At 71.8% G+C, this 55822-nt stretch carries 55 protein-coding genes and 1 pseudogene (1 of these 56 cut by a window edge); 38 read left to right on the top strand and 18 right to left on the bottom strand.

Annotated elements, in window-relative coordinates; genetic code table 11:
* The 11 genes from ACIO3O_RS19475 to ACIO3O_RS19425 all read left to right on the top strand — a co-directional run.
* Window positions 1-736: the 3' portion of a 16S rRNA (uracil(1498)-N(3))-methyltransferase gene (locus tag ACIO3O_RS19475; RefSeq protein WP_401747287.1), read on the top strand. It extends 8 nt beyond the left edge of the window; only the last 736 of its 744 coding nucleotides appear in the window; the start codon falls outside the window, past its left edge; its stop codon occupies window positions 734-736.
* Between the two features lie 79 nt (window positions 737-815).
* Complete coding sequence (locus ACIO3O_RS19470) at window positions 816-1208, top strand: VOC family protein (protein ID WP_401747285.1); 393 nt, start codon at window positions 816-818, stop codon at window positions 1206-1208.
* 44 nt (window positions 1209-1252) lie between these two features.
* Complete coding sequence (locus tag ACIO3O_RS19465) at window positions 1253-1933, top strand: hypothetical protein (RefSeq protein ID WP_401747282.1); 681 nt, start codon at window positions 1253-1255, stop codon at window positions 1931-1933.
* A 77-nt stretch (window positions 1934-2010) separates the two neighbouring features.
* Window positions 2011-4398: an ATP-binding protein gene (locus ACIO3O_RS19460; RefSeq protein WP_401747280.1), complete on the top strand. Its 2388-nt coding sequence runs from the start codon at window positions 2011-2013 to the stop codon at window positions 4396-4398.
* 116 nt (window positions 4399-4514) lie between these two features.
* Window positions 4515-5471 carry an ATP-binding protein gene (locus tag ACIO3O_RS19455; protein WP_401747278.1) on the top strand — a complete coding sequence of 319 codons (957 nt, stop codon included), beginning with the start codon at window positions 4515-4517 and terminating at the stop codon, window positions 5469-5471.
* Between the two features lie 64 nt (window positions 5472-5535).
* Window positions 5536-6858, top strand: a complete 1323-nt coding sequence (locus tag ACIO3O_RS19450) for an ATP-binding protein (RefSeq protein ID WP_401747277.1) — start codon at window positions 5536-5538, stop codon at window positions 6856-6858.
* Window positions 6855-7928, top strand: a complete 1074-nt coding sequence (locus tag ACIO3O_RS19445; RefSeq protein ID WP_401747274.1) for a tetratricopeptide repeat protein — start codon at window positions 6855-6857, stop codon at window positions 7926-7928. Before ACIO3O_RS19450 ends, ACIO3O_RS19445 begins: the two co-directional genes overlap by 4 nt.
* Window positions 7929-7935: 7 nt before the next feature.
* Window positions 7936-8976, top strand: a complete 1041-nt coding sequence (locus ACIO3O_RS19440) for a tetratricopeptide repeat protein (RefSeq protein ID WP_401747271.1) — start codon at window positions 7936-7938, stop codon at window positions 8974-8976.
* A gap of 90 nt (window positions 8977-9066) precedes the next feature.
* Complete coding sequence (locus ACIO3O_RS19435; RefSeq protein ID WP_401747268.1) at window positions 9067-9426, top strand: histidine triad nucleotide-binding protein; 360 nt, start codon at window positions 9067-9069, stop codon at window positions 9424-9426.
* A 6-nt stretch (window positions 9427-9432) separates the two neighbouring features.
* Window positions 9433-10338, top strand: a complete 906-nt coding sequence (locus tag ACIO3O_RS19430; protein ID WP_401747265.1) for a ribonuclease Z — start codon at window positions 9433-9435, stop codon at window positions 10336-10338.
* 92 nt (window positions 10339-10430) lie between these two features.
* Window positions 10431-11807, top strand: a complete 1377-nt coding sequence (locus tag ACIO3O_RS19425) for a M1 family metallopeptidase (RefSeq protein WP_401747263.1) — start codon at window positions 10431-10433, stop codon at window positions 11805-11807.
* A gap of 60 nt (window positions 11808-11867) precedes the next feature.
* Here ACIO3O_RS19425 and ACIO3O_RS19420 read toward each other — a convergent pair whose 3' ends face one another.
* Window positions 11868-13274: an MFS transporter gene (locus ACIO3O_RS19420; protein WP_401747260.1), complete on the bottom strand. Its 1407-nt coding sequence runs from the start codon at window positions 13272-13274 to the stop codon at window positions 11868-11870.
* A gap of 316 nt (window positions 13275-13590) precedes the next feature.
* Here ACIO3O_RS19420 and ACIO3O_RS19415 point away from each other — a divergent pair, with 316 nt between their 5' ends.
* The 5 genes from ACIO3O_RS19415 to ACIO3O_RS19395 all read left to right on the top strand — a co-directional run bounded on the left by ACIO3O_RS19415 (window position 13591) and on the right by ACIO3O_RS19395 (window position 18304).
* On the top strand, window positions 13591-14706 hold the full coding sequence (locus ACIO3O_RS19415; protein WP_401747257.1) for a PfkB family carbohydrate kinase: 1116 nt from the start codon (window positions 13591-13593) through the stop codon (window positions 14704-14706).
* A 215-nt stretch (window positions 14707-14921) separates the two neighbouring features.
* Window positions 14922-15986 carry a PhoH family protein gene (locus ACIO3O_RS19410; RefSeq protein WP_401747255.1) on the top strand — a complete coding sequence of 355 codons (1065 nt, stop codon included), beginning with the start codon at window positions 14922-14924 and terminating at the stop codon, window positions 15984-15986.
* Window positions 15987-15998: 12 nt separating this feature from the next.
* The gene (gene ybeY, locus ACIO3O_RS19405) at window positions 15999-16496 is read left to right on the top strand and encodes an rRNA maturation RNase YbeY (protein WP_189827646.1); all 498 of its coding nucleotides are present in this window, start codon (window positions 15999-16001) and stop codon (window positions 16494-16496) included.
* Entirely contained in the window at window positions 16493-17767 is a 1275-nt protein-coding gene (locus ACIO3O_RS19400; RefSeq protein WP_401747252.1) for a hemolysin family protein, read from the top strand. The genes ybeY and ACIO3O_RS19400 overlap by 4 nt, the downstream gene beginning before the upstream one ends.
* 180 nt (window positions 17768-17947) lie before the next feature.
* Window positions 17948-18304: an MmcQ/YjbR family DNA-binding protein gene (locus tag ACIO3O_RS19395; protein WP_401747250.1), complete on the top strand. Its 357-nt coding sequence runs from the start codon at window positions 17948-17950 to the stop codon at window positions 18302-18304.
* Window positions 18305-18324: 20 nt separating this feature from the next.
* Here ACIO3O_RS19395 and ACIO3O_RS19390 read toward each other — a convergent pair whose 3' ends face one another.
* Window positions 18325-19746, bottom strand: a complete 1422-nt coding sequence (locus tag ACIO3O_RS19390; RefSeq protein ID WP_401747249.1) for an MFS transporter — start codon at window positions 19744-19746, stop codon at window positions 18325-18327.
* A gap of 96 nt (window positions 19747-19842) precedes the next feature.
* On the opposite strand from ACIO3O_RS19390, the gene ACIO3O_RS19385 reads away from it, so the two are divergent.
* From ACIO3O_RS19385 to era, 5 genes and pseudogenes are all read left to right on the top strand, one after another.
* Complete coding sequence (locus tag ACIO3O_RS19385) at window positions 19843-20742, top strand: helix-turn-helix transcriptional regulator (protein ID WP_401747246.1); 900 nt, start codon at window positions 19843-19845, stop codon at window positions 20740-20742.
* A gap of 151 nt (window positions 20743-20893) precedes the next feature.
* Complete coding sequence (locus tag ACIO3O_RS19380; RefSeq protein ID WP_401747244.1) at window positions 20894-21691, top strand: hypothetical protein; 798 nt, start codon at window positions 20894-20896, stop codon at window positions 21689-21691.
* 118 nt (window positions 21692-21809) lie between these two features.
* Window positions 21810-22181, top strand: coding sequence for a cytidine deaminase (locus ACIO3O_RS19375; RefSeq protein ID WP_401747241.1), 372 nt, complete (start codon window positions 21810-21812; stop codon window positions 22179-22181).
* A gap of 352 nt (window positions 22182-22533) precedes the next feature.
* A pseudogene (locus ACIO3O_RS19370) lies at window positions 22534-22836 on the top strand (transglycosylase family protein); the annotation flags it as partial.
* Window positions 22837-22996: 160 nt separating this feature from the next.
* Window positions 22997-23950 carry a GTPase Era gene (gene era / locus ACIO3O_RS19365; protein WP_401747238.1) on the top strand — a complete coding sequence of 318 codons (954 nt, stop codon included), beginning with the start codon at window positions 22997-22999 and terminating at the stop codon, window positions 23948-23950.
* Window positions 23951-24210: 260 nt separating this feature from the next.
* Here the strand turns inward: era and ACIO3O_RS19360 are convergent, their stop codons facing one another.
* The 4 genes from ACIO3O_RS19360 to ACIO3O_RS19345 form a co-directional block, all read right to left on the bottom strand.
* Entirely contained in the window at window positions 24211-25461 is a 1251-nt protein-coding gene (locus tag ACIO3O_RS19360) for an MFS transporter (RefSeq protein ID WP_401747235.1), read from the bottom strand.
* Window positions 25458-26822: a GH1 family beta-glucosidase gene (locus ACIO3O_RS19355; RefSeq protein ID WP_401747233.1), complete on the bottom strand. Its 1365-nt coding sequence runs from the start codon at window positions 26820-26822 to the stop codon at window positions 25458-25460. Before ACIO3O_RS19355 ends, ACIO3O_RS19360 begins: the two co-directional genes overlap by 4 nt.
* A gap of 69 nt (window positions 26823-26891) precedes the next feature.
* The gene (locus tag ACIO3O_RS19350; protein WP_401747230.1) at window positions 26892-27164 is read right to left on the bottom strand and encodes a protealysin inhibitor emfourin; all 273 of its coding nucleotides are present in this window, start codon (window positions 27162-27164) and stop codon (window positions 26892-26894) included.
* 133 nt (window positions 27165-27297) lie between these two features.
* Window positions 27298-28374 carry a M4 family metallopeptidase gene (locus tag ACIO3O_RS19345; RefSeq protein ID WP_401747229.1) on the bottom strand — a complete coding sequence of 359 codons (1077 nt, stop codon included), beginning with the start codon at window positions 28372-28374 and terminating at the stop codon, window positions 27298-27300.
* Window positions 28375-28679: 305 nt separating this feature from the next.
* Between ACIO3O_RS19345 and leuA the strand changes: the two genes are divergently transcribed.
* The 6 genes from leuA to ACIO3O_RS19315 all read left to right on the top strand — a co-directional run bounded on the left by leuA (window position 28680) and on the right by ACIO3O_RS19315 (window position 36372).
* Window positions 28680-30479, top strand: a complete 1800-nt coding sequence (gene leuA, locus ACIO3O_RS19340) for a 2-isopropylmalate synthase (protein ID WP_401747227.1) — start codon at window positions 28680-28682, stop codon at window positions 30477-30479.
* A 154-nt stretch (window positions 30480-30633) separates the two neighbouring features.
* Window positions 30634-31335 carry a TerB family tellurite resistance protein gene (locus ACIO3O_RS19335; protein ID WP_401747225.1) on the top strand — a complete coding sequence of 234 codons (702 nt, stop codon included), beginning with the start codon at window positions 30634-30636 and terminating at the stop codon, window positions 31333-31335.
* 104 nt (window positions 31336-31439) lie between these two features.
* The gene (locus tag ACIO3O_RS19330; RefSeq protein ID WP_401747223.1) at window positions 31440-33578 is read left to right on the top strand and encodes an MMPL family transporter; all 2139 of its coding nucleotides are present in this window, start codon (window positions 31440-31442) and stop codon (window positions 33576-33578) included.
* 4 nt (window positions 33579-33582) lie between these two features.
* The gene (locus tag ACIO3O_RS19325; protein WP_401747220.1) at window positions 33583-34806 is read left to right on the top strand and encodes a sensor histidine kinase; all 1224 of its coding nucleotides are present in this window, start codon (window positions 33583-33585) and stop codon (window positions 34804-34806) included.
* The gene (locus tag ACIO3O_RS19320; protein ID WP_401747218.1) at window positions 34803-35465 is read left to right on the top strand and encodes a response regulator; all 663 of its coding nucleotides are present in this window, start codon (window positions 34803-34805) and stop codon (window positions 35463-35465) included. Before ACIO3O_RS19325 ends, ACIO3O_RS19320 begins: the two co-directional genes overlap by 4 nt.
* 130 nt (window positions 35466-35595) lie before the next feature.
* Complete coding sequence (locus tag ACIO3O_RS19315) at window positions 35596-36372, top strand: hypothetical protein (protein ID WP_401747216.1); 777 nt, start codon at window positions 35596-35598, stop codon at window positions 36370-36372.
* 3 nt (window positions 36373-36375) lie between these two features.
* Here the strand turns inward: ACIO3O_RS19315 and ACIO3O_RS19310 are convergent, their stop codons facing one another.
* The 5 genes from ACIO3O_RS19310 to ACIO3O_RS19290 form a co-directional block, all read right to left on the bottom strand.
* On the bottom strand, window positions 36376-36765 hold the full coding sequence (locus ACIO3O_RS19310; protein WP_401747213.1) for a hypothetical protein: 390 nt from the start codon (window positions 36763-36765) through the stop codon (window positions 36376-36378).
* Entirely contained in the window at window positions 36762-37400 is a 639-nt protein-coding gene (locus ACIO3O_RS19305; RefSeq protein WP_401747211.1) for an RNA polymerase sigma factor, read from the bottom strand. Before ACIO3O_RS19305 ends, ACIO3O_RS19310 begins: the two co-directional genes overlap by 4 nt.
* A gap of 90 nt (window positions 37401-37490) precedes the next feature.
* Entirely contained in the window at window positions 37491-37883 is a 393-nt protein-coding gene (locus tag ACIO3O_RS19300; RefSeq protein WP_401747210.1) for a hypothetical protein, read from the bottom strand.
* Between the two features lie 227 nt (window positions 37884-38110).
* The gene (locus ACIO3O_RS19295; RefSeq protein ID WP_401747207.1) at window positions 38111-38305 is read right to left on the bottom strand and encodes a DUF397 domain-containing protein; all 195 of its coding nucleotides are present in this window, start codon (window positions 38303-38305) and stop codon (window positions 38111-38113) included.
* Window positions 38287-39120: a Scr1 family TA system antitoxin-like transcriptional regulator gene (locus ACIO3O_RS19290; RefSeq protein WP_401747204.1), complete on the bottom strand. Its 834-nt coding sequence runs from the start codon at window positions 39118-39120 to the stop codon at window positions 38287-38289. Before ACIO3O_RS19290 ends, ACIO3O_RS19295 begins: the two co-directional genes overlap by 19 nt.
* 120 nt (window positions 39121-39240) lie before the next feature.
* Between ACIO3O_RS19290 and ACIO3O_RS19285 the strand changes: the two genes are divergently transcribed.
* Both ACIO3O_RS19285 and ACIO3O_RS19280 read left to right on the top strand, forming a co-directional pair.
* Window positions 39241-39474 (top strand): hypothetical protein, encoded by a 234-nt coding sequence (locus tag ACIO3O_RS19285; protein WP_401747202.1) that lies wholly within the window; start codon window positions 39241-39243, stop codon window positions 39472-39474.
* A complete protein-coding gene (locus ACIO3O_RS19280) occupies window positions 39471-39692 on the top strand; it encodes a hypothetical protein (protein ID WP_401747200.1) in 222 nt (73 codons plus the stop codon). Before ACIO3O_RS19285 ends, ACIO3O_RS19280 begins: the two co-directional genes overlap by 4 nt.
* Before the next feature lie 97 nt (window positions 39693-39789).
* Here the strand turns inward: ACIO3O_RS19280 and ACIO3O_RS19275 are convergent, their stop codons facing one another.
* Complete coding sequence (locus ACIO3O_RS19275) at window positions 39790-41235, bottom strand: hypothetical protein (protein ID WP_401747197.1); 1446 nt, start codon at window positions 41233-41235, stop codon at window positions 39790-39792.
* Window positions 41236-41518: 283 nt separating this feature from the next.
* Here ACIO3O_RS19275 and recO point away from each other — a divergent pair, with 283 nt between their 5' ends.
* From recO to ACIO3O_RS19250, 5 genes are all read left to right on the top strand, one after another.
* The gene (gene recO, locus ACIO3O_RS19270) at window positions 41519-42268 is read left to right on the top strand and encodes a DNA repair protein RecO (RefSeq protein WP_401747194.1); all 750 of its coding nucleotides are present in this window, start codon (window positions 41519-41521) and stop codon (window positions 42266-42268) included.
* A gap of 48 nt (window positions 42269-42316) precedes the next feature.
* Entirely contained in the window at window positions 42317-43174 is an 858-nt protein-coding gene (locus tag ACIO3O_RS19265) for an isoprenyl transferase (RefSeq protein ID WP_401747191.1), read from the top strand.
* A gap of 84 nt (window positions 43175-43258) precedes the next feature.
* Complete coding sequence (locus ACIO3O_RS19260; protein WP_401747189.1) at window positions 43259-44494, top strand: PP2C family protein-serine/threonine phosphatase; 1236 nt, start codon at window positions 43259-43261, stop codon at window positions 44492-44494.
* 1 nt (window position 44495) lies between these two features.
* Window positions 44496-46142: an ATP-binding protein gene (locus tag ACIO3O_RS19255; RefSeq protein WP_401747187.1), complete on the top strand. Its 1647-nt coding sequence runs from the start codon at window positions 44496-44498 to the stop codon at window positions 46140-46142.
* Entirely contained in the window at window positions 46139-46585 is a 447-nt protein-coding gene (locus ACIO3O_RS19250; protein WP_401747185.1) for a response regulator, read from the top strand. The genes ACIO3O_RS19255 and ACIO3O_RS19250 overlap by 4 nt, the downstream gene beginning before the upstream one ends.
* Before the next feature lie 40 nt (window positions 46586-46625).
* Here the strand turns inward: ACIO3O_RS19250 and ACIO3O_RS19245 are convergent, their stop codons facing one another.
* The 5 genes from ACIO3O_RS19245 to ACIO3O_RS19225 all read right to left on the bottom strand — a co-directional run bounded on the left by ACIO3O_RS19245 (window position 46626) and on the right by ACIO3O_RS19225 (window position 51012).
* The gene (locus tag ACIO3O_RS19245; protein WP_401747727.1) at window positions 46626-47609 is read right to left on the bottom strand and encodes a trypsin-like serine peptidase; all 984 of its coding nucleotides are present in this window, start codon (window positions 47607-47609) and stop codon (window positions 46626-46628) included.
* A gap of 197 nt (window positions 47610-47806) precedes the next feature.
* Window positions 47807-48244 carry a Fur family transcriptional regulator gene (locus ACIO3O_RS19240; protein WP_189827622.1) on the bottom strand — a complete coding sequence of 146 codons (438 nt, stop codon included), beginning with the start codon at window positions 48242-48244 and terminating at the stop codon, window positions 47807-47809.
* Window positions 48245-48320: 76 nt separating this feature from the next.
* Window positions 48321-49199, bottom strand: a complete 879-nt coding sequence (locus tag ACIO3O_RS19235) for a metal ABC transporter permease (protein ID WP_401747182.1) — start codon at window positions 49197-49199, stop codon at window positions 48321-48323.
* Window positions 49199-49984: a metal ABC transporter ATP-binding protein gene (locus ACIO3O_RS19230; protein WP_401747179.1), complete on the bottom strand. Its 786-nt coding sequence runs from the start codon at window positions 49982-49984 to the stop codon at window positions 49199-49201. The genes ACIO3O_RS19235 and ACIO3O_RS19230 overlap by 1 nt, the downstream gene beginning before the upstream one ends.
* A gap of 32 nt (window positions 49985-50016) precedes the next feature.
* Window positions 50017-51012 (bottom strand): metal ABC transporter substrate-binding protein, encoded by a 996-nt coding sequence (locus tag ACIO3O_RS19225; protein WP_401747177.1) that lies wholly within the window; start codon window positions 51010-51012, stop codon window positions 50017-50019.
* 210 nt (window positions 51013-51222) lie between these two features.
* Here ACIO3O_RS19225 and ACIO3O_RS19220 point away from each other — a divergent pair, with 210 nt between their 5' ends.
* Window positions 51223-52608 (top strand): glycine--tRNA ligase, encoded by a 1386-nt coding sequence (locus tag ACIO3O_RS19220; RefSeq protein ID WP_401747175.1) that lies wholly within the window; start codon window positions 51223-51225, stop codon window positions 52606-52608.
* Here ACIO3O_RS19220 and ACIO3O_RS19215 read toward each other — a convergent pair.
* Window positions 52595-53029: a hypothetical protein gene (locus ACIO3O_RS19215; protein WP_401747172.1), complete on the bottom strand. Its 435-nt coding sequence runs from the start codon at window positions 53027-53029 to the stop codon at window positions 52595-52597. The genes ACIO3O_RS19220 and ACIO3O_RS19215 overlap by 14 nt on opposite strands.
* A 186-nt stretch (window positions 53030-53215) precedes the next feature.
* Here ACIO3O_RS19215 and ACIO3O_RS19210 point away from each other — a divergent pair, with 186 nt between their 5' ends.
* The 3 genes from ACIO3O_RS19210 (at window position 53216) to ACIO3O_RS19200 (ending at window position 55546) form a co-directional block, all read left to right on the top strand.
* Window positions 53216-54496 carry a histidine kinase gene (locus ACIO3O_RS19210; protein WP_401747169.1) on the top strand — a complete coding sequence of 427 codons (1281 nt, stop codon included), beginning with the start codon at window positions 53216-53218 and terminating at the stop codon, window positions 54494-54496.
* Window positions 54493-55131 (top strand): response regulator, encoded by a 639-nt coding sequence (locus ACIO3O_RS19205; RefSeq protein ID WP_401747724.1) that lies wholly within the window; start codon window positions 54493-54495, stop codon window positions 55129-55131. The genes ACIO3O_RS19210 and ACIO3O_RS19205 overlap by 4 nt, the downstream gene beginning before the upstream one ends.
* Window positions 55132-55351: 220 nt before the next feature.
* On the top strand, window positions 55352-55546 hold the full coding sequence (locus tag ACIO3O_RS19200; protein ID WP_401747167.1) for a DUF6243 family protein: 195 nt from the start codon (window positions 55352-55354) through the stop codon (window positions 55544-55546).
* Window positions 55547-55822 lie beyond the last annotated feature (276 nt).

Below are 55822 nucleotides of genomic sequence, written 5' to 3'. Positions count from 1 at the left end.
GCCGGTGTTCGTCGTGGAGAACGTGCCCGAGGGCGGCCAGTACGTCCTGGAGGGCCCGGAGGGGCGCCATGCGGTGTCCGTGCGGCGGCTCACGGCGGGCGAGGACGTCGTCCTCGCCGACGGGCGAGGGCGTGGCGCCGAGGCCGTCGTGGTGGCGGCGGAGGGCAAGGACCGGCTCGTCGTGGAGATCACCGGGACGGTCGTCGAGGACGATCCCCGGCCGCGCATCACCGTCGTGCAGGCGCTGCCCAAGGGCGACCGGGGCGAGCTGGCCGTGGAGACGATGACCGAGACCGGTGTCGACGCCGTCGTGCCGTGGCAGGCGGCGCGCTGCATCACCCAGTGGAAGGGCGACCGGGGCGCGAAGTCCCTCGCCAAGTGGCGGGCCACCGCACGGGAGGCCGGGAAGCAGTCGCGCAGGCTCCGTTTCCCGGAGATCGCCGACGCCATGAGCACCAAGCAGGTGGGCGCGCTTTTGGCCACCGCCGACTTCGCGGCCGTCCTGCACGAGGACCGTGCCGCCGACAGTGGTGCGCTGGCGCTCGCCGAACTGCCGCAGGAGGGCTCCATCGTGCTGGTGGTCGGGCCCGAGGGCGGGGTGTCCCCGCAGGAGCTGGAGCTGTTCGCGCAGGCGGGCGCGCGACCGTACCGACTGGGCCGCAGTGTGCTGCGTACGAGCACCGCGGGCACGGCGGCCACCGCACTGCTGCTGGGGCGCACGGGGCGGTGGTCCTGACACCGGTGCCGGTGCTCCGGTTGGGCCGCCCTCGAACCGTGCAGAAGACCAGGGATGTCACGCACACAGGGAGAGCGTCATGGAACTCGCACAAGTGAGGCTGCTGGTCTCCGACTTCGGCGCCTGTTACCGCTTCTACGGAGAGGTGCTGGGGCTCAAGCCCCAGTCCGGGTTCGCGGACGGGCCGTACGAGAAGTTCTCCCCGTCGACCGGATCGGCGGGGATCGCGCTCCAGGACCGGGCGATGATGGCCGAGTTGCTGGGTGAGGTGGCCGAGGAGCCCGCGGGGCACCGGTCGTTCGTGGTGCTGCGGGTGGACGACCTCGACCGGTACTGCGCGGAGATCACCGGGCGCGGTGCGGAGCTGGTGCACGGGCCGGCACCGATGACGGAACGCATGCGGGTGGCCCACCTGAAGGACCCCGAGGGGAACCTGGTGGAACTCCAGGAGTGGCTGCTGTTCGGCGGCTGAAACGCGCCTGTCCTTCGTACCGGGGCGGTGGGACGCTGCCTGGCATGGGGGCATGGAGGCGAGTACGGCACAGGCGCACCCTCGCGGCGGCAGTCCTCGCCGGGGCGACGGTGGCGGGGGTCGCCGCCTGTGAACCGGGTGGGGACGGTGGGGGCCTGAGCTCCTTCGCGGTGGCCCTGACCACCGACCAGACCGGCACGCGGGCGCTGGAACGCGCCGGGATCGATGTCAGCTGGATGACCTGCACGTCCACCCTCGGCGACAGGGCGAGGGTGAGCGCCGACCCGTCGCTGCGGCCGTCCCTGGTGACAGCGGCGCCGTCGGCGCGCAACGTCGCCACTGTGGCGTGCGAGGGCCAGACCAAGGACGGCCGGGAGATCGACGTCGAGGGCCGGGTCACGGAGGAGCGCGACGGCCGCTGCGTACGGGGGGACCTGACCGCCACGGTCGGCGGGCGCACCGTGTTCCGGGCGAACGTGCTCGGCGACTGCAACGCCCGGCCCACGAGCCGCCCACCCACCTGGAGTCCGCCCCCGGAGCCCACCCTGCGGCCCACGTCGCGGCCCACCCGGACCGTCACCGCCACAGCCACCCGGCCCACCACCGCGCCCGAGCCGCCCGCCCCGCGGCCCACCGTCACGGTGACCGTCACCGTCGGCCCCGATCCGGCGCCGGATCCGGCACCCGACCCGCGTCCCACGTGCGGCTGCCCCTCGGGCAAGTGAGCACAGGGCCGACGCACGGACGGGTGAGCGGAACGAAGTGCCCCCACGGTGTGTGACCGCCCTCGTACTATGGGGAGTTGTCCGGAAGCGACCGGGACGGCCGGTGTGCGGGGTGCGTGATGCGGGGTGAGGCGGGCATGGCGGACACGGTCTGGCACTGGCAACGGGGCGATCTCCCCGAGGAGATGACCAGCTTCGTCGGCCGGGAGCGCGAGATCGACGCCGTGCGCACCCTGTTCGGGACGGCCCGCATGGTGACCCTGCTGGGCCCCGGGGGCGTCGGCAAGACCCGCATCGCCGTACGGGCCGCGGCCTCCCTGGCCGGGCACTTCCGCGGCGGCGTGCGCATGGTGGAGCTCGCGGGCGTCAAGGACGGCGAGCTCGTCCCGTACACCGTGGGAGCGGCCTTCGGGCTGCCGGAGGGCACCGGCCGCAACCCGCTCGACATGGTCGTGGAGTACCTGCGCGGCGAGGAGACGCTGCTCGTCCTCGACACCTGTGAACACCTCGTCGACGCCTGTGCGATGTTCGCCGAGATCCTGCTGCGCAACTGTCCCGGGCTGCGGCTGCTGCTGACCAGCAGACAGGCGCTGGACGTTCCGGCGGAGCACGTCGTCACCGTCGCCCCGCTGGAGTTCCCCGGCGAGGACGGCAGGGGCAACGTGGAACGGTGCGGTGCGGTACGGCTGTTCCTGGACCGTGCCGCGGCGGCCCGCCCCGGCTTCCGGCTCACCGACGACAACCGCGACCAGGTGATCGCCCTGTGCCGGCGGCTCGACGGCATACCGCTGGCCATAGAACTGGCGGCGGTGCGGCTGCGTGCGCTGCCGCTCGATCAGGTGCTGCGGCGGCTGGAGGACCGTTTCCGTGCGCTCGGAGCGAGCCGCACCGGGCATCCGCGGCACCAGACGCTGCGTACCGCCATCGACTGGAGCCACGACCTGTGCACGGCGGAGGAGCGCACCCTGTGGGCCCGGCTGTCGGTGTTCGCGGGCGGCTTCGACCTCGCCGCCGCCGAAAGGGTGTGCGCGGACGCCGAACTGGACCCGTACGACCTGGTCGACCATCTCATCGGGCTGGTCGACAAGTCGGTGGTGGTGCGTGAGGAGGGCGGGGACGGCGACCGGTACCGGATGCTCGACACGCTGCGCGAGTACGGGGCGGAGCGGCTGGCGGAGAGCGGCAGCGGGGTGCGCAGACTGGTGGTGCGCCACCGGGACCACTATCTGCGGCTGGCGCGGGAGGCGGACGCGGTCTGGTTCGGCCCCGACCAGGTGGCTTTGACGCGCCGTCTCGACAGGGAGATCGACAACTTCCGCGCGGCGCTGGAGTTCTGTCTGGAGGAGCCGGGCGAGGCGACGACCGGTGTGGCCCTCGCGGGGGCACTGCGCGGCCTGTGGATCGGCCGTACCCGGCTCTCCGAGGGCAACCGCTGGTGCGAGCGCGCCCTGGCCACCGGCGCCGGCAGCGAGGCGGACCGGGCGCGCGCACTGTGGCAGTCCGCGTACTGCACCAGCATCATGGGGCGGCTCGACCTGGCGGAACCCCTCATGCGCGAGGCGGCACGGCTCGCGCACCGGGCGGGCGACAGCCGTACCGAAGGCATGGCGCTGTCCTGTGCGGCATCCGGATTCCATCACCGGCAGCGCTGCGAGGAGGCCGCCGCCGCGAACGCGGCGGCGCTCGCCGTCGTCGACGTGACGGGCGACGTGCTGGTGGAGTGCTGGACCCGGCGCAACCTGGGCTCCGTGCACGGGCGCGCGGGTGACGTCCCGGGTGCCATGAAGGAACTGGACAGCGCCCTGGCGAAGGCGCCCGACGGGGAGTGCTGGGTGACTTCCTACGGCCTGTCGACGAGCGCGCAGACCCACCTGGACACCGGCGACTGGTACACCGCACGGACCTACGCGCGCCGGGCGCTGCGCGCGAGCATGACGCTGGGTGACCTCTACGGTGCCGGCAACGCGTTGCAGATCCTCAGCTGGTGCGCCCTGACGGAGGGCGACCGCACGCTCGGGGTGCTGCTGTACGGGGGCGCGTACGGGGCGGTGGGGGAGACCTGTTCGATCCTGATGGGGGACGCGTACCTGGAGGCGATCAGGGAGCGGATGGAGCGCCGGGCCAGGGCGGAGCTCGGCGACGAGGGGTTCGCCGGGCTGTACGCCGAAGGGGAGCGGCTGGGGCTGAACGGGGTCGTGGCGCTCGCCCTGGACGAGCCGCCGCGCGCCACCACGGCGTCCGCCCCGCCCACCCTCGCCGCGCTCACCCGGCGCGAGCGCGAGGTGGCCGCCCTCGTCCACCAGGGGCTGTCCAACCGGGAGATCGCCGAGCGGCTCGTCATCTCCAAACGCACCGCCGACGCCCACGTGGAGCACATCCTCGCGAAGCTGGGTTTCGGCTCCCGGGGTGAGATCGCCGCGCTGGTGGGCGCGGAGAACTCCCGCGAGCGGGCCCGGCGTTCGTAAGGGGCGCACACGGCTGTGTCCCGCATACCTACGTAGCGCCGACCTGCGGAATTAGGTGTACGGATCTCCGGCCCGCGGGGGCGCGCGGGCGTGGTGGGCCCGGCCACAGTGGGCCCATGCCCCCCGCATACGGCCTTCCTGTCCCCCGTCTCCCCCACGAGCCGTCCCTCGGCGACCTCCTCGACGTGCTCGCCGAGACCCGGCTGGTGGCGCTCACCGGCCCCGCCGGGGTCGGCAAGACGCACCTCGCCGCCCGCATCGCCGAGGCCGTCACCGATCTCCCCGTGCACCACGCCGATCTGTCCGACTGCGCGGACAACGCCCTCGTCCCGCAGACCGTCGCCGCCGCCCTCCACGCGGGCACCGCGCCCGGCAGCGGCACCGATCCCATGGAGGCGGTGCTGCGGCTGCTGGCCGGGCGGCGCGGCCTGCTCGTGCTGGACACCTGCGAGCACGTGCGCGCGGGCTGCGCCTACCTGGTGGGCAGGCTGCACGACTTCTGCCCGGGACTCCAGATCCTGGTGACCAGCCGCAGCCCGATCGGAGTGCCCGGCGAGTACCGGGTGCCGCTGCGGCCGCTGTCACGCGAGCACACCGTGGAACTCCTGCGGGAGAAGGCGGCGGTGCAGGGGGTGGACCTGCCGGTGTTCTGGACGCGGCTGCTCGCCGAGCGCCTCGACGGCGACCCGCTGAGCGTGCTGCTGGCCGCACGCACACTGGGGCACAACACCACCCCGCAGCAGTTGTACGGCAGCCTGTGCGAGCCGGGGGCACGGTTCGGGGTGCTGATACACGGGCCCAAGCAGCCGGCCCGGCACCGCACCCTGCTGCGGGCGATCGCCTGGAGCCACGACCTGTGCGGGCGGGCGGAACGGCTCCTGTGGGCCCGACTGTCGGCGTTCACCGGGAACTTCACCGCGCAGCAGGTCGAGACGGTGTTCGCCGACGGCGGTGAACTCACCGCGCTGATCGAGGCGTCGGTGGTGCTCACCGAGGAGGACGGCACGTACCGGCTGCCGTTGGCACACCGGGAGTACGGGCAACTGCTGCTGGCGGGACTGGGCAAACCGTAACGCCGGTGCTGGTGATGCCGACCCTTCCGGGTACGGCGGTGCGCGTTCTTCGTAGGGTGGCGGCATGTCCGACGAGTCACCTCTGATAACCAGCCTGCGCGCGGCCGTCGCCGCCGCCCCCGGCGACGTACCTCTGCGACTGCACCTGGCACAGCTGCTGCTGGAGGCCGGGAATAGTGAGGCCGCCGTGGCGGAGGCCGCCGTCGCCCTCACGCACGCGCCCGGGGATCCGCAGGCGCGGGACCTGATGCTGCGGGCCATGGGCGGCCCGGCCGCGCCTGCCGCACCCGTCGCACCGGTTGTGCCCGCCGCACCGCAGACGCCCTCGGTTCAGCCGCCCGTGCAACCGCCTTCGTCGCGGGAGGAGTTCGACTGGCAGGCCGCCGAGCAGGAGGTCGGCGACGTGGTGCCGCCCCGCTTCGTGGCTCCGGACCAGCCGGACGCGGCCACCGGGTTCGAGCGGCCGCTCACCTCCGACGGCAGCGGCGACGCCGGTGACGCGGACGCCTACGACGTCGAGGCACCGGGCGGGCTGCGGCTCGCCGACGTCGGCGGCATGCAGGAGGTCAAGCAGCGCCTGGAGGCGGCGTTCCTGGCACCCATGCGCAACCCGGAACTGCGCAAGCTGTTCGGCAAGAGCCTGCGCGGCGGACTGCTGCTGTACGGGCCGCCCGGCTGCGGCAAGACCTTCATCGCCCGCGCCATCGCCGGTGAACTCGGCGCCTCCTTCATGTCGGTGTCGCTCAGCGACGTGCTGGACATGTACATCGGGCAGTCCGAGAAGAACGTCCACGAGGTGTTCCGCATGGCCCGCCGCAAGGCGCCGTGCGTGGTGTTCCTGGACGAGCTGGACGCCCTGGGCGCCAAGCGCAGCCGCTCGCACCACAGTGGGCTGCGCAACGCCGTCAACCAGCTCCTGATCGAGCTCGACGGCGTCGAGGGCGACAACGAGGGCGTCTTCGTCCTCGCCGCCACCAACGTCCCCTGGGACGTGGACATCGCGCTGCGCCGCCCCGGACGCCTGGACCGCACCCTGCTGGTGCTGCCGCCGGACGAGCCCGCCCGGGAGGCGATCCTGCGTTACCACCTCAAGGACCGGCCCATCGAGTCCGTCGACCTCGGCAAGCTGGTCAAGGTCACCGAGGGGTTCTCCGGAGCCGATCTCGCGCACCTCTGCGACAGTGCTTCCGAGAGCGCCCTGATGGATTCCGCGCGCACCGGCACCGTACGCATGATCAACACAAAGGACCTGCTGGCGGCGGCGAAGCAGCTGCGGCCGTCCACGGAGGCCTGGTTCGCGTCCGCGCGCAACGTCGCCCTGTTCGCCAACGACGGCGGTATGTACGACGACCTGCTCGCGCACCTCAAGAAGAAGCGCAAGCTGTGACCGGCACGGCGGGCAGTCTGGAGGGCGCCGTCGACAAGGCGGACCTCCTGCTGGAGACGGGCCGGACCGACGAGGCGCGCGAGCTGATCGCCCGCAGGCTCGCCGAGGAGCCGACCGACGTACGGGCCTGGGCGCGGATGCACCGCTGCCATCTGAGGGCCGGGGAGCACGAGGAGGCCGAGCAGGCGCTCGACCGGGCGACCGCCCACGACCCCGACTACGCGTACGCGCACATCCTGCGCTCCTACTTCTTCCACGGTGCCCCCAACTGGCACAAGGCGCTCGCCGCGGGCAAGGAGGCGGTCCGCTGCGCCCCGCAGGAGTGGAGCGCGCACGTCGCTCTCGCCAAGGCGATGACGTACCCCGTCGACCAGTGGCCCGCGGCGCTGGAGGTGGCGTTCCAGGCGGTACGGCTGGCGCCCGAGGAAACGGGCGCGCACCACACGGTGTACTTCTTCGCCGAGCTCCTCAAGAGGCAGGACCTCGTGGAGAGTTCGGCCCGGGCCGCGCTCGCCGCCGACCCCCAGTGCCCGTGGGCGCACAAGGTGCTCGCCGAGGCGAAGGCCAAGAACCCCTCCGCGAAGCTGTCGGAGGTCGCCGACTCCTATGCGACGGCGCTGGGTGTACTGCCGCAGGACGAGGGGATGCACAAGGCGCTCCAGGGCGCCGTCTACCGCATGCTGCGCGGCACCCGCTGGCTGGCGCTGCTGTGCGTGGCGATCGCCGGGGTGACGGGGCGGCTCTTCCCGGGCGACGGGCCCGACGAGCTGCCCGCGGCGCTGGGCACCCGGCTGTACGCGCTCGCCGTGATGGGCGCGGTGTGGGGGTTCGGGGCGTGGCGGCGCTATCGCCGGATGCGCACCGGAGTGCGGCTGACGTTCCGGGAGTTCGTGCGGACGAACTTCTGGGGGAAGCTCGCCGTCGGGCAGGCCGCCTGGTGCATGGTGTGCGCGGTCGTGGTCGTCGCCGTGCCGTGGACGGAGCGGCTGGTGCCGCAGATCCTGTTCTGGCTGGCGCTGGTGCCCACGCTGCTGACGATCTGGTTCGAGCGGGCGGCGATGCGATCGTGAGCCGCGGATGAGCCTGGAACGGGCCGAGGGACTGTACGACCTCGGGCGCTACGAACAGGCCGCTGCCGCACTGGGTACGCATCTGGCGTCCCACCCGGACGACGCCGCCGCGTGGACCCTCCTCGCCCGCAGCCTGCGCGGGACGAAGAACACCCAGGGGTGTCTGCACGCGGCGGACCAGGCACTGCGCCTGGACCCCGGGAACGTCACCGCGCTCGTCGTGCGGTCCGAGCAACTGGCAGCGCTCGGCCACTACGCGGCCGCCGAGTGGTCCGCCCGCGAGGCGGTGCGGCTCGCCCCACAGCGCTGGGGCACGCACGCCACCGTCGCGGAGGTCCTGGCGAAGGGCGGTCCCTGGCAGGTCACGGAGGCGTACGAAGTGGCCAGGCACACGGTGACGCTGGCCCCCGAGGAGCCGTACGCGCACTTCCTGGTGGGGCTGACCGCGCAGCGCCTCAAGAGGACGGACGTCGCGGCGCAGGCGTACCGGACGGCCCTGCGCCTGGACCCCGAGCACACCGCGGCCCGGCACAACCTCGCCATCCTGGACCTGCACCACCGTCGTCGCGGCGGCTGGACGCGGGCCGCCGAGGGGTTCGCGGACGTGTCCGCCCTCGACCCCGAGGATCAGGACGGGCGCTACAACCTGGAGGTGATGGCGTGGAACACCGTCGCCTTCGCCCGCTGGGTGGCGATCCTGGCGTTCGGTGTCGCCGTGATCACCAAGGCCGTCGCCGAGGACAGCGGGGCGGTGGCGCTGGCGGTGGGGCTGCCGGTGTTCGCCCTGGTGTGGATCGCGTGGGGGTGGTGGGTGCGCCGCCGGGTGCCGCCGCGGCTGCGCGGGCCGCTGCTGCGGCTGGCCGTGCGGTGCCCTCCGGTGGTGTGGATGGCGGGCGCGGTGGGGCTGTTGGCGGCGGTGGGCGTCGCCGTGGTGGCGCTGCCGGGGCTGCCCGCCGCGTTCCTCGGGGTGGCGGTGGTGCCGTCGGCGTGGGCGGTGTTCCTCACGTACTGGATCAGCCGCTCCGTGCTCAAGCGACGCAAGCCGTAACGTCCCGGGGACCGCAGGAACGCACGTGAGCGCGCGGGAGCGGGCCGATAGCATGCGCCGTGTCCGATCACCCTTTTCGAGGAGGCCTCCATGGCCGCTGAACCCCAGGCGGACTGCCTGTTCTGCAAGATCGTCGCGAAGGAGATCCCCGCCACGGTCGTCCGCGAGAGCGAGACCACCCTCGCCTTCCGCGACATCAACCCGCAGGCGCCCACGCACGTCCTGGTCATCCCCAAGGTGCACCACCCGGACGCCGCGTCGCTGGCCGCCGCCGAGCCGCAGATCGCCGCCGACGTGCTGCGCGAGGCCGGAGAGGTCGCCTTCGAGGAGGGCGTCGCGGAGAGCGGCTACCGGATCGTCTTCAACACCGGCTCCGGCGCCGGGCAGACCGTCTTCCACGCGCACGCGCACGTCCTGGGCGGTCGTGGCCTCACCTGGCCCCCCGGGTAGACGCCCGTGTCCGCCCGCGAACTGGTCGTCCTCGGCACCGCCAGCCAGGTTCCCACCCGCCGTCGCAACCACAACGGCTACCTCCTGCGCTGGGACGCCGAGGGCCTCCTCTTCGACCCCGGCGAGGGCACCCAGCGGCAGATGCTGCGCGCCGGGGTGGCCGCCCACGACATCGACCGGATCTGCGTCACGCACTTCCACGGCGACCACTCGCTGGGGCTCGCCGGGGTGATCCAGCGCATCAACCTCGACCAGGTTCCGCACCCGGTCACCGCGCACTACCCGGCGAGCGGGCAGCACTTCTTCGAGCGGCTGCGGTACTCCACCGCCTACCGCGAGAGCGTCGACATCGCCGAGGCACCGGTGTCGGCGGACGGCGTTCTGGCCACCACGCCCGGATACACCCTCTCCGCCCACAAGCTGTCGCACCCGGTGGAGAGTTACGGCTACCGCCTGGTGGAGCCCGACAGCCGCCGCATGCTGCCCGAGAAGCTCGCCGCGCGCGGCATCAAGGGCCCGGACGTGGGCCGTCTCCAGCGGGAGGGCGTGCTGAACGGCGTCACCCTCGCGGAGGTGAGCGAGGAACGCCGGGGGCAGCGCTTCGCGTTCGTCATGGACACCCGGCTGTGCGAGGGCGTGCACGTGCTCGCCGAGGGCTGCGACATGCTCGTCATCGAGTCGACGTTCCTCGACGAGGACGTGCGCCTGGCCACCGATCACGGTCACCTGACGGCCGGGCAGGCTGCGAAGGCGGCACAGGAGGCAGGCGTACGGCACCTGGTCCTGACGCACTTCTCGCAGCGCTACAGCGACCCGGAGGAATTCGAGCGCCAGGCCCGGGCAGCCGGTTTCGAGGGGGAGTTGACCGTGGCCGACGACCTGATGCGGGTGCCGGTGCCCAAGCGGGGGTGAGCACCGGGGTGCCCGTGCCCCTGTGAGCACAGTGGCGGCAGTGGCCCGGAACTCCCTCGTCCGGGCCGGTCGCCGTTCTAGCGTGTCTTGTCATGACCTCGATCAGACTCTGGCGCCCCGTCGTGGGCGCGCTCGCGGCCGCCGCGTTACTCGTCCCGCAGGCCGCCGCGGCGCAGGACCCCACCCCGGTCGCACCGGCACCGGCCGCAGCGACACCCGACCGCCCCTCCTACGACGTACGCCTGCGCAGCGACGCCGACGGCTCGCACTGGACGGGCAGGCAGACCATCTCCTTCCGCAACTCCGCCCGCACCCCGCTGCGGTTCGTCGACGTACGGCTGTGGGGCAACGGGCACCCCGACGACGGCTGCGGCACCCCGGCCAAACCGTCGCCGGTGTCGGTGAGCCGGGTGAAGGGCGGCACCCCGCACCCGCTCACCGTCCGCTGCAGCGCCCTGCGCATCGACCTGCCGAAGCCGCTGCCGCGCGGGGCCCGCGCCAGCGTCTCCTTCGACGTCTCCATCGCCGTCCCCGACCGGGCCCACCGCTTCGGCCGCGACGGTGCGCACCGCTTCCTCGGCAACGCCCTGCCGCTGCTGTCCGTGCAGGACGCCAAGGGCCGCCACCTCGACCCCGACGTCGGCTTCGGCGAGAGCTTCTACACCCTGGCCGGGGACTTCCGGGTGGTCCTCGACCACCCGAGCGGCCTGAAGGTTCCGGCGACCGGCACCACGGTCCGGCGTGCGGGCGCGCCCGGCCGCACGGTCAGCACCAGCGTCGCGCACGGCGTGCGGGACTTCGCCTGGGCGGCAGGGCCCTTCCGCACCAAGACGATCACTTCGCCGGACGGCATCACGCTGAACGCCTACTGGACCGCCGCCGTCCCGGCCGAAGGCGTCGCCTACAACCTGAAGGAGGGGGCCGAGGCCATCGATGAGTTCGGGAAGCGCTTCGGGCGCTATCCGTACGGCGAGATCGATCTCGTCATGAACACCGCGTTGGAAGGTGGCATGGAGTTCCCCGGCCTCGTCTACCTGCAGACCCAAGAGGATTCCGCGGTCGAGCACGAAATCGCCCACCAGTGGTGGTACGGGATCGTCGGGAACGACCAGTTCTCGGAGCCCTGGCTGGACGAGGGCTTCGCGACGTACGCGACATGGGTGCGTTGGGGCGGGGACCACTTCTGCCCGGAGGAACCCGACTGGCCGGACGACGCATCCGCGATGACTCGCCCGATGGACTCCTACGCGAACCGCTCCGAGTTCATGAAAATTGTCTATACCGGGGCCGCCTGCGCCCTGGCCGAACTCGAAAGCACCCTCGGCAGCCAGGAGATGGCCGCCATGCTGAAGAAGTACGCCCGCGACCACTGGTTCGGCGTCTCCACCACCGCCGACTTCAAGCGCGCGGCGCAGGCGGCGACCACCAAGGACCTGGCGCCCCTCTGGGAGAAACACCGTATTTACTGACGCAGCCGGAGGCCCACGACGCGGTGGGCGGGGCCGGAGCGCATCCGGCCCCGCCCACCGCTACTGCCGCGCCCCGACCCTGCGCCGCTCCCGCACCCGCGGCGCACGCACCACAGCCGTGCGGGCGAACGGCGAGCGCACCCGCCGGGTGAGCGGCCGCACGGAGATCTCCGCGATCTCCTGCTCCGGTGCGCCGACCTGCGGCACCTGCCCGGCGGGGGCACCGGTGGTGCCCGCCAGCAGGGCGGCCGGGGCCCCACCCCTGCGGCGTACCGCACCGGCCACCAGCGGACGGCCACTCGTGTGCAGGGCCACCAGCGTCATCGGCACCGCCGTCAGCAGCAGTACGCAGCCCAGCACCAGGCCCATCGCCGGGAAGCCCGCCTGCGCGGACAGGACGCTGCCCGCCACCGGGCCGCACGCCACGCCCAGTGAGGACGCGGAACCGGCGAACACCGCCCACCGGCCGCGCGGGTCCATCGAGGCGGCCAGGCCGATCAGGTACGACAGCACCACCGGGTAGACGGCGTTCCACAGGATCTCGCCCGCCGCGAAGGAACCGACGCCGGTCGCGGACGCACTGAGCGCCACACAGAGCGCGATGAACGCCGTACCGACACCCACCGGCACCGCACGCCCCAGCCGCGCCCCGAGCGCACCGGCGGCGGTGACACCGAGCAGCCCGGCGCCCAGTGCCGCCGCGAACACCGCACCGGCGCTCACCTCGGTGAGACCCGCCTGCACCGTGGCGATGCGGTTGCTGACGCCCCACAGGGCGTTCTGGCACATCGACCAGCACAGCATCGCCGCCGCCAGCACCAGGCCCGCCCTGCGGTGCGGCAGCCGGGTCGCCGCCGCTGCCGCCTCCAGAGGCGACGTCATGGCCGAAGCCGCCGCGTCCTCCCGGGAGTCCAGACGTCCGGTCGCGGGCCACACCAGTACGGCGATCAGCGCGAGCGCCGCGAACGGCGGCCGGTGCCCGCCGTCCAGGTGCGGCACCGTCAGGTACAGCGCGCCCGCCGTCGCGGAGACGCTCAACAGGCCGAGCACGGAAGCCCGGTGCGGGTCGCGCCGGGCGGCGATCCCCGCGGCGGCCACCGCGGTCGCCGTCCCCGAGCCGAAGCCGCCGACCGCCGCGCCCGCCACCACCGGCACCGGGGAGGACGCCAGGGTCGCGCACCCGTACCCCAGCAGCATCAGCAGCAGCCCCGCCCGGGCCGCCCGGCGGGCGCCGATCCGCTCCACCCGGGAGGCGAGCGAGAAGCCCGCGGACGCCGAGCACAGCAGCAGGGCGCTGCCCACGAGACCGGCCCCGGCAGGGGTGAGACCGAGCCCGGAGCCGAGCCGCCCCACCACCGTCGGCAGCAGGTACGCGGCGAGGTAGCCGGCGGTGAACACGGCGACCAGCGGCCACAAAGAGGTGCGAGGGCGCGACGAGACGGCGCGGATGCGCGAGAACACGGGCATTCCTGAAGGGGACGTGCGTGATGACAGGACGTCATGACGGCCGAGGGGCAAAGGGGGTTGGGCGACCGTCGAGGGACAGGAACGCGGCCCAATTCTTATCAAGCGCGCAGACCGCAAGAAAAGGGAAACAGGGTAGTGACCTGCGACACATTGTGTTTGCAGTTCATCGGGTCGGGTAGGAGGCGCGATCCCTCGGTCGCCCGGCGGCTTTGCGACGTGCACGTGACGCCCCGCGCACAGAGCCCCGCACGACCCCGCCGGTCGTGCACACTGGCCGCAAAACCGCAGTCCACGCACGCATGACGGGGAGCGCACAGTGAGCACGCACATCCACCAAGGCGACCAGGACCCCGCCCGGCGGGTCGACCCGCTCGACGGCCTGCGCGACCCCGGCGGCCCGGAGTGCGACGTGTTCCTCACCGGCACGGTGTTCCTGGACATCATCTTCACCGGCCTCGACAGCGCCCCCGTGCGCGGCACCGAGTCCTGGGCGCGCGGCATGGGCTCCAGCCCCGGTGGTGTCGCCAACATGGCCACCGCCCTCGCCCGCCTCGGCCTGCGCACCTCCCTGGCCGCCGCCTTCGGCGACGACCACTACGGCGAGTACTGCTGGGACGCGCTCGCCGACGGGGAGGGCATCGACCTCGGCATGTCGCGCACCGTCCCCGGCTGGCACTCGCCGGTCACCGTCTCCATGGCGTACGAGGGTGAGCGCACGATGGTCTCGCACGGGCACGAGGCGCCCCCGCCCGGCGGCTCGGCGCCCTTCCCGGCCTGCCCGCCGCGCGCGCGTGCCGCCATCGCCTCCCTGACACCGGGGCGGCGCGAGGAGTGGACCGCTTCCGCCGCCAGGTGCGGTGCGAAGATCTTCGCCGACGTCGGCTGGGACGACACCGGCCGCTGGGACCTGTCCGCGCTCGCCGACCTGGAGCACTGCGAGGCCTTCCTCCCGAACGCGGAGGAGGCCATGCGCTACACCCGCACCGACTGCCCGCGCCGGGCCGCCCACAAGCTGGCCGAGAAGGTGCCCCTGGCGGTCGTCACGCTGGGCCCCGAGGGGGCGTACGCCGTGGACGGGGCGACCGGGGAGAGCGCCGAGGTGCCCGCCATCGCCGTGGAGGCGCTGGACCCCACGGGGGCGGGCGACGTCTTCGTCGCCGGTTTCGTCACCGGCACCCTCGCGGACTGGCCGCTCGCCGACCGGCTCGCCTTCGCCGGGCTGACCGCCGCACTCTCCGTGCAGGAGTTCGGCGGGTCGCTGTCCGCGCCCGGCTGGTCGGAGATCGGCGCGTGGTGGCGGCAGGTGTGCGGGTACGCGGCGCAGGACCAGGAGGCGCTGCGCCGGTACGCCTTCCTGGAGCACCTCCTGCCGGAACGTGCCAGGCCGTGGCCGCTGCGCAGGGCGGTGCCGACGATCGGGTTCCGGGCCTGAAAAGAGCCACCGGCCACGGACGCACGGGGCCACCGGGCACGCGTGCACGGGGCCGCGGGGCGGTGCCGGGCGCCCCGTCTCCGTACATCCGTACGAGACCGATGGCAAAACCCCCTGGGTGTTGTCAGCGCTGAGTCGTACGCTTGGGAATCCAGAGGTTGTCGAGCAGCGAGAACCCTGCAACGGGAGGTATGTGCAGGCCACAGTGCCGGCCCATGACTCAGACACCCACACGCAAGCCGCAGGCCCGTGCCGAGTTCAAGATCCCTGCCACACACCCCATGGTGATGGTGCTCGGATCAGGCGACTCCTTGCTGCGCGTGATCGAAGAGGCCTTCCCGGCGGCCGACATCCACGTCCGGGGCAATGAGATCAGCGCTACGGGGGAGACGGCGGAAGTCGCCCTGATCCAGCGACTGTTCGACCAGATGATGCTGGTGCTGCGCACCGGAGCGCCGATGACGGAGGACGCAGTGGAACGCTCGATCGCCATGCTCAGGGCGAACGGCAACGGGAACGGCAACGGCAACGGAGAGAGCGCAGGCGGTGCCGTCACCGAGACGCCCGCCGAGGTGCTCACCCAGAACATCCTCTCCAGCCGTGGCCGCACCATCCGCCCCAAGACGCTCAACCAGAAGCGGTACGTCGACGCCATCGACAAGAACACCGTCGTCTTCGGCATCGGCCCCGCCGGTACGGGCAAGACCTACCTCGCCATGGCGAAGGCGGTCCAGGCGCTCCAGTCCAAGCAGGTCGACCGGATCATCCTGACCCGCCCCGCCGTCGAGGCCGGAGAGCGCCTGGGCTTCCTGCCCGGCACCCTCTTCGACAAGATCGACCCGTATCTGCGCCCGCTCTACGACGCGCTGCACGACATGCTGGACCCCGAGACGATCCCGCGCCTGATGGCCGCAGGAACCATCGAGGTCGCCCCGTTGGCGTACATGCGCGGCCGGACGCTCAACAGCGCTTTCGTCGTCCTCGACGAGGCGCAGAACACCAGCACCGAGCAGATGAAGATGTTCCTCACCCGCCTCGGCTTCGACTCGAAGATCGTCATCACCGGTGACGTCACCCAGGTCGACCTGCCGAACGGCACGAAGAGCGGTCTGCGCCAGGTGCAGGACATCCTCGGGGACGTTCCGGACATCCATTTCTCGCGGCTCACGTCGGAGGATGTCGTACGGCACAAGCTCGTCGGCCGTATCGTCGACGCGTACGAGAAGTACGACAGCGCCGCCGAGGCCGACAAGGGACGCGGCGGCCAGACCGGGAAGTAGCAGCCAAGCACCATGTCGATCGACGTCAACAACGAGTCCGGAACCGAGGTCGACGAGCAGGCGATCCTCGACATCGCCCGCTACGCCCTCACGCGGATGCGCATCCACCCGCTCTCCGAGCTCTCGGTGATCGTCGTGGACGCCGACGCCATGGAGCAGCTGCACATCCAGTGGATGGACCTTCCGGGTCCGACCGATGTCATGTCCTTCCCGATGGACGAACTGCGTCCGCCGACGAAGGACGACGAGGAGCCCCCGCAGGGGCTCCTCGGTGACATCGTGCTGTGCCCCGAGGTCGCCGAGCAGCAGGGCAAGGACGCGGAGACGGAGCACTCGATGGACGAGGAGCTCCAGCTGCTCACGGTCCACGGTGTGCTGCACCTGCTGGGGTACGACCACGAGGAGCCGGACGAGAAGGCCGAGATGTTCGGCCTCCAGGCGGCCATCGTCGACGGCTGGCGGGCGGAGAAGGGCCTCACCGGTCCCTCCCCGGCGCCGACCGTCTCATGAGCCCGCAGCTGATCGTCGGCGCCGTCGCCCTGGTCGTCGTGGCCTGGCTGGCGGCGTGCGCCGAGGCCGGTCTCGCACGGGTGACGAGTTTCCGTGCGGAAGAGGCGGTACGGGCGGGGAAGCGCGGCAGCGCGAAACTGGCACAGGTGGCCGCCGATCCGACGCGTTATCTGAACGTGGCGCTGTTGGCGCGGGTCGCGTGCGAGATGGCGGCGGGCGTTCTTGTTACTTATGGCTTTCTCGAAGTCTTTGACAAGACGTGGCAGGCGTTGTTGGTCGCCATCGCGGTGATGGTGCTTGTTTCGTACGTCGCGGTGGGGGTTTCGCCGCGCACCATCGGACGGCAGCACCCGTTGAACACGGCGACCGCTTCGGCGTACGTGCTGCTGCCGTTGGCGCGGATCATGGGGCCGATTCCACAGTTGCTGATTCTGATCGGCAACGCGCTGACGCCGGGCAAGGGCTTCCGCAAGGGACCCTTCGCCAGTGAGGCGGAACTGCGGGCGATGGTCGACCTCGCGGAGCAGGAGTCGTTGATCGAGGACGACGAGCGGCGGATGGTGCACTCGGTCTTCGAGCTGGGGGACACCCTGGTGCGCGAAGTGATGGTGCCGCGCACCGACCTGGTGTCGATCGAACGGTTCAAGACGGTGCGGCAGGCGCTGACGCTGGCGCTGCGGTCCGGGTTCTCGCGGATTCCGGTGACGGGAGAGAACGAGGACGATGTTGTCGGTGTCGTTTACCTGAAGGATTTGGTGCGCAAGACGCACATCAACCGTGATGCCGAGGCGGACCTCGTGTCGACGGCGATGCGGCCCGCTGTGTTCGTGCCGGACACGAAGAACGCAGGGGATCTGCTGCGGGAGATGCAGCAGGAGCGCAATCACGTCGCTGTCGTGATCGACGAGTACGGCGGCACGGCCGGGATCGTGACGATCGAGGACATCCTGGAAGAGATCGTCGGAGAGATCACCGACGAGTACGACCGTGAGGTCGCGCAGGTCGAGGAACTCGGGGACGGGCGTTTCCGGGTGACGGCGCGGCTCGACATCGATGATCTCGGGGAGCTGTACGGGCTCGACGAGTTCGACGACGAGGATGTCGAGACGGTGGGCGGGTTGTTGGCGAAGGCGCTCGGGCGGGTTCCGATTGCCGGGGCGTCGGCGATGGTGGATCTGCCGGACGGGCGGCGGCTGAAGTTGACGGCGGAGTCGCCGGCGGGGCGGCGGAACAAGATTGTGACGGTGTTGGCGGAGCCGGTGGAGGGGTAGGGGGGTTTCTGCGCGGGTGGGTGGGGGGTTGCTGTTACTGCCGGGGGCGCTGCCCCCGGGCCCCCGGTTTTTGCCCCGGTCCCGCCCCTTTCCCTAAAGCGCTCGCCGCGCGGCTTTGGGGGTGGCTGGCGTTTTGCGCAGTTCCCCGCGCCCCTGAAAGGGGCGCGTCATACTGGGGGTATGACGCCGGGTCAGCTTCGTGAGTTTTGTCTTGGGTTCAATGAAGTGGTGGAGGAGTTTCCGTTTACGGCGGAGACGTCTGTTTTTAAGGTGTTGGGGAAAGTGTTTGCCCTCAGTGCGCTGGGGGCTGTGCCGCTGCAGGTGAATCTGAAGTGTGAGCCCGAGAACGCCGTGCGGTTGCGGGCCGAGTATCCGGCGGTCGTTCCCGGGTGGCACATGAACAAGCGGCACTGGAACACGGTTGTGCTGGACGGCACCCTGCCCGATCGGCTCGTGCGCGAGATGGTCGAGGATTCGTACGATCTCGTGGTCGCCGGAATGCCGAGGGCGACCCGGCTCCGGCTCGACCGGGCGTAGTAGGCACGGTCCCGTCCCCGTCAGGCGCGCTTGCGCAGGCCCAGGGCGATCAGCAGGGCTGCGGCGATCACCAGTGCGGAAGCCAGGGCCAGGACCAGGCGGACGCCGGTGAAGAGGGTGGACTGGGTCGTGGCGAGGACGCCCAGGAGGGGGATGCCGACCGTCATCGAGACCTGCTGGGTCGTGGTGACCAGGCCCGTGGCCAGACCCTGTTCCGCGTCGGGCACGCCGGAGGTGACGGTCAGGCCGTACGACACGATCGCGCCCAGGTGGGCCATGCTCGCCAGGGAGATGAAGACGGTCACCAGCAGGGCGCCGGAGGTTGCGCCGATGGTGAGGAGGCCTGCCATCAGGACGCCCTGGGCGAGGAGCGAGAGCACCAGGGTGCGGCGGGCGCCGAAGCGGCCCACGACCTTCGGGGTGAGTGTCCCCGCGACCACCGAGAGCACTCCCTGGACGCCGAAGATCAGGCCGGTCTGCGAGGCGGACAGGTGCAGGATTTCCTGGAGGTACAGGGTCAGGACGAAGACGGCGGTGGTCATCGTGGAGAAGGTGATCAGGCCGCCCACATTGCCCCAGGCGACCGACGGGCGGCGCAGCATGGGGAGCGAGACCAGGGGTTCGCGGGTGCGTGACTCGATGAGGACGAAGGCGGTGAGGAGCGCCAGACCCGCGATCAGCGTGATGACGACGTCCGCGTCGCCGAAGCCGCGTTCGGCAGCCGTGGAGAGGGCGTAGATCAGGGAGAGCAGGCCACCGGTGACGGTGATCGCGCCGGGCACGTCCAGGCGCGGGCGCTGCGGGTTGCGGGACTCGGTCAGGATGCCGGGGGCCAGGGGCAGCACGATCAGCGTGAAGAGGGCGAGCAGGCCCATCGTGGAGCGCCAGCCGAAGGCGTCGGTGAGGACGCCGCCCAGGACCATGCCCACGGTGAAGCCCAGCGAGAGCAGCGTGCCGCTGATGCCCAGGGCCCGGTCGCGCTGCGGGCCCTCGGGGAAGGTGGTGGTGAGCAGCGACATTCCGGTGGGGACGATCGCGGCCGCGCCGACGCCCTGAAGTGCGCGTCCGGCCAGGAAGGACGCCGGGTCCCAGGCGAAGGTGGCCAGCAGGGACGCCGTACCGAACAGGGCGAGACCGGCCAGGAACAGCTTGCGGCGGCCGAACAGGTCACCGGTGCGGCCGAAGAGCAGCAGGAAGCCGCCGGAGGGCAGCGCGAAGGCCGTCACCGCCCACTGGAGGGCGGACTGGCTCATGCCGAGGTCGGCGCCGAGCGAAGGCAGCGCGACATTGAGGACGGAGAAGTCCAGCGCCACCATGAACTGCGCGGCGCACAGCACGAACAGGACGAGCGCGGCACGACCGGTCAGGCGTGCGGGCCGCGCCTCGGGCCGCGTGGGGGACGTCGGGGGAGTGGTGGGAGTGGTGGGTGTGTCGAGTGCCATGTGCCACAGCCTCCGGTTCCCGGAATGCCCGTGGGGAGCGGGAACTTATCCTGTTGGCGCCACCACCAGGCGGCCGGAATCAGGGGGACGCACAGGATGACGACGGCAGCGCGGCGCGACGCGGACTCGGGCATGAGCATGAAGGAGCACCGGCTCAATGAGCTCCGGGAGTTTCTGCGCAGCCGCCGGGCCCGTATCAGTCCCGCACAGGCGGGACTTCCCGACGGCGGTGCGCGTCGGCGCACACCGGGGCTGCGGCGCGAAGAGGTCGCCGTGCTCGCCGGCGTCGGTGTCAGTTGGTACCAGTGGCTGGAGCAGGGGCGCGACATCACCGTTTCTCCACAAGTGCTGGATTCGGTGGGGCGGGTGCTGCGGCTGAGCAGCTCCGAACGCCGTCATCTGTACGTCCTCGCCGGGCTCAACCCGCCTGCCCTGGAGGTCGATCCGGGCGCCGAGGACATGTGCGGCGGGCTGCGGCGGCTGATCGACGCGTGGATGCCGTATCCGGCGCACATCATGGACGTGTACTGGAACGCCGTGCAGTACAACGATGCCGCCGCCGCGGTGCTGGGCATGCGGCCCGATGTCGTGCAGAACTGTCTGCTGTCGTTCTTCTCCGATCCCGTCTACCGGTCCCGGGCCAAGGACTGGGAGGGCATCGCGAGCCGGGTGGTCGCCCAGTTCCGGTCGGCGTGCTCGGAGTGCCCGGACGACGAGGGGTTCCGGGAGGTCGTTGCGGAAGCGAAGGAGCTCAGTCCGGAGTTCGCGGAGCTGTGGGCGCGCCGGGACATCGCGCCGGCCGGTCAGACGTTCAAGGATCTGCTGCATCCGCAGGTGGGTGAGCTGAACCTGGAGAGCACGCAGTTGCGGGTGCCTGCCCGGCCCGACCTGACGATCGTGCTGCACACGCCCCGGCCGAACACCGGCACGGCCGAGAAGCTGGAGTGGCTGGCGTCTCCGGAGGGGCGGCGACGGGCGATGGGGTCGGTGGGGTAGAGGGGGTCGGTGGCGGGCTGAGGAGGGGCCGGGAGGCGCGGCGGTCGTCCTTCGCGGACCCGGCCCAAGGTCCCGTATGACCGGATTTGGCGTTTCTTTTACTCTGCATTTAAGTTTCGCGGTAGTAATCGAACAGCCTTCTGGAGTCCTCGTGCGCATCCGTCCGCTCCGTTTCGCCGCCGCCGGTCTGGCCGCCTCCTCCCTGGTCCTGCTCACCGCCTGCGGCGGCAGCGCGGACGCCGAGAGCAAGGCAGATGCGAAGAAGACCCCGGCTCCGACGTCCGCGGCGCCCACGCCCGCCGCGTCCGAGGCCCCGCTCAGCAAGAGCCAGGTCAAGGCCGCGCTGCTCACCGTCAAGGACCTGCCGACGGGCTGGTCCAGCGCGGGCAAGGGTTCCGAGGAGGGCGAGGACGGGGGCGACCTCAAGCCCGGCGCGAAGGTTTCTGCGGCCTGCAAGAAGGCTCTCGACCTCATGAACGGTGAGTTCTCGGGCTTCGAGCCCAAGGCGGCCGTCGACACCGAGTTCCAGGGCCCGCAGGGCGCGACGCTCAACCTCACCGTCGAGACGCACAAGGCCGGAGAGGCCCAGCGTGCGGTCAAGGAGGTCGAGACCACGGTCAAGGGCTGCGACGCCGCATTCCCCGTGGTGATGGAGGGCACCGCGGTCAAGGTGCGCCTGACCGAGCTGTCGGTGCCCGCCCAGGGCGACGAGTCGCACGGCTTCCGGTTCACCGTCCTCCTCCCGGACGAGACGCAGATCGACATGGATCTCGCCTACGCCCGCTACGGCCAGAGCATCACCGCCGCCGCGTACCTGGGCAGCGGCGAGCCCGCCGAGGTCAAGGCGTTCGAGGACGTCTTCAAGAAGAGCGTCACCCGGCTGAAGGACGTCACCGACGGCAAGATCAAGGTCGAGGCCGACCCGGCCGCCGACGGCAAGAAGGTCTGACCGGTCCACGACACAAGGGTCTGGCCGCGTCCGGGACCTGAGCCCGCTCGGCTCGAGTCCCGCCCCCGGGACACGCGCCCCGGTCGCCCCTCGCACAGGGGTGGCCGGGGCGTTTCCTATGCTCGGGGCCATGACCACGCCCGCGCAGGACGCGCCCCTCGACCCCGAGGACCAGAAGCTCATCACCCTCGCCCGCTCCACCCGCGCCCGCAACGGCGTCCCCGAGGGGGCGGCCGTCCGCGACGAGACGGGGCGCACCTACGTCGCCGGAACCGTCGCCCTGGACTCCCTCAACCTCAGCGCACTGCGCACCGCCGTCGCCATGGCCGTCGCCAGCGGGGCCTCCTCCCTGGAGGCCGCAGCCGTGGTGACGGCCGCCGACACCGCCGCCGACGCGGACCTCTCCGCCGTGCGCGACCTGGGCGGAAACGGCACACCGGTGCTGGTGGCAGGGCCGGACGCGGCGGTGAAGGCGCGCATCACCGCCTAGCGCCTGTGACACAGGACACGCGGAGGGGGGCGGCGGGTCGGGCGACCCCCGCCCGCCCTCCCGCGTACGGGGCCCGCACACCCGCAGGACACGTGCGCCGGGACCTTCGGCCCGGGCCGGACGCCCCGGCGCCGGAGTGCGGACCCGGGGGGCCGTCCGGCCCCCGTACCCCTCCCGAAGGACCGTGGAAACGGGCCACCGGCGCTGGGAGTGTGGAGACACGCCGCAAGGGGCCACGCAAGGGTCCCGGTGAGAGGTTCCGCAAGTACCTCTCCGACGCGGCGGTCCACGTCCCCCAGTGATAGGTCACTACGTGTTCTCCTCCCTGATCCGCACCACCGTCGCCCGCCGCATCACCGGTTCCGTCGTCGCCGCAGGAGCGGCCGCCACGATGATCCTCACCGGCTCGGGCAGCGCGTCCGCCGCCTCCGGTGCGAACTGGGCGGCCGTCGCGGCGTGCGAGTCGGGCGGCAACTGGGCCACCAACACCGGCAACGGCTACTACGGCGGTCTCCAGTTCACCCAGCAGACCTGGGCGGCCTTCGGCGGCACCGCGCACGCGCCGAGCGCCCACCAGGCGAGCCAGGCGCAGCAGATCGCCGTCGCCGAGAAGGTCCTCGCGAGCCAGGGCGCGGGCGCCTGGGGCTCCTGCGGCGCCAAGGGCGGCCTGGCCTAAGCAGCTCGCCGCCTCAGTAGCCCGCTTCCTCAGTAGCCCGTCGCCTCAGCAGCTTGCCGCCTCCTGCCCGAGGAGCGTGCTTTCCCGAAGGGCCGACCACTGGTCGGCCCTTCGGCGTGCATCGGGGAGAATGGGGCCCATGAGCGCTCGTACCCCTGAAACCCCCGCAGCCGACCCCGCCCCCCACCGGGCCGGCTTCGCCTGCTTCGTGGGCCGCCCCAACGCGGGCAAGTCCACCCTCACGAACGCTCTGGTCGGCAAGAAGGTGGCGATCACCTCCAGCCGCCCGCAGACCACCCGGCACACCGTGCGCGGCATCGTGCACCGGCCGGACGCGCAGCTGATCCTGGTGGACACCCCCGGGCTGCACAAGCCGCGCACGCTGCTCGGTGAGCGGCTGAACGACGTGGTGCGCACGACGTGGGCCGAGGTCGATGTCATCGGTTTCTGCGTGCCCGCCGACCAGAAGCTCGGGCCCGGTGACAAGTTCATCGCCAAGGAGCTCGCCGGGATCAAGAAGACCCCGAAGATCGCGATCGTGACCAAGACGGACCTCGTCGAGCCGAAGCAGCTGCGCGAGCAGCTTCTGGCCATCGACGAGCTCGGGCGCGAGCTGGGCATCACCTGGGCGGAGATCGTGCCGGTCTCCGCGGTCGGCGAGTCCCAGGTGTCGCTGCTGGCGGACCTGATCGCGCCGATGCTGCCCGAGAGCCCGCCGCTGTATCCGGAGGGGGACCTCACGGACGAGCCGGAGATGGTGATGGTCGCCGAGCTGATCCGCGAGGCGGCGCTGGAGGGGGTGCGGGACGAGCTGCCGCACTCGATCGCGGTCGTGGTCGAGGAGATGATTCCGCGGGAGGACCGGCCGAAGGACCGGCCGCTGCTGGACATCCACGCGAACGTCTACATCGAGCGGCCGAGCCAGAAGGGGATCATCATCGGGCCCAAGGGGCAGCGGCTGAAGGATGTCGGGATGAAGTCCCGGAAGCAGATTGAGGCGTTGCTGGGGACGCCGGTGTATTTGGACCTTCATGTGAAGGTTGCCAAGGATTGGCAGAGGGATCCGAAGCAGTTGCGGAAGCTGGGGTTTTAGGCGCGGGGGGTACGGGGGTGGGCCGGGGGTCCTTTGGACGGGCGTCCGGCGGGGGGCTTGGCCTTGGGCCGGTGGTGGGGTGGGCCGGTGGCGAGAGGGCCGGAACCGGGGTGGGCCGGGAGCGGGAGGGGACGCCCCCTTGCCCGCCCGTTCCGCCCCCGGGGGGCGGCCCCGCCGCCCAAGGGGGCTGGGGGAGAAGGGGGGATGGGCGGCCCCGTCGCCCAAGGGGAAGGGTGGCCCCGGTGCCCACGGGGACGGGGTCAGGGGACGTTGCGGATGCGGTGGACCAGGAGGGCGCCCAGGAGGCCGATTCCGGCTGCGACGCCGTAGAGGGCCGGGTAGCCGCCCAGGTGGATCACGATCGGTGCCGAGAGGGCCGGGGCCACCGCCTGGGGGAGGGAATTGGCGATGTTGATGATGCCGAGGTCCTTGCCGCGGGCGGCTGCGGAGGGGAGGACGTCCGTCATCAGGGCGAAGTCCACCGAAGTGAAGACTCCGAAGCCGATGCCCAGGAGGGCCGCCGCGACCAGGGCGCCCGGCCACGTCTGCCAGACGGCGAGCAGTCCCGACGCCCCCGCCATCAGCACCCCCGCCCACAGCACGAAGGGCTTCCTGCGGCCCACCCGGTCCGACCACACCCCGCTCACCACGACCGTGGCCAGGAGGGTGACACCGTTGACGGCGGTCAGGATCAGGACGCCGGTCTCGGGGTCGGCGTGGTGCACCCGGTCCCGGAGGTAGTACAGCAGGTACAGGAGGACGACCGAGTTCCCCAGGTTGATCAGGAACCGGGTCAGCCACGCCCACCCCAGGTCCGGATACCGGCGCGGGCTCAGCCAGAACCCCGCCAGGAACTCCCGCCACCGCAGCGGCTCGCGTTCCGCCGGAGACAGGGCCGGGTCCTTGTGCCGTACGACGAAGGGCAGCACCCCGGCCGCGCAGAACACCGCGCACGCCGCGTACCCGGCCAGCAGTCCGCCCAGCGACGCCAGCCCCGTCCCCACGACCACGCCCAGCATCTGCGCCGCGCCCAGCCACCCGCCGACCCGCCCGCGCTGGCGGTGCGGCACCTGGTCCGGGACGGACGCGGTCACCGCGGCGAACGCGGCGTTCAGGGTGACCTGCACCAGGCACCACCCCAGCGTCATGGTCACCAGGCCCGGTGCGAGGGCGAGCAGCACCAGTGCCGCCGCACCGGTGGCGCTGCCGCCCACGATCCACGGCGTACGGCGTCCGAAGCGGGACGTCGTACGGTCCGACAGGGCGCCGAAGACGGGGTTGGAGACCATCGAGACGACGGCCCCGATGCCCGTCACCCACGCCAGCACGGACTCCTTCGGCATCCCCGCACCCGGCGCCAGTTCGGCGGCCTGGAGCGCGAGGAGGACCTGAAGGGGCCCGAACCAGCCCACCCAGATCGCCCCGTTGGCGAGCGACAGGGTCGTCGTCCACCCCCGCGAGACGTCGACGGAGGGTTCCTCCAGCGCCGAGGAAGCAGGGAGGGTCGTCACCTCTGGGCCCGCAGCGCGTCCCGCAGCCACGCGTACGAGGCCTTCGGCGTCCGCACCTGGGTGTCGAAGTCGACGTGGACCAGGCCGAACCGCTGCGCGAAGCCCTCGGCCCACTCCCAGTTGTCCATCAGCGACCACACGAAGTACCCGCGCACGTCCACGCCCGCGTCCATGGCGTCGTGCAGCGCCCGCAGGTGGCCGTCCAGATACACGATCCGGTCCTGGTCGTCGATTCCCTCGTAACTGCAGCCGTTCTCGGTGATGACGACGGGCGGCAGTCTGTCCCCGTAGCGCTCCCGGAACGACACCAGCAGTTCGGTGAGCGCCCCCGGCACCACCGGCCAGTCGAAGGCGGTGCGCGGGTAGCCGTCGATGGTGTGGACGGAGAAGGGCATCTCCGCCGGGATGTTGATGCCCGCGAAGTCCGCCGAGACGGACGGGTCGTGGGCGCCGACCCTGGTGGGCTGGTAGTAGTTGACGCCGTACCAGTCCAGCGGCTGCGAGATCAGCCGCAGGTCGTCCTCGACCGGACCCGGGAGCATCTCCGCGATGCCGTCCGGGTACGTGCCCAGCAGCAGCGGGTCCGCGAACAGGCGGTTCAGCAGCAGGTCGTAGAAGTCGGCGGCGCCCCGGTCCTCCTCCGACTCCGAGGCGGCCCAGGTCGGCCCGTGCGAGTTGGCGATGCCGATGGAGCCCGAGCCGCGGTCGCGCAGCACCTCCACCGCGAGCCCGTGCGCCAGGAGCTGGTGGTGGGCGACCGGGACGGCGTCGAACAGGAGCCGCTTGCCGGGCGCGTGCTCGCCCAACGCGTGCCCGAGCAGGGTGAGTTCGGCGGGCTCGTTCAGCGTGATCCAGCGGCCCACCCGGTCGCCGAGCCGGGTCGCCACCACGTCCACGTACTCCGCGAACCGGTACGCGGTGTCCCGCTCCAGCCAGCCGCCCGCCTGCTCCAGCGCGAGCGGGGTGTCCCAGTGGAAGAGGGTCGGCACCGGGCGCACCCCTGCCTCGCACAGGGCGTCGACGAGCCGGTCGTAGAAGTCCAGCCCCGCCTTGTTGACCGCGCCCGCACCCTCCGGCAGCACCCGCGACCAGGAGATCGAGAAGCGGTACGCGCCCACCCCCAGCTCCTTCAGGAGCGCCACATCCTCGGGGTGGCGGCGGTAGTGGTCGCAGGCCACGGACGCGTTCGTGCCGTCCTTGATGCGGCCGGGTTCGGCGGCGAAGGCGTCCCAGGAGGACGGGCCGCGCCCGTCGTCGGCCACCGCGCCCTCGATCTGGTGCGCCGAAGTGGACACACCCCACAGGAAGTTGGCGGGAAAACGGGGCAGCGGGCCGGGCGAGCCGGATGGCAGCGTTGTCATGGGGGAGATGCTCCGTACCCACGGGTAACGCTGTCAACGCCTAGGACACCACCAGGACGCCGCGTGTCGTCACGCACCCTCCTTGAGCACCCGGGAGATCAATTCCCGCTGGGCGTCCGACAGTTGTGGTTCCGCGCAGTGGAAGGTCTGTCCGTCGACGGTGATCTCGTAGCTGAACCCGTCCGGGATCGCCGCCCCCGGCATCCTGAGCCCCCGTCCGGCGGCCGCCGCCTCACCGGCCAGGGCGTGCCACTCGTGGGCGTCGGGCCTGCCCGAGGTGTCGACCTCGGCACGGCGCTCGATCCCGGCGAATCCTCCGGTGCGGACTACCTGAATAAGCATGGGGTCCGTTCTAGTACGGGGAGGGCGCGGCCGGTAGGGGGCACCCCGGGCCCACCGGCACGGGAACGGGCCCACCGGCACGGGAACGGGGGCGCCCCGGCCCGCGGGACGCCCCCATGCCGTACGGACGTGCCTACAGCTTCGCCTGCTTCTGCGTCGGCACGCCGACCTGCTCCCAGGCCTTCAGCAGCGCCTGGGTCTCCTCGCCGTCCTTGAACCGCTTGCGCGAAGCCACCACCGTGGCCTGCGCGAAGTCCGCGAAGGTCGGGGTGATGGTGAGCGTGCCCGCGGTGAGGGTGTCGTACCAGATCTGTCCGGCCCGCTCCCACGCCTTGCCGCCGAGCGCGTCGGCGAGGAGGTAGAACGCGTGGTTGGGGATGCCGGAGTTGATGTGCACGCCGCCGTTGTCGCGGCCGGTGGTGACGTAGTCGTCCATCGTGGCGGGCTGCGGGTCCTTGCCCAGCACGTCGTCGTCGTACGCCGTGCCCGGGGCCTTCATCGAGCGCAGGGCGACGCCCTGGACGCGCTCGGCGAGCAGGCCCGCTCCGATCAGCCAGTCCGCCTCGGAGGCGGTCTGGTCGTTGACGTACTGCTTGACGAGGGAGCCGATGACGTCGGACATCGACTCGTTCAGCGCACCGGGCTGGCCGAAGTAGCTGAAGTTCGCCGTGTGCTGGGTGACGCCGTGCGCCAGTTCGTGGCCCATGACGTCGACGGGGATCGTGAAGTCGAGGAAGATCTCGCCGTCACCGTCGCCGAACACCATCTGCTCGCCGTCCCAGAAGGCGTTTCCGTAGTCCCGGTCGAAGTGCACGCTCGCGATGAGCGGCATGCCCTCGCCGTCGATGGAGTTGCGGCCGAACGCCTTGAGCAACAGCTCAAAGGTGGCTCCGAGACCGGCGTACGCACGGTTGACGGTGGCGTCCTTGACGGGCTCCGCGCCCTCCTTGCGCACGACCTTGCCCGGCAGGTCCGTCTTGTGCTGAGCGTCGTGGATGAGGCGGTGGACCTTGTTGTCGGCGGCCCCCGGGGAGGGGGCGAGCGACGGGGCGCCGAGGACCGTGGTCAGCCGGCGGTGGGTGCGCTGCTGGGAGTCCGCCTCCAGGGTGCGGCGGGCGGGTCCGGCGAGTGCGGGGTCCTCGGCGCGAGCCAGCTTGTCGAGGACGTGGGGCGGCACGATGGTGCAGAAAACGGGATGGATGGCTTCCATGGTGAGCAATGTGGCACTGGGGCATGACGCTGTCACTACCTGCGACCATGATTCGGTCCATATTTCATTGCTTGGAGTGAAGGATCACAGTTTCCCCGACATCAATGCTGGGTCTTGCATACTGATACGCGACCGGCGCCCCCGCCGCCCCTCGGTTAGGCTGCGGCACATCATGCGTTTCGGGCTGCTTCTCCTTAGCTGCCGCGGCGAGGGCCTGTAGTCGTAGGCCGACCCCCTCCCCGCGGGATCTGGTGCTGCGCGACAGTCGGCCGTCCCCTTGCAGGAGACCCGAGGAGCCCTACGCAATGACCCCCCAGCAGGCCCAGCAGATCCAGCAGGCCCAGCAGTCCGTGCAGTCCGTCGGCAACCCGACGCCCGTCACCAACGCCTCGCACTTCCAGCAGCCGTCCGGGATGCCGGTCCACAAGTACGGCCAGTACGACGCCGTCGACATCCCCGACCGCACCTGGCCCGAGGCCCGCATCACCCAGGCCCCCCGCTGGCTCTCCACCGACCTGCGCGACGGCAACCAGGCGCTGATCGACCCCATGTCGCCCGCCCGCAAGCGCGAGATGTTCGACCTGCTGGTCCGCATGGGCTACAAGGAGATCGAGGTCGGCTTCCCGTCCTCCGGCGAGACCGACTTCAACTTCGTACGCTCCATCATCGAGGAAGGCGCGATCCCGGAGGACGTGACGATCTCCGTCCTCACCCAGGCCCGCGAGGAACTGATCGAGCGCACCGTGGAGTCGCTGCGCGGCGCGCACCGGGCCACCGTGCACCTGTACAACGCGACCGCCCCGACCTTCCGCCGCGTGGTCTTCCGCGGCACCAAGGAGCAGGTCAAGCAGATCGCGGTGGACGGCACCCGGCTGGTGATGGAGTACGCGGAGAAGATCCTCGGCCCCGAGACGATCTTCGGCTACCAGTACAGCCCGGAGATCTTCACCGACACCGAGCTGGACTTCGCCCTGGAGGTCTGCGAGGCGGTCTGTGACGTATGGGGGCCGGAGGAGGGTCGCGAGATCATCCTCAACCTGCCCGCCACCGTGGAGCGCTCCACGCCCTCCACGCACGCGGACCGCTTCGAGTGGATGTCCCGCAACCTGTCGCGCCGCGAGCACGTGTGCCTGTCCGTGCACCCGCACAACGACCGCGGCACCGCCGTCGCCGCCGCCGAGCTGGCGATCATGGCGGGCGCGGACCGCATCGAGGGCTGCCTGTTCGGCCAGGGTGAGCGCACCGGCAACGTCGACCTGGTCACCCTGGGCATGAACCTCTTCTCCCAGGGCGTCGACCCGCAGATCGACTTCTCGCAGATCGACGAGATCCGCCGCACCAGCGAGTACTGCAACCAGATGGAGGTCCACCCGCGCCACCCCTACGCGGGCGACCTGGTCTACACCGCCTTCTCCGGCTCCCACCAGGACGCCATCAAGAAGGGCTTCGACGCCATGGAGGCCGACGCGGCCGCCCAGGGCAAGACCGTCGACGACATCGAGTGGGCCGTCCCGTACCTGCCGATCGACCCCAAGGACGTCGGCCGCTCCTACGAGGCGGTCATCCGGGTCAACTCGCAGTCCGGCAAGGGCGGCATCGCGTACGTCCTGAAGAACGACCACAAGCTGGACCTGCCGCGTCGTATGCAGATCGAGTTCTCGAAGATCATCCAGCAGAAGACGGACTCCGAGGGCGGCGAGGTCACCCCGAAGGCCATCTGGTCGGTCTTCCAGGACGAGTACCTGCCCAACGCCGAGAACCCGTGGGGCCGCATCCAGGTCCGCTCCGGCCAGACCACCACCGACACCGACGGCACCGACACCCTGACCGTCGAGGCGGTCGTGGACGGCGTCGAGACGGTCCTCACCGGCTCCGGCAACGGCCCGATCTCCGCGTTCTTCGACGCGCTGGCCGCCGTCGGCGTCGACGCCCGTCTGCTGGACTACCAGGAGCACACGATGAGCGAGGGCGCCTCCGCACAGGCCGCCTCGTACATCGAGTGCGCGATCGACGGCCAGGTCCTGTGGGGCATCGGCATCGACCCGAACACGACTCGGGCCTCGCTCAAGGCAGTTGTCTCCGCCGTGAACCGCGCAGCCCGCTGACCTCACTGTTTCCACCACGTTTCGGAAGGTCCCGTTCCCGCAGTGCCGGGGGCGGGACCTCCGTCTTTCCACAGGGTGCTGACGGGGCGTCGCGGATGTGGCTAACATCACGTCCAACCCCGGCAATGATGCCGAAGCGTTATGGAGGTACGCCGTGCTGCCAGGACGAGGCCGATCGCTCAGCCTGTGGGGCGTGCGCACCACGTGGACCACCGTCGACGACGGCGAGTTCTTCTGCCCCGGCTGCGGCGGCGACCGCAACTACGCCCGGCGCACCGGCCGCCGGCGCCTCACCGTCCTCGGCGTCCCGCTCTCCGCGCGCGGCACGGTCGGACCGGTCGTCCAATGCGCCTCCTGCGAGGGCGAGTTCGGGCCCGAGGCCCTCGACCACCCCACCAGCGTCCGCTTCTCGGCGATGCTCCGCGACGCCGTCCACACGGTGGCCCTCGCCGTCCTCGCCGCGGGCGGCACGTCGTCCCGTACGGTCACGGCCGCCGCGGCGGCAACCGTGCGCTCGGCGGGCTTCGAGGACTGTACGGAGGACCAGCTCACCCACCTCGTGGAGGCGCTCTCCGCCGACTGGGGCCGCTACCTCCCCGAGGAGGCGGAGTCCGGCATCGACTGCCCCTACAGCGCCACCCTGGCCATCGAGCTGCACGAGGCCCTGGAGCCGCTCGCCCCGCACCTGGCCCCCGCCGGGCGGGAGTCCCTGCTCCTCCAGGGGGCCCGCATCGCGCTGGCGGACGGCCCGTACAACCCGGCGGAGCGGGAGGTCCTGGCGACGGTCGGCGCGGCCCTCCAGCTGTGCGCGGACGACACCGCGCGGCTCCTCGCGGCGGCCCGCACGCCGTCCTGATACTCCCCGGGGAGTAACACCCCTCCCGTGCCGCCCCCGGGGGTAGCGCCCAACTCGTCGGTACGGCCGACGAGTCGGGCCCCTGCCGCCGGAAGTCTGGAGGCATGGACACCACAGACCGGGCCGCCTCGCCCCCGGACACCACCCCGCATCCAGCGCCCGGCCCAAGCCGCCGCCGTACCCCCTGGGCGGTCCTCGCCCTCTGGGCGATCGTGCTCGCCGTCGCCCTGCCCTTCGCGGGCAGACTCGGCGACGTACAGCGCGACAACGCCGTCGACTACCTCCCCGCGAGCGCCGACTCCACCCAGGTGGAGCGGCTGCGCGAACTGCTGCCCGGCGGCGAGAGCACCGACCTCGTCCTCGTCTACCACCGCGACGGCGGCCTCACCGCCCCCGACCGGGCCACCGCGGCCCGCCAGGTGGACGCCGTCGCCGCCGCCCACGCCCTCGCCGCACCCCCCAAGGGCGTCCCCTCCGCCGACGGCACCACCCTCATGTACCCCGTCTCCACGGCCGCGCCCGGCACCGACGAGGAGGCCCGCTCCGCCTTCGTCACCGACGTACGGGCCGCCGTGCGGGGCGGCGACGGGCTCAGCGCCGAGGTCGGCGGGGACGGCGCCCTGGAGCACGACCGGGGGGAGGTCTTCGGCTCCATCGACGGCACTCTGATGATCGCGACCGTCCTCGTCGTCACCGTCCTGCTGATCCTCACCTACCGCAGCCCCTTCCTGTGGCTGGTCCCGCTGCTCGCCGTCGGCGTCGCAGCCCTCGCCTCCCGGGCCGCCGTGTACGGCATGGTCCGGGGCTTCGACGTGGTCGTCACCGGGCAGAGCGGCGGCATCATGACCGTCCTCGTCTTCGGCGCGGGCACCGACTACGCCCTCCTCGTGGTCTCCCGCTACCGCGAGGAACTCCGCCGCCACCTGCGGCCCTACGACGCCATGCGCGCGGCCCTGCGCGGCTGCGGGCCCGCTGTACTCGCCTCCTCGGGCACCGTCGTCGCCGGTCTCCTGTGCCTGCTCGCCGCCGACCTCAACAGCAGCCGGGGGCTCGGTCCCGTCGGCGCGGTGGGCGTCCTGTGCGCGCTGGCCGCGATGCTGACGCTGCTGCCCGCACTGCTGGTGCTGCTCGGCCGCCGGGTGTTCTGGCCGCTGATCCCCGCGTACGGCAGCGAGCCCAAGGAACGCCGCAGCCTCTTCGCCCGGATGGGGGGTTCGGCCGGGCGGCGGCCGGTCGCCGTCTTCGTCACCGGCGTCGTCGCGCTGGGGGCCCTGGCGCTCGGCGCGTTCAACCTGCCCGGCGAGCTGAAGACCGGCGACAGCTTCACCACGGCCCCCGAGTCGGTGTCCGCGATGGCGACGCTGTCCGCCGCCTACCCGGAGCGCGGCAGCCGCCCCCTCAGCGTCTTCGCCCCGACCCCCGACGCGCCCCGGGTGCTCGCCGAGGCCCGCACGACCGACGGCGTCGCCGAAGCCGCACAGGGCCGCAGCGGCGGCGGCTGGACCGAGATCGAGGTCTTCGCCCAGGGCGCGCCCGAGTCGGCCGCCGAGACCGCCACCATCGAGGCACTGCGGGCCGGGCCCGGAGCCGCGTACGGGGCGCACGTCGGCGGGTCCAGCGCCCAGGCCCTGGACACCTCCGCCACCGACTCCCGCGACCGGCTCGTGGTGATCCCGCTGGTGCTGGCCGCCGTCACGCTGATCCTCACGGCGCTCCTGCGCAGCCTCGTCGCCCCGCTGCTGCTGATCGCCGCCGTCGTGGTGGTGTGGGGCGCGACGCTGGGCATCGGCGGGCTCGTCTTCGAGCCGCTGCTCGGTTTCTCCGGCTTCGACTCCGGGACCGCCCTGCTCTCGTTCGTCTTCCTGGTGGCGCTCGGCGTCGACTACGGCATCTTCCTGATGCACCGGATGCGCGAGGAGGCCCGGCGCGGCGCACCCCCCAAGGAAGCCGCGCTGACCGCCCTGCGCACCACGGGCGGCGTGATCGCCTCCGCCGGGGTGGTGCTGGCGGCGACGTTCATGGTGCTGGCCTCGCTGCCGCTGGTGATGATGGCCGAACTGGGCATCCTGGTCGCGGTGGGCGTACTGCTCGACACTTTCCTCGTACGGACGTACCTGGTGACCAGTGCGAGCGTGCTGCTGGGGCGGCGGGTGTGGTGGCCGGGGAAGCTGGCCCGAAAGCCCGCCGCCGAGCCAACTCCCGTACCCCGCATGGCAGATGACCGGGTGCGTGCCGGAGGATGACCGGGTGCCCTCACCGTCCGAGCGCGTGTTCGCCGTGCTGAACCGCGATCCGCTGCTCGCCCCGCACCGTCTGCGCACCGACACGGCGCTCGCCGCCGTCGTCGGTGCGCTGACGGCCGCCCTGGCGCTCCTGGTCCGCGACGGGCGCGCCCCGGACGCCCTCGGGTGGGCGCTGCTCGCGGCGGGCGTCCTCGCGCTGGTGTGGCGGCGGGTGCGGCCGGTGCCGGTGCTGCTGTTCGTGCTGGCCGTGGTCGCCCCGTACCACGCGATGGACTACACGCACACCGCGCCGGTGCCGTTCTCGCTGCTCGCGATCTACACGGTCGCGGTGACCGCGCGGTCCACCCAGGCCCTGCTCGTCGGGGTGGGGACGCTGACCCTCGCGGTGTCGGTGATGTTCGTCGTCAACACCCACCAGGGCCTGGAACTGCTCCGCACCTCCGGGTGGATCGTCGCCGTCGTCCTCCTCGGGATCGCCCTGCGGCTGCACCGGCGGTACGTCGCCGCGATTGTCGAGCGCGCGGAACGGGCCGAGCGCACCCGGGAGCGGGAGGCGGCGCGGCGGGTCGCGGAGGAACGCGTGCGCATCGCCCGCGACCTGCACGACCTCCTCGCCCACTCGATCACCCTCATCGGCGTCCAGACGTCGGTCGCCGCCCATGTGCTGACGGTCGACCCCGACCGGTTCGACCGGGTGGCGCTGTCGGGGGCCCTCGACGGCATCACCGAGACCTGCCGCACGGCGCGCGGCGAGCTGCGCACCACCCTGGAGGTGCTGCGGGCCGACGACCCCGCGCCTGAGGGGCCGCTGCCGGACCTGGCCGCGCTGCCGGAGCTGGTGCGCAGGGCGGAGGCGGTGCTGCACCTGGACGTGGACGGGGTGCTGCCGGTGCCCGCCGTCCAGGCGGCGGCGTACCGCATCGTGCAGGAGGCGCTGACGAACGCGGTGCGGCACGGCGGGGCCGGGGCCAAGGCGACGGTACGGGTCACCGTGGAGCGGGGGAGCCTGCGGGTGCGGGTCACGGACGACGGGGTGGGCGCCGTGGGGAGCGCCGGGTCCGGGGGCTACGGGCTCACCGGGATGCGGGAGCGGGCGCGCAGCGTGAACGGCACGCTGGCGGCGGGCCCGCGCGACGGGGGAGGGTTCGAGGTGAGCGCGCTGCTGCCGCTGGGGGAGGACGCGATGCGGGACGTGGACGACGCGATGCGGGAGGGGGAGCGGCGGTGACGATCCGGGTGCTGCTGGCCGACGACCAGACGCTGGTACGGGCCGCCTTCGCGGTCCTGGTCGAGTCGGCGCGGGACATGGAGGTGGTGGGGCAGGCCGGGACCGGCCGGGAGGCCGTCGCCCTGGCCGCCTCCGCGCGGGCGGACGTGGTCGTGATGGACATCCGCATGCCGGACCTCGACGGCATCGAGGCGACCCGGCTGATCGCCGCCGACGAGGACCTGGCCGGGGTGCGGGTGCTGGTCCTGACCACGTACGACACGGACGAGCACATCATGGCGGCGCTGCGGGCGGGGGCCTCCGGCTTCCTGGTCAAGGACACCCACCCGGCCGTCCTGCTGGACGGCATCCGCACGGTCGCGGCGGGTGAGTCCCTGCTGTCGCCGGGTCCCACCGCCCGCCTCGTCGCCCGCGTCCTGCGCGCCCCCGAGGCACCGTCGACGGGCGGCCCCGAGGGCCTGTCGGTGCGCGAGCGGGAGGTCCTGACGCTGGTGGCGCGGGGCCTGAACAACACGGAGGTCGCCGAGGCGCTCGGGCTCTCCCCGCTGACGGCGAAGACCCATGTCAGCCGGATCATGGGCAAGTTGGGGGCACGGGACCGGGCGCAGCTGGTGATCGTGGGGTACGAGTCGGGGCTGGTGGTCCCGGGCGGGGGGTGAGCCGGGCTCGGGCGGGGGCCCCGGGGGGCTCCGGCGGCTGAGCGGGGCCAGGGCGGCGGCTGAAGAGGCTCCGGCGGCGGTCGAGCGGGCTCGGCGCGCACCCCTGGGCCCGCTGTGGCAGGTTGTGCGCATGGTGCACGAGAAGCAGGCGGGCGAGACGGCGGAACGGGGCGGCGCGGAGGGCGAGGAGCGGCGGGCCGGTTGGAGCAGCGGGCTCACGCTGACCACGGCCGCCTTCCTCTTCCTGCTGCTGCGCCTGTTCGCCGTCTCCGGCTACCAGTGGCACACCGCGTTCGCCGTGCTGCACACCCTCGACCTGGACGACAGCATCGGGATCGTGCTCGGTACGGTCCTCGCGGACTCCGTGGTGGCCGCCGTGCTGCTCGTCGTCCTGCTGCCCGCGTTCCTCTTCCGGGTGCTGGGCGGCTTCATGCTGGCCGCCCGGATGCGCAAGGAGGGCAGGCTCGACCCCGACGCCCGGTTCGACATGGCCGGGATCGTCATGCTCGCCATCGCCGTCGCGGGCATGACCGCGTACGTCCTGAGCTTCGGCACCTGGTGGCTGCCGCTGGCGTCGGTGCTGGTCGTGGCGGCGATGGTGGGCTTCGGCGCACTGACCAGGGGTGCGCAGGGCCAGGTCGGGGAGGCCTCGCGGTGGGCCGGGCGGCACATCATGGGTCTGGTGCTGGCGGCCTCGGTCCTGGCGATGCTGGTGAGCGCGGCCGTCGTACGGACGCCGTGGATGCCGCTGGAGCGGGTCGAGGTCAAGGGACACGAGAAACCGTTGCGCGGGTACGTGCTGGAGGCCGAGCCGGGGTTCCTGAAGTTCCTGACCGAGGAGGACCGCGAATTCATGATCATCCGGGACGGTGACGTGGAGTCCCGCGAGGAGATCGTCGAGCACTAGGGGCTAGGGCAGGCCGGGTGGGCGTGCGGGTGCGCCCGGGTCCTTGTCGCCGGTCACCGTCGGGTACGGAGCAGGGGCCGGGGCCGGGGGGACCTTGCGGTCGGCGGGGGGCGTGGGGACGCCGACGGTCGGGGAGTGCGCGGGCGGGACCGGGGTCCGGTCCAGGGGAGTGCCGGGCAGCAGCACCAGCAGGTACACGGCCACGGCTGCCGCCGCCGCTCCCACCACCGTGTACGCGACCGTACGCACCCGGCGCAGGCCCCAGCTCCGCCCCTCCGGCGGCGACGCACGGCGCAGGTCCCGGGGCGTGACGAGCGCGGCACGGGCGTCGAGCGCGGCCCGCAGCCGGTCCTCGGTGGGCGTCGGCGACGGCGTGGGTGTCGTCGGATTCATCGGGTGCCCGCCAGCTTCTTTTCGAGGGTGTCCAGGGCGCGGCTCGCGGTGGACTTCACCGTGCCGCGCGACAGGCCGAGGGTCTGGGCGATCTGCGCCTCCGACAGCTCCGACCAGTAGCGCAGGACGAGGACTTCGCGCTGGCGACGGGTCAACTGGCCGAGTGCGTCCAGTACTTCACGGTGTTCCTCGGCGAGGATCAGCCCCTCGTCGGCGGAGGCACCCGGCCCCTGGTGCGGCGGGGTGTACGCGCGTGCGGTGCGCCGCCTGCGCAGGACGGAGCGGGCCGCGTTGACCACGGCGGTGTGCAGGTACGCGCCCGGGTCGCGCAGCCCGTGCAGCCCCGTTCCGTACGTCCGGCAGACGGCGGCGAACGCGTCCTGGACGACGTCCTCGGCGGTGTGCAGGTCGTCCACGAGGAAGAGGGCGAGGCGGACCATGTCGAGGCGCCGGGCGCGGTAGAGGTCGGTGAGGGTGGGCGGCTCGCAGGCGTCGCTGCCGGTCCCTTGTACGTACGGGGTGGCGACCGCCCGCAGTGGGCGGGCCTCCCGGGTGCCGGAGACGCGGGCCAGCAGGCGCGACCACCACCGGGGGGTGGCGTACGGGTTGAAGGGGGCGTACGGGACGTGCTGCATGGGCCTCGATCCGGTGGTCCGACGCGGGGGCGTGCGGGTGGGGCGGGCGGGCCGTGCGCACGGCCCGCCCACCCCACCCCGTTCGCGCTGTTACTTCTGGGGCGCGGGAGCGGGCGCGGGGCCCGTGCCGGGGCTGATCACGCGGGGAGGCGTGCCGGGCTTACCGGCGGGGGCCGGGGCGCCGGGGTGGGCCTTGCCGGGGGAGACGGCCTTGGGCGGGGCCGGTGCGGGGGCGGGCGCGGAGCCCGGGGCCTTGCCCGGCGTGACGACCTTGGGCGCTGCCGGTGCGGGGGCGGCCTTTTCGGGGGCGGTGACCTTGGGCGGGGCGGGGGCGGGCGCGGCCTTTTCGGGGGCGGTGACCTTGGGCGGTGCGGGGGCGGGCTTCGGCCCGGAGTCGGCGACGGCGACGGCCGTGAAGACGCCGCCGATCAGGGCGGCGGCACCGATGACGGCGCCGAGGAGGCGGGGGCGGTTCAAGGACATGGTGGGGTCTCTCCCGATGCTGGACGGCTGAACTGGGGTGAAGGGCGCCTTCAACCCACCAGACGTGCGGGGGAGGGGGAGGTTGCGACCGGTTCCGGAGAAGTTTTCGGCGGCCCGGGAGAGGGGGCTTGGGCCGCCGGGTCGCCCTGTGCGTGCGGGCGTGCTGCGCCCTGGGCGGACAAGGCGGGCCGCCCACTGGAGGTTGCCCGGTGCGTGCGGGCGCACTGCTACTGCTTGAGCGAGGCGATGAAGGAGCCCCAACTCGCGCTCTGGATCAGGAGGATGGGGCCGTCCTGAACCTTGCTGTCCCGGACGGGGACGAGGCCGGGGAGGCAGTCCGAGACCTCGACGCAGTTGTTGCTTTCGGTACCGCTGTAGCTGCTCTTACGCCACTGAGCGGAGATCAGGCTGTGCTGATGCATGTTCTGTAGTCCTCCGCCACCGATGCGATCAGTTGCAGGGACGCCGACGGTGACAACGCGGCTGCCCTGAGCAGATCGTAAGTGCGCTGTGCGCGTCTCACTACAGCCGGATCATCGATCAGGTTGCCGGTATACAAGCCCTCTGTATAGGCCACCGGCGGTGCATCCTCGAACTCCATCAGGCGAAGTGGCACGCCCATGGTGGCGTAGACGCCTTCGCTGAACGGGATGACTTGGACGATGGCGCGTCGGGAGCGCATCAGGCAGGTGACCCGGTCCAGTTGCTCGGCCATGACGGCGGGACTCCCAACGGTGATCCGTAGAGCTGTCTCATGCACGATTGACCAGTACAGGGGCAGCTCTGGATCGGCGAGGATCTTCTGTCGCTCCAACCGGGCGCAGACCATCTTTTCGGCCTGCTCGTCCGACCTCTCGGGCGTCGCGCTGGTCATCAGCACCCGTGCGTAGTCGGCTGTTTGCAGGAGGCCCGGGATGAGGCTCCCTTCGAACTCGGAGATGCTTGTTGCGTGGGGCTCAAGATCTACCGTGCCGGTGAAGTACTGCTCGTATTCCGAGTCGCCGATCAGCTTGCGCCACGTCCGCTCGAAAAAGCCATCGGTTTGTAGTGCGACGTCAATGCGTTGGGCCACGTCCAATTGTGGCTTGCGAATGGCCTGTTCGAATTGGCCGATGTAGCCGCCGGATACGAATACGAGCAGACCCAGGGCCTCCTGCGTCAGTCCTGCCCGTTCCCTGCGGAGCTTGAGTTCTTCGCCGAAGTGCTGCCACGATCGTTGACGTTCAGCCTTGGCCACAGGTCAACCCCCTTGTCCAGCGCCCCGCTTGTAGGGCGCAGGCCACTTCCGAGCGTAGCCATCCGGCCCCACCCTCGTAATGGAAAACGTGAAATCGAGCGGAACAGGGAAGTGATGGCAATGCTGGAAATGGAGTTCCATCCCGAGGAATGCCTCGCGGAGGCGGAGGAAGTTGTGAAGAAATTGCGTGCGGCATTGGACAGAGCCGGGCTCGCACTGCCCTCGATGTGTCTGGAGCCCACCTCGTACGTACGGGCACAGGGGTGCCCCGTGGTGGAGCTGGGCCGGTGCAACATCACGACCGCCTCCCGGCTCGCCGCCGCCCTGACGGCGGCGGAGAGGGCCGGCGAGTGAATCCGCCGCCCGCCCTCGGCGCGTACGTGGTGGACCTCACCAGCGGCCGGGTCGGCCGGGTGCTCGCCAGGGTGGGCCGCCTGCTGCGGCTCGCCCCGGTGGGCGGCGGCCGGGAGTGGAACTGCGACCAGGACGACGTACGCCCGGCCACCGCCTCGGAGCGGCTGAGCGCGGCGACGGCGTACGTGAACGCGCGCAGCCGGGGCGAACTCCCGTAGCGCCGCGCCAGAGCACCTGGGCGGGAACGTGCGGGCGGCCCCGCATCCGTACGGAAATGGGGCCGCCGACCGCTCTGCCGCAGGTTGCGGGAACGGCTCAGGAGGAGACCGGCATGCAGATGGTCAGAACCTGGATGTTCTTCGCCGTGCTGTCGTTGTTGGAGACGCGGACACGCCAGAAGTTGTCGGCCGCGGCTTCCTTCGAGTAGCTGTCGTACGGGGAGAGCTTGGCCGTCTGGTCGACGCTGTAGAAGCCGCCGCTGACGACCTGGGAGCCGGCGTCGCACTTCGGTCCGCTGAACGTCTGGACGGCACCGCCTGAGGCGACGGACTGGTTGGCCGACCACTTGTAGATCAGGGGGCCGACGGGGCCGCGATCGCCCTTGTCCCCCTTCGCTCCGGCAGGCCCGGCGGCCCCTGCCGGACCCGCCGCGCCGGGGTCCCCCTTGTCGCCCTTGGCTCCTGCCGCACCAGCGGCCCCGGCATCACCCTTGTCGCCCTTGGCTCCGGGGGCTCCTGCCGGACCTTCGGGGCCTGCGGCCCCGGTGTCACCCTTCGTGCCCGCCGGGCCTGCCGGGCCTGCCGGGCCAGCGGGACCTGCTGCGCCGTCGGCTCCGGTGTCGCCCTTATCGCCCTTGGCCCCCGCCGGGCCCGCCGGGCCGTCCGCGCCGGTGTCGCCCTTGGCTCCTGCCGGGCCCGCAGCGCCGTCGGCTCCGGTGTCCCCCTTGTCCCCCTTGTCGCCCTTGGCCCCTGCCGGACCCACTGCTCCATCGGCACCGGTGTCGCCCTTGGCTCCGGGGGCTCCTGCCGGGCCTGCCGGTCCTTCCGGGCCCGCCGGTCCGACGGGTCCTGCCGCGCCGTCCGCCCCGGTGTCGCCCTTGGCTCCCGCCGGGCCCACCGCACCATCGGCCCCGGTGTCACCCTTCGCCCCCGCCGGGCCTGTCGGTCCCGCCGGACCCGCAGGGCCTGTCGCGCCGTCAGCCCCGGGGTCGCCCTTGTCCCCCTTGTCGCCCTTGGACCCCTCCGGGCCCACTGGGCCCACCGCTCCGTCCGCCCCGGGGGCTCCCGCCGGGCCCACGGGACCTTCCGGGCCTGCCGGTCCCGCGTCGCCCTTGTCGCCCTTCTCGCCAGTCGGACCCGCCGGGCCTGCCGGGCCCGGGTCGCCCTTGTCGCCCTTGGGGCCGCCCGGAGTCCCCGGCTCACCCTTCTCCCCCTTCTCGCCCTTCATCTCGGCCTTCTCCTCGTCCGTCCAGTCCTTCGGACGAGGACCGGCCGGACCCTGCGGGCCCATCGGCCCCGCCGGACCGGGGTCGCCCTTGGCGCCCGCCGCGCCCGCCGCGCCCGCAGGACCCACCGGACCCGCAGGCCCCTTCGCCCCCGCAGGGCCCTTCGGCCCCGCCGGTCCCGCCGGGCCGCGCGGACCCGGCTTGCCCTTGCAGATGACGCAGGGGTCGTCCCCGCCGAGCGGTGCGGCGAAGGCCGCGCCCGCCGTACCGGCGAGGAGGAAGGTGCTGGCGGCCAGAGCCGTGACGATGCGCTTCAAGGTGAAGTCCTCTTCCTGGTGGTGGTTCCTCGTCGCCACCCGCCCGCCGCCGGTGTCCCCGGACCCAGCCAGGTGCGCGTGCGCGTACCGCGTGCACGCGCGTGGCGAACGCCGGGCGTGACGTTATGTCTGATAAGTGGCTTTGGGGTGAGCTTTCGGTGTGTCGTGCGAGGGCTCACCCGATCGCGTGGCGCCCCTGGGCCGACAGGCCCCCCTACGGGATGCGGCACGGAGGTCGCGGACCATGCCGGGCACGGTCCGCTCGTACGGGACAATGGAACCCATGAGTCTGTTCCGTGATGACGGCATCGTCCTGCGCACCCAGAAGCTGGGCGAGGCGGACCGCATCATCACGCTCCTCACCCGCCACCACGGCCGGGTCCGGGCGGTGGCCCGGGGCGTGCGCCGGACGAAGTCGAAGTTCGGGGCCCGGCTGGAGCCCTTCTCCCACGTCGACGTGCAGTTCTTCGCGCGGGGGAGCGAGCTGATCGGGCGCGGGCTCCCCCTGTGCACGCAGGGCGAGATCATCGCCCCGTACGGCAGCGGCATCGTCACCGACTACGCCCGCTACACCGCCGGCACCGCCATGCTGGAGACGGCGGAACGGTTCACCGACCACGAGGGCGAGCCCGCCGTACAGCAGTACCTCCTCCTGGTGGGGGGCCTGCGCACGCTCTCCCGCGCCGAGCACGCGCCGAACCTGATCCTGGACGCCTTCCTGCTGCGCTCGCTGGCCGTCAACGGGTACGCCCCCAGCTTCGACGACTGCGCCAAGTGCGGCATCGACGGACCCAACCGCCTGTTCTCCGTCTCGGCGGGCGGCGTCATATGCGGTGACTGCCGGGTGCCCGGGAGCGTCGTACCCTCTGCGGAGGCTGTCGCTCTGCTGAGCGCGCTGCTCACGGGGGACTGGGCGGCGGCCGACGCGTGCGAACCCAGGCACGCCCGCGAGGGCAGCGGGCTGGTCTCGGCCTATCTGCACTGGCACCTGGAGCGCGGGCTGCGCTCGCTCAGGTACGTGGAGAAGGCCTGAGCGCGCGGGCGGACAGGATGTTGAGCAAGCAAGGGAGAACTGGGAACCATGGCACGACGCGGAATTCTGGGGCTGGGCGGCAGCAAGCGCGAGTACAAGATCCCCGAGCCGCACCCGTCCGGTGCGCGCCCCCCGAAGATTCCCGGTGAGCTGGTCCCCGAGCACGTCGCGATCGTCATGGACGGCAACGGCCGCTGGGCCAAGGAGCGCGGCCTGCCCCGCACCGAGGGCCACAAGGTCGGCGAGGGCGTCGTCCTGGACGTCCTCAAGGGCTGCCTGGAGATGGGCGTCAAGAACCTCTCCCTGTACGCCTTCTCCACCGAGAACTGGAAGCGCACCCCCGACGAGGTCCGCTTCCTGATGAACTTCAACCGGGACGTCATCCGCCGCCGCCGCGACGAGATGAACGAGCTCGGGATCAGGATCCGCTGGGTCGGCCGGATGCCGAAGATGTGGAAGTCGGTCGTCCAGGAGCTCCAGGTCGCCCAGGAGCAGACCGTCGACAACGACGCGATGACCCTCTACTTCTGCGTCAACTACGGCGGCCGCGCCGAGATCGCGGACGCCGCCCAGGCCGTCGCCCGCGACGTCGCCGCCGGAAAGCTCGATCCGTCGAAGGTCAACGAGAAGACCTTCGCCAAGTACCTGTACTACCCGGACATGCCCGACGTGGACCTGTTCCTGCGCCCCAGCGGCGAGCAGCGCACCTCCAACTACCTGCTCTGGCAGAGCGCCTACGCCGAGTTCGTCTACCAGGACGTGCTGTGGCCGGACTTCGACCGCCGCAACCTGTGGGACGCCTGTTACGAGTACGCCCAGCGCGACCGACGCTTCGGCGGGGCGATCCCCAACGAGCAGCAAAGCGGCGGCAATTCACCCCTCCCGCAGGTGCCCGAACAGGGCTGAGGCCACCCCACCCGGCAGTATCATTCGGCCCGTGAGGAGGCGCACCGTCCACGGTGGACCGGCCTCCGGGGGCGGGGGTGGGCAGTGGCCGAACGGCTCGTGGCGACCGAACGGCTCGTGGTGGCCGACCGCACGCCCGGCGCGGCGTCCGGGACGACCCGGGACCTCGACGCCGTCCTGCTCCTCGTCGAGGACGACGCGGGCGACGCGGTGCTGTTCACCGAGGTCCTCCAGGACAGCGACCTGCGGGCCGACGTCCACTGGTGCACCACCCTGGACGCGGCCCGCACCTTCCTCGCCCAGCACGACGGACCGGTGTGCGTCCTGCTCGACCTGCACCTGCCGGACGTACGGGGACTCGATGCGGTACGTCAGGTGCTCGCCGCCCACCCGGACGCGGCGATCGTCGTCCTGACCGGCCTCGTCGAGGGCGAGGCCGGACAGCACGCCGTCGCGGAGGGCGCGCAGGACTACCTGGTCAAGGGCCGCCTCGACGCGGAGACCCTGTCCCGGGCCGTCCGGTACGCCGTCCAGCGCAAACAGGTCGAGCAGGCCGCCGTGGCCCTGCACGCGGGACGGCTGCGCGCCGAGGAGAACGCCCGCCTGGAACTGGGCCTGCTGCCCGTGCCGTTGATGCGCGCCACCGGCTTCGAGGTGAACGCCCGCTACGACCCCGGCCGTGAACAGGGCCTGCTCAGCGGCGACTTCTACGACGTCGTGCAGACCGTCGACGGCACCGTGCACGCCGTCATCGGCGACGTCTCCGGGCACGGCGCCACCGAGGCCGCCCTCGGCGTGTGCCTGCGCGTCGCCTGGCGGGCGGCCGTGCTCAGCGGCTGCACCGGCCCCGCCCAACTCCGCCTGCTGGAAGAGATCATGGCCGCCGAGCGGTCCGCCCAGCAGGTCTTCGCGACCCTCACCAGCCTGGTCTTCCCCGCCGACCGCCGTTCGGTACGCGTCGTACGCGCCGGACACCCCGGCCTCCTGGTCCGCGCCCCCTCCGGCACCACCTGGTACGACCCGCCCGGCGGCATGGCGCTGGGCATCGCCCCCGGCACCGGCACCTGGCCCGAGACGGACCTCCCCCTGGAGCCCGGCACCGGCATCGTCGTCTTCACCGACGGCCTCTTCGAGGGCCTCACCGGACCCCGCACCCGCCTCGGCGAGAACGGCCTGCTGCGCCTCGCCCGCCAGTACGAGGCCCTGCCCGCCCGGGACTTCGTCCAGGCCCTCGTCCGCGCGGCCTCCGCCGCGGCCGCCCCGCACGGGGGCCTCGCCGACGACATAGCGGTGCTCCACCTGGCCTGGGCGAGCCGCTGACATGGCCGCACCGCCCGCCCAGGCCCCGGACCGGCGGTGCGGGGTGCTGCGGTCCCGCACCGCACGGCTGTCCGTACGCGGCTGGATCCGGCTCGTCCTGGTGACGATGGCCGTGCTGCTGGCGGCCTGCGCCGGACTCGGCGCGAGCCTGCTCAGCCGCACCAACGACCGCAACAGCGAACTCGTCGACCACCTCCAGCCCGGCCGCTCCGCCGGCCTGATCCTGCAACGCTCCCTGCTCGACCAGGAGACCGGGGTGCGCGGCTACGCCCTCAGTGGCCAGGCCGCCTTCCTCGACCCGTACCTGACCGCAGTGCGCGAAGAGCCCCGCCAACTCCGCGAGGTCGCAGCCCTGTTGGGCTCGCAGGGCCGCTTCGGCAGCGACCTCGACGCCGTACGGCAGAAGGCCGCCGAGTGGCGCAGGACCCAGGCCGAGCCCCTGATCGCCGCCATCCGGGGCGGGGCGAGCGTCGCCGACGTACAACCACGTGTCGAGGCCAGCAAGAAGTCCTTCGACGAACTGCGCGGCCTCCTGCGCGCCCAGGAAGAACACCTGGACCAAGCCAGGCTCGCCGCCCGCGCCGAGATCGCCCGGCTGCGCACCCTGCGCGACGTGACCTTCGTCGTCATGCTCGGGGTGATCGCCACCACCGGGCTGCTGCTCGCCCTGCTGCTCAGCCGCATGGTGGTGCGCCCGCTGGCCGCCCTGCGTGCCGCCGCCGACCAGGTGGCGGGCGGCGACTTCGACCGGCGCATCGAGGTGGCGGGACCGGCGGACGTACGGGCCGTGGGCGGGTCGGTGGACCGGATGCGCCGCCGCATCGCGGGCGAACTCGCCGAGGCCCGCCAGCGCGAGACGCAGCTCGCCCGGCAGGCCACCGACCTGGAGACGCAGACTCTCGAACTCGCCCGCTCCAACGCCGAGTTGGAGCAGTTCGCCTACGTCGCCTCGCACGACCTCCAGGAACCCCTGCGCAAGATCGCCTCCTTCTGCCAGCTCCTGGAGAAGCGGTACGGAGAGGTCGTGGACGACCGGGGCAAGCAGTACATCGCCTTCGCCGTCGACGGCGCGAAGCGGATGCAGACCCTCATCAACGACCTGCTGACCTTCTCCCGGGTGGGCCGCCTGGACGCCGCCCCGGTCGCGGTCGACATGGGGGACGTGCTGGAGCGGGCGCTGGTCAATCTCGCGGCGGCCGTCGAGGACGCGGGCGCGGACATCGTCGTACGCGACGGCCTTCCCGTGGTGACCGGCGATCCGACCTCGCTCACCATGCTCTGGCAGAACCTGATCGGCAACGCCATCAAGTTCCGGCACCCCGAGCGGCAGCCCGTACGGGTGGTCGTCGGATACGAACGGGCCGACGGGCACTGGGAGTTCACCGTCCGTGACAACGGGATCGGGGTGGCGGAGGAATTCGCCGAGAAGGTCTTTGTCCTCTTCCAGCGGCTGCACTCGCGCGAGGAGTACGCGGGCACGGGCATCGGCCTCGCCCTGTGCCGGAAGATCGTCGAGTTCTACGGCGGCGACATCCGCCTGGCGGGCGAGGAGACCGGAACCCTCGTGCGTTTCAGGCTGCCGGTGGCGGGGGAGTGCACCGCCACCGCCGCCACGACCACTTCCGCAGGAGCAGGAGCGCGTACATGAACCGTCCCGCCACCCCCATCGAAGTGCTCCTCGTCGAGGACGACCCGGGCGACGAGCTGATGACCCGGGAGGCGTTCGCCGACAACAAGATCCACAACACCCTGCACGTCGTACGGGACGGCCAGGAGGCCTTCGACTTCCTGTACCGGGAGGGCGCGCACACCGACGCGGTGCGCCCCGACCTCATCCTGCTGGACCTCAACCTCCCCAAGTACGACGGGAAGCAGGTCCTGGAGCGGATCAAGAAGGACGACGAGCTCGCGCACATCCCGGTGGTCGTCCTCACCACGTCCGCCGCCGAGGAGGACATCCTGCGCAGCTACAAGCTCCACGCCAACGCGTACGTCACCAAGCCGGTGGACCTGGAGCAGTTCATCACGGCGGTGCGCCAGATCGACGACTTCTTCGTGTCGGTGGTGAAGCTCCCGCCGAAGCCGGCGTGAGCACAGGGGTGCGGGCGGCGGGCCCGCACCCCTTTCCGGCTCAGCTCGCCTGTGCCTTGTCGTACGCCGCCTTCACCTCGTTGCCGAAGTAGGGGCCGTACATCCTGCCGGGCAGGAAGGTGTAGCCGAAGCTGTTCACCGAGGCCTGGAGGCCGGTGCCGGTGGACTCGTTGAAGGAGTTGAACCAGGGACCGCCGCTGGAGCCGCCCGTCATGTCGCAGGCGAGGCTGTGGTCCTTGGTGAGCAGGAAGTCCTTCGTGGTGTTCCCGGAGCAGTAGATGAGCCTCTTGCCGTCGTACGGGGCCGCGGCCGGGAAGCCGAAGGCGTACATCGGCTTGTTGTAGCCGCCGTTGAACTGGATGCCCTGCGCGCCGACGACGTCGGACAGCTTCTGCCCGTTCAGCGGGTTCACGACCGCGAGGCCCACGTCGTAGTTCATGTCCTCGCTGGCCGCCCACTGGTCGGTGGCGGAGGTCTTCGCGGCGGTCCAGGTGCCGTACGGGGTCGCGCCGTCGTTGTAGGCGGGCACGAACACCCAGTTGGTGTGCCAGGCGCCGTCCAGCTTGACGCAGTGGCCGGCCGTGACGACGGTCGACTTGTTCTGGCTGGTGACGGAGTTGCCCGAGCAGGAGGCGGTGCGGCCCTGGTACGTGAAGAACACGCGGCCCGACGTCTTCACGACGGCCCCGCCGCCGGTCCACGCACCGCCCTTCTGCGGGAAGGCCTTGATGGCGGGTGCGGAGGTGGCCGGTACGGAGGTGGTCGGCCCGCCCGCCTTCGCGGGGGCGAGCTTTGAGGGGGAGACCTGGAGCAGGTCGAGCGGCTTGGCCGAGCGCATCCGCTCCGTCGTCCAGAAGTTCCGGACCTGCTGCTCGGCGGAGAGGGCGGCGGAGAGGGCGGAGGAGGTGTCGGCGGCCGGAGCGGGGGCCGCTCCGACGCTGAGCAGACCGCCGACGGCGGCCGCCAGGCCGAGCAGGGCGGTGCCGCGGGACCGGGCGCTGCGGGACGTGGCACTGCGGGACATTGCACTGTGGGGACGACGTCTCACGCTGACTCCTTCTGCGAAGAGGGGGAGCGGTGCGGAAATCGGTGTGCGGGAGGCAGCGTGCCACGGAAGCTGAATATCTGTCAGGAGTGCGCGCGCCGGTCGGTGCGAGTTGGCCGGAAAACGCCGAACGCCCCTACTCCGCAAGGGAGTTGGGGCATTCGGTGCAGCAGGGATCAGGCGGCGGCGCACTCCGCGCACGTGCCGAAGATCTCCACCGTGTGCGCCACGTTCACGTACCCGTGCTGGGCCGCGATCGACTCGGCCCACGACTCGACGGCCGGGCCCTCGACCTCGACCGCCTTGCCGCACATCCGGCACACCAGGTGGTGATGGTGGTCGCCGGTGGAGCAGCGCCGGTAGACCGACTCGCCCTCGCTGGTGCGCAGCACGTCCACCTCGCCGGCGTCCGCCAGCGACTGGAGCGTGCGGTAGACCGTGGTCAGGCCCACCGAGTCGCCCTTGTGCTTGAGCATGTCGTGGAGTTCCTGCGCGCTGCGGAACTCGTCCACCTCGTCCAGCGCCGCCGCCACGGCGGTCCGCTGCCGGGTGGAGCGCCCCTTCACCGGTGCGGTGTTCGTCGTCGCGGTCGCACCGCTCGGCGCCGTCGTCACAGGTGCCTCCTCAGGTTGCCCATTACGCGAGTACATACGTCGGGCCATTGTGCCAGGAGCGTCGCCGCGCCCCGTTTCAGACCTTCGCCACCGCGGGTTCGGCGGCTTCGGCGGGCCCCTGCGAGTGTCCCGCGCGGGCCCGGCGTCGTGCCAGGGGGGTGGCCAGAAGTGTCAGGGCGACGAAGACCGCGATGGCCAGCAGCACGATCGTCGCGCCCGGCGGCACGTCGTACTGGTACGAGGCCACCGTCCCGCCCAGCGTCACCACGGTACCCACGGCCACAGCCAGCACGAACGTGACGGTGAAGCTGCGCGAGACCTGCTGCGCGGCCGCCACCGGCACCACCATCAGCGCGCTGACCAGCAGCAGCCCCACGACCCGCATGGCGACCGTCACGGTCACCGCCGCCGTCACCGCGACCAGCAGGTTCAGCGCCCGCACCGGCAGCCCGGTGACCCGCGCGAACTCCTCGTCCTGGCTCACCGCGAACAGCTGCCGCCGCAGCCCGACGGTGACCGCCACCACGAAGGCCGCGAGCAGCACGATCGCCGTCACGTCCTCCTGGGAGACCGTGGACAGCGACCCGAAGAGGTACGAGGACAGATTGGCGTTGGAGCCGGTCGGCGCCAGGTTGATCAGCAGCACACCGCCCGCCATGCCGCCGTAGAAGAGCATCGCGAGGGCGATGTCGCCGCGGGTCTTGCCGTACCAGCGGATCAGCTCCATGACCACGGCGCCCGCGATGGCGACGACGGTGGCCGTCCACACGGGGCTGGCCTGCATCAGGAAGCCGAGGCCGACGCCGGTCATCGCCACGTGCCCGATGCCGTCGCCCATCAGGGACTGGCGGCGCTGGACCAGGTAGATGCCGATGGCGGGCGCGGTGATGCCGACCAGCACGGCGGCGATCAGGGCCCGCTGCATGAAGGCGGTGGAGAGGATTTCGGTCAGCATCAGCTCAGCAGTCCCGTCGGTACGGGGGAGGCCGCTGCCGGGGCCGCGTGCGGGTGGCAGTCCTCCTTGGTCAGGTGGTGCGGGTCGTGTCCGGGCAGCGCCTCACCGGCGGTCACCGGGCCGTCGTACGTCACCAGGCCGTCGCGCAGGACGACCGTGCGGTCGATGAGCGGCTCCAGGGGGCCCAGCTCGTGCAGGACCAGCAGGACGGACACCCCGGCGGCGACCTGCTCGCGCAGGGTCGCGGCGAGGATCTCCTGGCTGGCCAGGTCGACGCCCGCCATCGGCTCGTCCATGATCAGCAGCTCGGGCTCGGAGGCCAGCGCCCGCGCGATCAGCACCCGCTGGTGCTGCCCGCCGGACAGGGCGCTCACCGAGTCCTTCGCCCGGTCGGCGAGGCCCACCAGGCCGATGGCCCGCTCGACGGCGGCCTTGTCGGCCTTCGTCATCAGGCCGAGCCGGGTGCGGGAGAGCCGCCCGGAGGAGACGACCTCGCGGATCGTCGCGGGCACACCGCCCGCAGCCGTCGTGCGCTGGGGAACGTATCCGACCCGCGCCCACTGCCGGAACCGCTTCAGCGGCGTCCCGAACAGGTGGACCGAGCCGCCCGTGAGGGGCACCTGCCCGATCACGGAACGTACGGCGGTGGACTTGCCGGAGCCGTTCGCGCCGAGCAGGGCGACGACCTCGCCGCGCTGCACGGCGAGATCGATCCCGCGCAGCACGGGGCGCGAGCCGAGTACGGCGGTGGCCGCGCTCAGGGATATGACGGCGTCGTTCTGCACTTCTCGCGCCTCCGTGGCTGGTGGTAGTGGACTCACTTGGCGCCGAGGGCCTTCTTCAGCGCTTCGAGGTTGGACTGCATGACCTCGATGTAGTTCGCACCCTTGGACTTGTCCGTGATGCCCTCCAGGGGGTCCAGCACGTCCGTCTTCAGCCCGGTGTCCCGGGCGAGGGTGTTCGCCGTCTTGTCGCTCACCAGGGTCTCGAAGAAGACGGTGGTGACCTTGTCCTCCTGGGCGATCTTCTGGAGCTGCTTGATCCGGGCCGGGCTCGGCTCCGACTCCGGGGCGACGCCGCTGATGCCCTCCTGCTCCAGGCCGTACCGCTCGGCGAGGTAGCCGAAGGCGGCGTGGGTGGTGATGAAGGTCTTGGTGGAGGTGTTCTTCAGGCCGTCCTTGAACGCCGTGTTCAGGCCGTCCAGCTTCGTGACCAGTGTCTCGCTGTTCTTCCGGTACGTCGCGGCGTTCTTCGGGTCGGCCTTCGCGAGGGCCTTCTCGACCCCCTTGGCGATCTCCGCGTACTTCACGGGATCCAGCCAGACGTGCGGGTCGGTGCCGCCCTCGGCGTGGTCGTGACCGTGGTCGTGGCCCTCGTGCCCGGCCTCTTCCTCCGCGCCGTGCTCGTGGCCGTCTCCGGCCTCCGTGGAGTGCGTCTCCATCGTCGTCAGGGTCGCGGCGTCGACGGTGGCCCTGGCCCCGGACTGCTTCACGGCCTCGTCGACGGCGGGCTGGAGGCCCCCGAGGTAGAGGATCAGGTCCGCCTCGCCGAGCTGGGCGGTCTGCTTGGGCTTGAGCTCCAGGTCGTGCGGCTCGACGCCCGGCTTGGTCAGCGTGGTCACGGCGACCTTGTCGCCGCCTATCTGCTCGGCCAGGTACTGCATCGGGTAGAACGACGCGATCACGTTCAGCTTGCCGTCCGCGCCCTTGCCGTCGGCGGCGGAGGAGGAGCCCCCGCAGGCGGACAGCGTGACCAGTCCCAGGGAGACGGCGGCGGCGGTGGCGGTCACGGGTATGAGGCGTCGTACGTTCATGACAGTCATTTTCAACAAAAGTGGAAACGATTGTCAATAGTGTGGTTGTCCGCTCTGTCCCCGATACCGATTTGATCCGGGGCCCCCGCACGCCGGTAACCTGAAGCATTCGCCGGGCCGTGCCGGGTCGTGGCCGTGCAGGGGGGCCGCGCGGGGGAGTCGCGCGCACCGGCGGACCCACACCTTCGTCGTCGTAATGAAGAGAGCACCGTGGCCGCCGACAAGATCGAGACCATCGTCAGCCTGAGCAAGCGCCGTGGCTTCGTTTACCCGTGCAGTGAGATCTACGGCGGCTCCAAGGCCGCCTGGGACTACGGTCCGCTGGGTGTCGAGCTCAAGGAGAACATCAAGCGTCAGTGGTGGCGCGCGATGGTCATCGCGCGCGAAGACGTGGTCGGTATCGACTCGTCGGTCATCCTGGCCCCCGAGGTGTGGGAGGCGTCCGGCCACGTCCAGACCTTCTCCGACCCGCTCACCGAGTGCACCTCCTGCCACAAGCGCCACCGCGCCGACCACCTGATCGAGGCGTACGAGGCCAAGCACCACGGCCGCGCCCCCGAGAACGGCCTGGCGGACGTCAACTGTCCCAACTGCGGCACCAAGGGCCAGTTCACCGAGCCCAAGCAGTTCTCCGGCATGCTCCAGACGCACCTCGGCCCGACCCAGGACACCGGCTCCGCCGCGTACCTGCGTCCCGAGACCGCGCAGGGCATCTTCACCAACTTCGCCCAGGTGCAGCAGACCGCGCGCAAGAAGCCGCCGTTCGGCATCGCGCAGATGGGCAAGTCCTTCCGGAACGAGATCACTCCGGGCAACTTCATCTTCCGCACGCGCGAGTTCGAGCAGATGGAGATGGAGTTCTTCGTCAAGCCGGGCGAGGACGAGCAGTGGCAGGAATACTGGATGGAGCAGCGCTGGAACTGGTACCTGGACCTCGGCATCAACCCCGAGAACATCCGCTGGTACGAGCACCCGGCCGAGAAGCTCTCGCACTACTCCAAGCGCACCGCCGACATCGAGTACCGCTTCAACTTCGGCGGCAGTGAGTTCTCCGAGCTCGAAGGCGTCGCGAACCGCACCGACTTCGACCTGAAGGCGCACTCCAAGGCCTCGGGCCACGACCTGGTCTACTTCGACCAGGAGGCCAACGAGCGCTGGACGCCGTACGTCATCGAGCCCGCGGCCGGTGTCAACCGCGCGATGCTCGCCTTCATGCTGGACGCCTACCGCGAGGACGAGGCGCCGAACGCCAAGGGCGTCATGGAGAAGCGCGTCGTGATGGGCCTGGACCCGCGCCTGGCCCCGGTCAAGGTCGCCGTCCTGCCGCTGTCCCGCAACCCGCAGCTCTCGCCGAAGGCCAAGGGCCTGGCCGCGGACCTGCGCAAGAACTGGAACATCGAGTTCGACGACGCGGGCGCCATCGGCCGCCGCTACCGCCGCCAGGACGAGATCGGCACGCCGTTCTGCGTGACGGTCGACTTCGACACCCTGGACGACAACGCGGTGACCGTGCGCGAGCGCGACACCATGAAGCAGGAGCGCGTGTCGCTCGACATGATCCAGGAGTACCTGGCGGTCCGCCTCATCGGCTGCTGACCTGCTTCCTGTACGTTCCTGAGCCCCCGGTCGCCTGCTTGTGCGGCCGGGGGCTCTGGCGTGCCAGGACGGCGCAGAGGGCGGCCAGCGGGAGTTCGGCGCACACGGCCATGGCGAGGGCGGCGGCGAGTTCCGTGCCGGGCGCCGAGGTGAGCAGGTCGGTACAGGCGTCGGCGGCGAGGAGGAGGGCCGCACCGGTGGCGGGCAGCCGGGCCGGGAGCCCCTCCCGTATCCGGCGGCCGGCGGCCAGGAGGCAGGCGGCCTCCAGGGTGTCCAGGGCGATCCAGGCGGCGGCCTCGGCGGGCGGCAGGGTGGCGGCCAGGTAGCCCATCCACGGGAGCAGGGCGAGCCCGGTGAGGGTGAGCAGCCTGCTCTGCCACAGGGCGGTGGGGAGCGGGGAGTCGAGGGCGAGGAGTGCCATGGGGGCGGGTCCTTCCGGGGCTCTTCGTGGATCACGGACCCGGCTGTCGGGCTCGTGATCCACACTCCGGATTTCGGGGGCCCGGGTCAGGAATGCTGGTTGCCGACCTGGGGTGGCACTGGTTGCACCCCCGCACGGCAACAGGCTTCCTGGTGGGCTGTCAGACCCACCGTCTACCGTCGGATCATGAAGCTCCTGACCCGGGGAAGTCCCGGGCCGCTCGCCCACCTGATGGCCCGGGTGGGGCCCGAGCGGCGATCCCGCTGGGCCCGCGCCCGTACGCGGCTGCGCCGCGACCTCGCCTTCGTGGCCTCGGGGGTGCCGCTGCACCTGCTCACCGCGCCGCTGTTCCTGTGGGCGACGACGCAGGCCGTCGGGCTCCTGGACGGAAGCTCGGACGCGGCGCCGTTCGTGCTGCCGGTGGCCCTCGTGCTGATCGTCGCCGCCGGGTTCGGGCTCACCGAGGCGCAGCGGTGGCGGTTCCGGGAGCTGTGCGGGGTGGAGATACCGAGGCTGCGGTTCGCGGTGGCGCGGCGGCAGTTCGGCTACCACTGGCTGGTGGGGCCCTGCCTCGCGCTGCTCGAACTCGCCGTGCTGGTCATGGCGTTGCTGGCGGTGGTCGGGACGACCGTGTTCCTGTGGGAGTGGATGCTGCCGTTCGCCTGGCGGATGGGGCACCCCGGCTACAGCACCTGGGCGACCGGGGTCATGGGCGTGGGCGTCGCGGCCCTCTTCGCCGTACCGCCGGCCGCCGGCGCTCTCGTACGGCTGGAACAGCGCATCGCTCCCGCCCTGTTGCGGGACGACAAGGCCGAAGCCCTCAAGCAGCGTGTGTCGGACCTCACCGAGAGCCGGGCGGGCGCGGTCGACGCGGCGGACGCCGAACGCCGCCGCATCGAACGGGACCTGCACGACGGCGCCCAGCAGCACCTGGTGTCGATGGCCCTCAACCTCGGCATAGCGAAGGCGACGCTGAAGGACCTGCCGCCCGAGGCCCAGCAGGTCATCGACGAGGCGCACCGGGCCGCCAAGGACGCCATCGAGGAACTCAACAACCTGGTGCGCGGCCTGCACCCCTCCGTCCTGGACGAACTCGGCCTGGATCCGGCCCTGTCGGGCCTCGCCGCCCGCGCCCCCTTCCCCGTACGCCTGCGCGCGGACATCCCCGCCCGCCCCGCACCCGCCGTCGAGGCCGTCGCGTACTTCGTCGTCTCCGAGGCCCTCACCAACATCGCCAAGCACGCGCACGCGACCAGGGCGGAGGTGACCGCGTTCCGCCTCGGGGAGATACTGCGGGTGACCGTCACCGACGACGGAACGGGCGGCGCCGACCCCTCGGCCGGCACCGGACTGCGCGGCCTCACCCAGCGGGTGGCCTCCGTCGACGGCACGTTCCGCCTGAGCAGCCCCACCGGGGGACCGACCGTGATGACCGTGGAGTTGCCGTGCAGCGCCGCCGCGCAGTGATAGCCGAGGACTCCGTCCTCCTCCGCATGGGGGTCGTGAAGATCCTCGACATGGCGGGCTTCGACGTCGTCGCCGAGTCGGACGACGCGGCGGGACTCCTCGCCGCCGTCGAGGAACACCGCCCCGACCTCGCCGTCGTCGACGTCCGGATGCCGCCCGGCTTCACCGACGAGGGAATCCGGGCAGCCCTCGCCCTGCGCGAGAGACGGCCCGACACGGCGGTCCTCATGCTCTCCCAGTACGTCGAGGAGCGGTACGCGGCGGAACTCCTCTCCCGGCACACCACCGGCATCGGCTACCTCCTCAAGCAACGGGTCGCGGACGTCGAGGAGTTCATCGAGGCCCTGCGCCGGGTCGCCGACGGCGGTACGGCCCTGGACCCCCAGGTCGTCGCCCAGCTCCTGGTCCGGCGCGGCAGCGACCCTCTCGACCGGCTCACCGACCGTGAACGCGAGGTGCTGGCCTCCATGGCGGAGGGCCGCTCGAACGCGGGCATCGCCGCCCAGCTCACGCTGAGCGAGAGCGCGGTCGCCAAGCACATCAACTCGATCCTGGCCAAGCTGGACCTGCCGAGGGCGGGGGCGGACCACCGGAGGGTGCTGGCGGTCCTGCGCTTCCTGGAGGGCACGGGCTGAACCCCGGACGGGTCCGGGGCGGGTCCGGGGCGAGTCCGGGGCGGGGACAAATCTGGTGCGCGGGCCCGCCGGGACCGGGTACCGTCATGGTCATGTTCTTCCAGACGCCGATTTACGAGTGAGAGCGCGACGGGCCCCTTCCGACGCCCTCTGACGTCGCCGTGCCCGTCCCCCATCGACGAATCCGTAGATCACTTCTCATCACTTCGGGAGAACTCCCATGACCACCAGCAAGAACATCAACAACCCCGTCGGCCAGGGCGGCGGCCAGCGCAAGCGCCAGTCCCGCGACGAGCGCGCCAACAACGGCCCGCACCGCAACGCGGACCGCGCGTCGGCGGCGGAGAAGAAGGCCGAACTGCTGGCAAAGATGCGCGAGAAGGCCACCGGCGCCAAGCCCGCCGACGAAAACTGACGCAGCACCCCCTGTGGGCCCGAACCGTCCAACGGTCCGGGCCCACTGGCATGTCTGTGACGGCTGCCCGAAGGGCATGCCTCCAGGGGCGCGGGGAACTGCGCGACCAGCCACGACGCTCCCGCACGGAACCGTTCATCAGCCCCGCGGGTTTAGGTGAAGGGGCGGGACCGGGGCGAAACCCGGGGGTCCGGGGGCAGCGCCCCCGGCCCGAACCGCCACCCCCCACCCCCCGCACGCCGCGCCGCGGGGGCGCGGGGCCGGGGGCGCGGGAGC

It is taken from the genome of Streptomyces sp. NPDC087440 (genome assembly GCF_044744005.1).
Classification (GTDB): Bacteria; Actinomycetota; Actinomycetes; order Streptomycetales; family Streptomycetaceae; genus Streptomyces.
The sequence above is the reverse complement of the archived record's forward strand: the minus strand, read 5'-3'. Positions and strand labels throughout refer to the sequence as shown.

Excerpts from the sequence above, each read along its gene's own strand:
- ybeY (WP_189827646.1), top strand. The coding sequence starts at position 15,999 with ATGTCGATCGACGTCAACAACGAGTCCGGAACCGAGGTCGACGAGCAG.
- ACIO3O_RS19350 (WP_401747230.1), bottom strand. The coding sequence starts at position 27,164 with ATGCTTATTCAGGTAGTCCGCACCGGAGGATTCGCCGGGATCGAGCGC.
- ACIO3O_RS19420 (WP_401747260.1), bottom strand. The coding sequence starts at position 13,274 with ATGCCCGTGTTCTCGCGCATCCGCGCCGTCTCGTCGCGCCCTCGCACC.
- ACIO3O_RS19375 (WP_401747241.1), top strand. The coding sequence starts at position 21,810 with ATGCTCGGGGCCATGACCACGCCCGCGCAGGACGCGCCCCTCGACCCC.
- ACIO3O_RS19250 (WP_401747185.1), top strand. The coding sequence starts at position 46,139 with ATGAACCGTCCCGCCACCCCCATCGAAGTGCTCCTCGTCGAGGACGAC.
- leuA (WP_401747227.1), top strand. The coding sequence starts at position 28,680 with ATGACCCCCCAGCAGGCCCAGCAGATCCAGCAGGCCCAGCAGTCCGTG.
- ACIO3O_RS19355 (WP_401747233.1), bottom strand. The coding sequence starts at position 26,822 with ATGACAACGCTGCCATCCGGCTCGCCCGGCCCGCTGCCCCGTTTTCCC.
- ACIO3O_RS19245 (WP_401747727.1), bottom strand. The coding sequence starts at position 47,609 with ATGTCCCGCAGTGCCACGTCCCGCAGCGCCCGGTCCCGCGGCACCGCC.
- ACIO3O_RS19315 (WP_401747216.1), top strand. The coding sequence starts at position 35,596 with ATGGTGCACGAGAAGCAGGCGGGCGAGACGGCGGAACGGGGCGGCGCG.
- ACIO3O_RS19450 (WP_401747277.1), top strand. The coding sequence starts at position 5,536 with ATGTCCGACGAGTCACCTCTGATAACCAGCCTGCGCGCGGCCGTCGCC.
- ACIO3O_RS19305 (WP_401747211.1), bottom strand. The coding sequence starts at position 37,400 with ATGCAGCACGTCCCGTACGCCCCCTTCAACCCGTACGCCACCCCCCGG.
- ACIO3O_RS19395 (WP_401747250.1), top strand. The coding sequence starts at position 17,948 with ATGACGCCGGGTCAGCTTCGTGAGTTTTGTCTTGGGTTCAATGAAGTG.
- ACIO3O_RS19390 (WP_401747249.1), bottom strand. The coding sequence starts at position 19,746 with ATGGCACTCGACACACCCACCACTCCCACCACTCCCCCGACGTCCCCC.
- ACIO3O_RS19255 (WP_401747187.1), top strand. The coding sequence starts at position 44,496 with ATGGCCGCACCGCCCGCCCAGGCCCCGGACCGGCGGTGCGGGGTGCTG.
- ACIO3O_RS19265 (WP_401747191.1), top strand. The coding sequence starts at position 42,317 with ATGGCACGACGCGGAATTCTGGGGCTGGGCGGCAGCAAGCGCGAGTAC.
- ACIO3O_RS19400 (WP_401747252.1), top strand. The coding sequence starts at position 16,493 with ATGAGCCCGCAGCTGATCGTCGGCGCCGTCGCCCTGGTCGTCGTGGCC.
- ACIO3O_RS19470 (WP_401747285.1), top strand. The coding sequence starts at position 816 with ATGGAACTCGCACAAGTGAGGCTGCTGGTCTCCGACTTCGGCGCCTGT.
- era (WP_401747238.1), top strand. The coding sequence starts at position 22,997 with ATGAGCGCTCGTACCCCTGAAACCCCCGCAGCCGACCCCGCCCCCCAC.
- ACIO3O_RS19225 (WP_401747177.1), bottom strand. The coding sequence starts at position 51,012 with ATGAACGTACGACGCCTCATACCCGTGACCGCCACCGCCGCCGCCGTC.
- ACIO3O_RS19310 (WP_401747213.1), bottom strand. The coding sequence starts at position 36,765 with ATGAATCCGACGACACCCACGCCGTCGCCGACGCCCACCGAGGACCGG.
- ACIO3O_RS19455 (WP_401747278.1), top strand. The coding sequence starts at position 4,515 with ATGCCCCCCGCATACGGCCTTCCTGTCCCCCGTCTCCCCCACGAGCCG.
- ACIO3O_RS19200 (WP_401747167.1), top strand. The coding sequence starts at position 55,352 with ATGACCACCAGCAAGAACATCAACAACCCCGTCGGCCAGGGCGGCGGC.
- ACIO3O_RS19345 (WP_401747229.1), bottom strand. The coding sequence starts at position 28,374 with ATGGAAGCCATCCATCCCGTTTTCTGCACCATCGTGCCGCCCCACGTC.
- ACIO3O_RS19235 (WP_401747182.1), bottom strand. The coding sequence starts at position 49,199 with ATGCTGACCGAAATCCTCTCCACCGCCTTCATGCAGCGGGCCCTGATC.
- ACIO3O_RS19210 (WP_401747169.1), top strand. The coding sequence starts at position 53,216 with ATGAAGCTCCTGACCCGGGGAAGTCCCGGGCCGCTCGCCCACCTGATG.
- ACIO3O_RS19410 (WP_401747255.1), top strand. The coding sequence starts at position 14,922 with ATGACTCAGACACCCACACGCAAGCCGCAGGCCCGTGCCGAGTTCAAG.
- ACIO3O_RS19435 (WP_401747268.1), top strand. The coding sequence starts at position 9,067 with ATGGCCGCTGAACCCCAGGCGGACTGCCTGTTCTGCAAGATCGTCGCG.
- ACIO3O_RS19465 (WP_401747282.1), top strand. The coding sequence starts at position 1,253 with ATGGGGGCATGGAGGCGAGTACGGCACAGGCGCACCCTCGCGGCGGCA.
- ACIO3O_RS19330 (WP_401747223.1), top strand. The coding sequence starts at position 31,440 with ATGGACACCACAGACCGGGCCGCCTCGCCCCCGGACACCACCCCGCAT.
- ACIO3O_RS19425 (WP_401747263.1), top strand. The coding sequence starts at position 10,431 with ATGACCTCGATCAGACTCTGGCGCCCCGTCGTGGGCGCGCTCGCGGCC.
- ACIO3O_RS19215 (WP_401747172.1), bottom strand. The coding sequence starts at position 53,029 with ATGGCACTCCTCGCCCTCGACTCCCCGCTCCCCACCGCCCTGTGGCAG.
- recO (WP_401747194.1), top strand. The coding sequence starts at position 41,519 with ATGAGTCTGTTCCGTGATGACGGCATCGTCCTGCGCACCCAGAAGCTG.
- ACIO3O_RS19440 (WP_401747271.1), top strand. The coding sequence starts at position 7,936 with ATGAGCCTGGAACGGGCCGAGGGACTGTACGACCTCGGGCGCTACGAA.
- ACIO3O_RS19295 (WP_401747207.1), bottom strand. The coding sequence starts at position 38,305 with ATGCATCAGCACAGCCTGATCTCCGCTCAGTGGCGTAAGAGCAGCTAC.
- ACIO3O_RS19300 (WP_401747210.1), bottom strand. The coding sequence starts at position 37,883 with ATGTCCTTGAACCGCCCCCGCCTCCTCGGCGCCGTCATCGGTGCCGCC.
- ACIO3O_RS19285 (WP_401747202.1), top strand. The coding sequence starts at position 39,241 with ATGCTGGAAATGGAGTTCCATCCCGAGGAATGCCTCGCGGAGGCGGAG.
- ACIO3O_RS19385 (WP_401747246.1), top strand. The coding sequence starts at position 19,843 with ATGACGACGGCAGCGCGGCGCGACGCGGACTCGGGCATGAGCATGAAG.